Here is a 43051-nt window from a genome sequence, read left to right on the forward strand (position 1 = left end):
GATGGTCATCGGGGCGTTACGGTGTGTCATGGAAGACCTCCGGGTCAGGGTGCGTGTCGTTACCCACCTCGATACCGGGGGTCTTCTCTGACCTCAAATCCCGTTCACAACCTCCCGAGGAACTACATCTAGCGCACATCATGTAGCGTGACTGCGGCCACATCACCATGCGCAAAGCGAATATCAGTCCAGCCTGGTAGATACATGGACTTACAGAAAGAGGCTCAACGATGAGCGACAAGCTCAATTCCTCCGGCGGCACGCCGCCCGCAGAAGGCTCCCAGTCTGGTGTCGCGACCGGCGCCTCGGCAGCCAACCAAACAGGCACCTCGGCAGCTGCGAAAACCCCGGAAAACCCGGCCAAGGTTGCCTTTGCCAGCTTTGTCGGCACCGCGATCGAGTGGTACGACTACTTCCTTTTCGGCACCGCGGCCGTGCTGGTGCTCAACGACCAGTTCTTCCCCAGCCTCAGCCCGGTAGCCAGCCAGCTGAGCGCGCTGGCGACTTTCGCAGTGGCGTTTATCGCCCGGCCCGTGGGTGGTCTGGTGTTCGGGCACTTCGGCGACAGGATCGGGCGCAAACAGATGCTCGTGCTGTCGCTGCTGATGATGGGTGGAGCGACGGTCGCGATCGGCCTGCTGCCCGGCTACACCACGATCGGCATTGCCGCACCCATCCTGCTGGTGGTCCTCCGGCTGATTCAGGGCTTCGGTGTTGGCGGTGAATGGGGCGGTGCCGTTCTGATGGCCGTCGAACACGCGCCTAGGCACAAGCGGGCGTTCTACGGTTCGTGGCCGCAGGCCGGTGTGCCCGCCGGTTCGCTGCTGAGCTCCGGTGCGTTCTTTCTGGTGCAGATGATGCCCGACGAGCAGTTCCTCACCTGGGGTTGGCGCATCCCGTTCCTCGTGTCCGCACTGCTGGTGCTGGTCGGCTTCGTCATTCGTCTGAAGCTCGAAGACTCCCCGGACATGCAGAAAATGCACGAAGACGAATCGCACGCCGTCGTCCCCGCCCTGGAGATGTTCCGCGACCACAAACACTCACTGCTCGTCGGCATTTTCACGCTGGTCGGTTCGAACACCCTGTTCTACCTGGTCACCGTGTACCTGCTGGCTCTTGCGCCGGCGGAAACCGATATGAGCCGCGGCACCGTGCTGCTGGCCATTGCATTCGGTTCGCTGCTTGACATCATCGCCATCCCGCTTGTGGCCATTTTTGCTGATCAGCACGGTAAGAAGAAGATGATGATCGTCGGTTCTCTCGTCACCGCGGCCGTTTCGGTGCCGATCTTCGCGCTCATGATGAGCGGCCAAACCTGGGCCGCCTACGCCGCGATGGTGCTGGCGTTCCCCATTGGGCACTCGTTCGTGTACGCGACATCGTCGGGCTTCATCGCCGAGCTGTTCGAACCCCGCGTCCGCTACACCGGCGCATCGATCAGCTACCAGCTGTGCGGACTGATTTCATCGGCTCCAGCACCGCTGATTTCAACTAGCCTGTTTGCCGCCACCGGCAGCTGGGTGCCCGTGGCCCTCTACATGGCAGCAACACAGCTACTGGCCGCACTGTTCATCGCCACAGCCAAACCCAAAGACGAGGTGAAGGCGGACGAACCCGGCCCTTCCACCCCGGGAAGTCCCATCACCGCTCGGTGATGGGGGAGGCGGAGGTTGGCCGGGTGGCCGACCTCCGCCTCGTGCTTTTACCTGTGCGTTCTCACGCTGTAATGCAGAGTTACGCGCTAATGCGGCGCATTTTCGCGCAAACCCGCATTACAGCGTGGATCTGGACCGACCAAAATGGGTCGAAAGGCCAGGCAGCCGACCGGAGCGGACGCGCAGCTGGCTCAGGCACCCGTCATGCGCGGCACCGGACGTTTGAAGCCGCGGGTGAGGAATACCAGGTAGCCCAAGCCCACGAGGATCCAGCACACGCCTACGACGAGAGTGGACATATTCAGGTTCGTCCACAGCCAGACGGTCAATAGGAAACCGATACTGGGGATCACTCCGTGAACGAAGTACGACTTTGTGCCTTCAACGTTTTTGCGCAGCAAGAACACGCTGATGACGGACAGATTCACAAGCGAAAATGCGGTCAGCGCCCCGAAGCTGACAAGGGACGCCACAGTGTCAACATCGGCGAACACGGCACTCAGTGAAACCGCTGCAACAAAGAGCACCGCACCGACGGGCGTGCGGAACCGGCGTGACAGAACTCCGAAAACGCGCTTCGGCAGCACCGAGTCCCTGCCCATGCTGTACAGAATCCGCGAAACGCTGGCTTGTGAGGCCAGGGCCGACCCCGTAGCTCCGGTGACATAGGCGGCGAGGAACAGGCTTGTCAGGAAATTGCCCCCGATATTGGCGAGCATGATCACCGCAGAAGACTCTGCTTCGGGGCCCGTGATGACCTCGGGGAATGCCATGTATGCCGTCCAGCTGATGCCGATGAAGAAAATGCCGGCGATGATGGTGGTGGCCACGATTGCGCGCGGAACGGTCCGCTCTGGGTCACGAGCCTCCTCGGCCATGGTTGAAATAGCGTCGAAGCCCAGGAACGACAAGCAGAGAATTGCCGCGCCAGCAGCGACCGCTGAGAGTTCAAAATCGCTGCGGAAAAAAGGGTCGAGAGGGCTGACGCCCGACTGAAATGAGCGAACGGCCACCAGAAGAAAAACAGCGAAGAACAGGCACTGCAGGGCGACGATGACCACATTGGCGCTTTTGACCGCGCTGATGCCCACGATATTGAGTGTTGTGACAAGCACGAGCGCAGCAAGAGCGAACACCCAGCCGGGAACAGATGGGAACTGCTGATTGAGGTAGATGCCGATCAGCAGGTAGTTGAGCATCGGCAGCAGAATGTAGTCGATCAGGACAGTCCATCCGGTCAGGAACCCGATTTTAGAGCCGAAGCCCAGACGCGTGTAGGCATAGGCGGAGCCGGCTGAGCTGACCTTTCGGCTCAGCACGGCGTAGCTGATCGCAGTGAACAGCATTGCGACCAGCGTCAGAAAATATGCGGAGCTTAAGAATCCGCCGGTGATCTCATTGACGATTCCGTAGGTTGTGAAGACGGTCATCGGGACCAGGTAGGCGAGTCCGAAGATGACGAGCGTCGGAATGCCCAAACTTCGCTTCAAGGACGTTTTCGACGACATCTTCTGTGTCTTCTGGCTTGGCATTGTGCACTCCTCGGCGTCTTTGACGAAGGTGACGCAAGGCATCTTTACCTTGCTTTGTCCTGCTTATTGACCTTAAGGTCAATAAGTGATGTTCGACACAGTATGCGTCCTGTGGGGGTGTGTCAATGGACGACAGTCAACCCAAGCGCGGTGCTAAGCGGCACCGTCCCGCCGACCGGCTCAAGCAGATTCGCGAAGCCGCGCAGAGCCTTGCTGTCGAACAGGGACTGCACGCTCTGACCCACAGAAGCCTCGCGCGCAGGCTCGGGGTTTCGCATTCGCTGGTTGTCCACTACGTTCCCGAACTTGCGGCCCTGCGAGCACAGGCCTACGGGGACCTGATTCGAGCAGAACTGGAAGAAGTTCGGGAGGCGATCGAAGACTGCGATTCCGCGCTGAGCAGATTGGCACGCCTCATCGATCTTCTGTCAGTCACCGGCCGCGAAGGCTCAGCAGCCGTGTGGCTCGACGGCTGGTCAATAGGACGGTTGGATGAGTCGATGGCGCAAGTGGTTCGACAGTCCATGGCCGAATGGCAGCGGTTTCTTGAACAGATAATCGAAGCCGGTGCGGCCGAAGGCGACTTTCGCGTAGAAGACGTCTCAGGCTGTGCATGGGAGTTGATAGCGCTTCTTGACGGTCTGAATGCGCACATACTGGTGCGCTTTGGAAATCAGGAAGACTATCGGCTGCGGATCGCCTCGCCCATCGAGGCACGTCTGGCGCTGCCTGAAGGTGCGCTGGTCAATAGAAGGCAGCTTTAGAGCAAAGGAGTGATCAAAGGTGATCATCAAGACTGATGCGACCGCAAGCCCGGTCGATGTTGTAATCGTCGGCGCCGGGGCTGCGGGCCTGAGTGCGGCAAGGGAGCTCGAAGAAAGCGGATTGTCAGTCCGCGTACTCGAAGCCAGGGCACGCGTGGGCGGTCGAACAGAGTGCGGGCAGTTTTCTTCCGGAACGGCCATCGAATTGGGCGGCCAGTGGCTGGGCCCAACCCAGGATGCGGCGCTGGAACTGGCCGCTGAGCTTGGACTGAGCACGTTTCAGGTTCACGATGAAGGCAAGACGCTGCTTTTCGCCGAAGGGCTGCGAAGAGAGGGCACGGGCGATGCGGATGATGCCTTCGGCTTGGGTGCTGATGGAAGTGCGGCGTTTGCTCGCTTTGTCGAATTGGTCGATGAGACTGCTCGATCAATAGACCGGGCCTCGCCGTGGCTTTCCCCGGAAGCCAAGCGGCTCGACTCCATGTCAGCCTCCGAGTGGGTCGATGCAAACTGTGAGCACGAACTGGCCCGCCGTTTCGCCCACGTCATGCTCGCAACCATCTTCGCTGCCGAATCAACCGAGTATTCGGCCCTGCACATGCTGTTCTATCTGTCTTCCGGCGGGGGACTGCATCGAATGATGACAACAATCGACGGGGCACAGGAGCTGCGGGTCGAAGGGGGTACACACCAGATCTCCGAAAAGCTCGCTGAGCGAATCGACAGTGAGATTGTGCTGAATGCCCCGGTCGCAAAGATTGAGCAGAGCCAGAGCGAGGAGCAGTATCCGGTTGCCGTCACCGCAGGTGGGGCACAGCATCATTGCAAGCGCGTGATCGTCACTGCTCCGCCCGTCATTGCCAGCAGGCTTGACTATGAACCGCCGTTGCCAGCGGACCGGTTCACTGCGCTCAGCCAGATGATCCCCGGTGACGTCATCAAGTTCCAGATTGAATACGAAAAGCCCTTCTGGCGCGAAGCCGGGTTGAACGGGACGGTTCTGAGCCTCGACCACGCGGTGTCGTTGATCTACGACAACTGCGTACCATCATCCGATCGTGGAATCCTCGTTGCATTTGTTGAAGGCCATCACGCCCGTGAGTTCGCGTCGATGACAGAAAACGAACGAGCCCGTGCGGTCATCGGCGACCTGGTTCATTACTTCGGTCACGAGGCGGGTGAACCCCTAGAAGTGCTTCAGCGCAACTGGACTGAGGAACAGTACACGCGAGGCTGCTACGGCGGTCGTTTCGGCACCGGCCTGTGGACTACGGTCGGCCCAAAGCTCGCCGAACCTTATGGGCTCATCCACTGGGCGGGTGCAGAAACCGCACAGAAATGGAACGGCTACATCGACGGAGCGATCACATCAGGCCGCCGCGCCGCCCAGGAAGTCGTTGCTGCGCTGACCGAAAAGCCGAAGCCAGAATAGAAAACCGGGTCGGCACCTCGTCCGTTTACTGGCGTGTTCTCGCGCGGAAATGCAGATCCACGCTTTAATGCGCCGCATTTGCGCGTGAGGCTGCATTAAAGCGTGAGTCTGGACTGGCTGGGGAGTCGGCCGAGGGGTCGGTTGGCTGCCGAGGTGCCGATTGCCAAGTTGCCGACCCCCGCCAAGGCGCCGGTTGCCGAGGTGCCGCAACCGGCACCTCGTCCCCGTTCTTCTTACAGTTTTTCGGCTGCGTCGACGAGGACGGAGCGGATGATCTGCTCCATTTCCTCGAAGTCCTCGGGCCCGCAGGTCAGCGGGGGAGCCAGCTGAATGACGGGTTCGCCGCGGTCGTCAGCTCGGCAGTACAGGCCGCGTTCGTACAGTGCCGGCGACACGAAGCCGTTGAGGACGCGCTCGCACTCTTCTTCCGTGAACGTTTCCTTGGTGGCCTTGTCCTTGACCAGTTCAATGCCGAAGAAGTAACCCTCACCTCGGACGTCGCCGACAATCGGGAGGTCCGTGAGCTTCTCAAGGGTGTTGCGGAAGGCCAGTGAGTTCGATGCCACGCGGTCGTTCAGACCGTCCTTTTCCATGACGTCGAGGTTGGCCAGTGCCACGGCGCAGGAAACGGGGTGTCCGCCGAAGGTGTAGCCGTGGTAGAAAGTTTCCCCGCCCTTGCCGAAGGGTTCGAACAGGCGGTCGGAGGCGACCATCGCGCCCAGCGGGGCATAGCCGGAGGTGATGCCCTTGGCAGTGGTGATGATGTCCGGCACATAGTCGAAGTCGTTGCATGCGAACATCGAGCCGATGCGGCCAAAGGCGCAGATCGTTTCATCCGAGACCAGCAGAACATCGTGTTCATCGCAGATTTCGCGCACGCGCTCGAAGTATCCCGGAGGTGGCGGGAAGCAGCCGCCGGAGTTCTGCACGGGTTCGACGAACACCGCCGCAACGGAATCCGCACCTTCGAACTCAATGGCTTCTTCAATACGGTCGGCAGCCCAGCGGCCGAATGCCTTTTCGTCACCGGCGAAGCGGTCGTCAGCGCGGTAGAAGTTGGTGTTCGGCACCTTGTGCGCACCGGGCACGAGCGGTGCAAACTGATTGCGCAGGTCCGGCAGCGAGGTCACGCTCAGGGCACCGTGTGGGGTGCCGTGGTAGGCGGTCGCCCGGGAAATGATCTTGTGCTTGCCCGGCTTGCCGGTCAGGCGGAAGTAGTTCTTGGCGAGCTTCAGTGCGGACTCGACAGAGTCACCACCGCCCGAGGTGAAGAACACCCTGTTGAGATCGCCCGGTGCGTAGGCGGCCAGGCGGGTGGCCAGTTCGATGGCTGGTTCGTGCGCATAGGACCACAGGGGGAAGAAACCCAGCTTCTTGGTCTGGTCGTAGGCAGCCTGGGCGAGCTCCTCACGCCCATAGCCCACCTGCACCGTGAACAGTCCGGCCAGGCCGTCAATGAGCTTGTGCCCCTTGTCATCCCACACGTGGTGGCCTTCGCCGTGGGTGATGATCGGTGTGCGACCGCCGGTGAACAGGTGTTCGTGGCTTGCCATGTGCATCCACAGGTGATCGCGCAGGCCTGCTTGAAGGTCAGTGTTTGACATTGGAATCCTTGCTTTCTTGCCTCGTCTTATCTGGTGCCCCAGTTGTACTTCTGGTCCCAGAGTTTGAGGTACATCATGGTTTCTGTTGACTGGATCGATTCGAAGGCGCGCAGCTGCTGCAGGGTTTCAAGAAGCTCATCGTCGTCTGCGCAGACGACTTCAATGAGGATGTCGTACGTTCCGGCGGTCACGACCGTGTAGTCAACCTGGGGGAGTCTGCTCAGCGCTTCGGCGGTTTCGGTTATGTCCCCATGAACCCTCACGCCGATCATTGCCTGGCGTTTGAAGCCCAGCTGCATGGGCGAGGTGACGGCGACAATCTGCATGACTCCCGCAGCGGTGAGCTTCGCAGCGCGCTGTCGAACAGCGGCTTCTGAAAGCCCGACTTCGCGGCCTATCTCTGCATAGCTGCGACGGCCGTCCTGCTGCAGTGCTTCGATAATCGCCTTCGATTTGCTGTCGAGTTCTAACTCCTGATCAGCTCCCTTGAGGTGTTCCATGCATTTATCTCCTGCAAAGCGGCAATCGATTGCGCACTAATGACAGTATCAAACTGTCGAAAGCGATAGCAAGATTCTGGTTTTCAACTGAATCAGTAGACACATGCGCTTTCTGCGCGGTACCGTGTTCGATGTTGCTGTGTTGCAGCTCACGCCGCGTCCTATGACGTCTGTTCTGGACGCTCAGAGACGAGAGTGCAAAGCCACGGCCTATTCACCAGCAGAGTTGCCGGTGTGACGGGCGAAACCTTCTGCGACACCAGAGAAGAGGGGAAGCATGACAACCAGTACTGAAGCAGCTGCTTCGCGCCATGCCGAATGTGCAGAAGCCGGCCAACTTGAAATCCGAGGAGTTACAAAGCGGTTCGGTGACCACACTGCGCTGGACGACCTCGATCTGACGGTCGCATCCGGCGAGTTCCTTTCGCTGTTGGGACCATCTGGTTGCGGGAAGACAACTCTCCTGAGAATCATCGCCGGGTTCGAGGACCCTACTGAGGGACAGATGTGCCTTTCCGGTCAGAACCTGGTTGGGGTGCCTGCCTACCGTCGTTCAGTCAATACGGTCTTTCAGTCCTACGCATTGTTTCCTCACATGAGCGTGGCGGACAACGTAGCCTTCGGTCTCCAGCGAAAGAAGGTTCCGAAAAAGGAGATTCGCGAACGGGTAGTGCAGTCCCTGCAGTTGGTCCAGATGGAGAGCTTCGTTGAACGCAGGCCAGGTCAGCTGTCTGGCGGTCAGCAGCAGCGTGTGGCTCTCGCACGCGCTTTAGTCAATCGACCCCAAGGTGCTTCTGCTCGATGAACCGATGTCGGCGCTGGACAGAAAGCTTCGAGAAGAGATGCAGATTGAGCTCAAGCGCCTGCACGCCGATCTCGGCACAACATTCGTCTTCGTCACCCACGATCAAGAAGAGGCGCTGGCGATGAGCGACCGAATCGTCGTGTTGAGCGGAGGGAAGATTCAGCAGATCGGCAATGCCGAAGAAATCTATCTTCAGCCGGCAAACCGGTTCGTCGCAGGGTTCATCGGCAAGCAGAATTTTGTAGATGCGAAAATCGAAGCCATCGAAGGTGACACTGCCGTTCTGCGCAGCTCACGTTCGAAGATCACTGCGCGAGCTGTTCAGCTCCCAGAGGGAGCCAGCAGGGGAGACGCGGTCGAAGTCGCTATTCGCCCCGAGAACATGAAGCTGACTCCTCTGGATGATTCAACCGCAGCCGGGCAGCAGAACAGAGCTGCGGCCAACGACCTCCTGGACGCGGTCGAGGGCAAAGTCGTCGGAGTGTCCTTCCTCGGAGATGTTGTTCAGTACATAGTCCGGCTTTTCGACGGGCACGAAATCCTGGTCCGCGAGTCCGCACTTTCGGCCCAGGCGACAGCTGCCGGTGCAGAGGTATGTGTTTCATGGGGAACAGGCCAGGTTCAGGTGTTCAGCCATGAACGATGACAAGCGCGCGGTTCGATTTCTCGCACCTCGGTCGCAGGCTGGCCGAATCAAAAGGCAGCTGACTGCCGCAGCCAACCCGAGCCGAAGAGCTTTTCTGAGTGGAATGGGCTTAGTCGGCCTGGCTGGGCTGGCCGGCTGCGGGCAGACCGGGAGGATGGCCGATTCCCCTCGTCCTGACGGCAGACTCGAAGACAAGTTGAACCTGTACTCCTGGGGCGACTACGACGACCCTGAGAACATCAGGGCATTCTCACAGAATGTCAGCATTCGAGTGCAGGTCGACTCGTACGGCTCAAACGACGAACTTGTCGCTAAACTTGCCGGCAGTCGAGGCACCTCCGGCTACGACATCGTGGTCCCAACCGGTTCGCGGATACCGCTGATGATCGAGCACAATCTCATTCAGCCGCTCGACCTCGACCGGATCCCCAACTTTGCGAATATGGATCCGAACTTCATCGACCAGCAGTTTGATCCTGGAAACAGGTATTCAATATGCAAGGCATGGGGAACCACTGGCTACATATACGACCGAACAGTCATCAAGCGGGACCTGACTACTTGGCAGGACTTCATTGACGCTGCGGGCAAAGAGGCCGCTGGCCGGACTGCCGTCCTCGAAGACCCGTGGGAACTCACCGCAATCGCGCTGGCTGCTATGGGTGAGGACGTCAATACAGAAGACTCCGATGTCCTGAAGCAGGCCCGGTCGATTGTCGTCGACGACATCGCCCCTCATATTCGCGCGTATTCAAGCACAGTTGCCCAGGGTATGGCCCAGGGCGGGCTGAGTCTTCTGCATGCATTCAACGGAGATGCGCGCCAAGGGCTTTTGGAAGCTGACGACCCTGACCGCTGGAAGTTCGTGTTCCCCACTCCGGTTGCAAACCTGTGGATGGACAACTGGTGTATTGCAACCGGGGCGCCCCACCCAGATGCTGCGTATGAGTTCATCAACTACATGCTGACTCCCGAAGCGGCACTGCGAAATGTCGACTACATCGGCTATCACGTTGGGACGAAGGGCCTGAAAGAGGCGGCGGGCGACTTCGACTTTCCCGAACTGATCTTCCCAGAACAAACAATCCTGGATCGGCTGGTTCCCTCAGAAGAAGGAAAGGGCATTCAGCCCAGGGTCGATATCTATGCAGACGCAAGGACTAGGAGCTCAGCATGAAGCGCATAGCATCCCGAATCCTCGGCCCCGGGGCCCTCTCGTTTCCCACGTGGGCCTACGCTGTTTTCTTCTTCGTCATCCCGGTGGCCCTCGTGCTGTGGTACAGCTTCGGCTATAAGCCAGATGCGTTCACGACGGTAGCAATGGACAGGCTGAGCTTTGATCGCTACGGCGAGGCTCTGTCTTCTTCGGCTCTGTCGACTTTCCTGTCAACGCTGCGGATTTCGATACTCGGCACTCTGATCTGCTTGCTGATTGCGGTTCCCTTTTCGTACTGGCTGGCTGTGAAGGTCAGACCGGAGCGTCGGGGGCTGCTCTTGGCTTTGGTCATGGTTCCGTTCTGGACGAACTTTTTGGTCAGAACCCTTGGATGGCAGATCATGCTGTCGAGCGAAGGCTTTGTGTCGAAAACGCTCCAAGCGCTGGGGCTCAGCGAAGGCGGCCTCGATATTCTCTACACGCGGGCAGCAGTGCAGATCGGCGTTGTCTACAACTACCTGCCGTTGATGATTCTTCCGCTGTTCGTAGCAATGGATGCGGCCGGGAGACAGCTGAGAGAGGCAAGCTACGACCTCGGCGCAGGCCCTTGGTCGACTTTCTTCCGAGTGACTTTGCCGCTGGCTATGCCGGGTGTGGTGTCTGGCTGCCTGCTTGTCTTCATTCCGCTCAACGGCGACTACGTGACGGCGACCGTGCTTGGCGGAGCGAACGGTTCGATGGTTGGCCAGCTGATTGCGAACCAGTTCAACACGGCCCAGAACTGGGCGCTCGGTTCCGCAATGGCCGTGACTCTGATGCTTGCCACACTGCTGGTCCTTGGTCTCGGAGCGGTATTGATGTTCCTTGGACGGCGGATGATGGAGCGAATCAACTCGGTGCACCTCAAAGCTGAGGAAATCACTGCTTTGAAAGGCGGAACACGATGAGAAGTTCAGCTCGCAACGCAGGGCTGTTTATTTGGGGAGTCCTCGTATTCGTCTACCTGTTCGCTCCCATCGCAGTCATAGTCGCCTATTCGTTCAACACTGGCCGCATGTTGGCGTCTTGGCAGGGCTTCGGCCTGGATGCCTATGTGTCGGGGATCAACAACGATGTCATCGTGTCCTCTGTGGTGACCAGTCTTCAAGCGGCGGTGGGGTCAGCAGCTTTGGCGACACTGCTGGGCACGCTGGGCGGAATCGCGCTGGCACGTGCACGAGGTGGTACCTGGTGGGCTGCAGGGCTGACTGCGCTGTTGGCGGTCACTCTCGTTACGCCGGAGATCGTTGACGGCATCGCCTTTCTGCCGTGGTTTGTGACACTGGGAGTCGACGCGCATTTAGGGGTGTTCAATAACGGCCTCGTGCGCCTGACCGTTTCGCATGCCATGTTCTCCGTAGCGGTGGTCACGTTCATTGTCCGCACGCGTATGGCAGGAGTAGACCGCTCGCTGGAAGAGGCGGCGGCCGACCTAGGGGCTACGCCCTGGTCGACTTTCCGCAGAGTGACGCTGCCGATTGCAGCTCCGGGGATTCTGGCTGGTGCTCTTATGTCCTTCACTCTGAGCTTAGACAACACAATTCTGTCCAGCTTTGTCCAACAGCCGGGCTATACGCCGTGGCCGGTCTACATCTTCTCTGCCGTGCGCGTGGCGCTGCGGCCGGAAGTGGCCGCGATTTCGACCGTCATGCTCGTCCTGACATTCATTGCCCTTGGGGTCGTGGGACTGGTCCTGCGGCGCTCAGGTGAATCATCCACCGACATCGTCAAAACAATGGTGAGGTAAAAATGCCCGTTTCGGAATCTCAGATCAGATCAAGTCTTGCCGACGTCTCCAACGAAGCATTTTGGCTAGACAGCCCAGAACGGCCCGAGGCAACAGCCCCGCTATCGGGGAACCGCAGCTGTGATCTCGCTGTTGTCGGCGGGGGCTTCACGGGACTTTGGACTGCCCTGCTTGCCAAAGAACGCGACCCCGACCGACACGTTGTTCTTCTTGAAGGCGGCACGGTCGGCTGGGCAGCATCGGGCCGTAACGGCGGGGTCTGCGAAGCGAGTCTGACTCACGGTGCGGACAACGGCGAAAAGCACCTGCCAAATGAAAACGCCCAGCTCACTCGCCTTGGCTACCGCAACCTTGACGAAATCGAAGCCGCCATCACTCGCTACGGGATCGACTGTGATTTCGAGCGCACCGGCCTCATCGACATTGCATTGGAGGACTACCAGGTTGCCGGTCTCAGGGAAGCTCACAACCCGGAGGAGGATGCCGTCTTTCTGTCGCAAGAAGAACTTCAGGCGTCTATCAAATCCCCCACATACAAAGCGGGACTGTTTATGGAACGCGAGTGCGCGATCCTCAACCCGGCCAAGCTCTGTTGGGGTCTGCTGCGGGTTTGCCGTGACCTCGGGGTTGAAGTCTACGAGAACTCTGTCGTCAGGAATTTGGAAAATGCAGGGAACACGGTAAAGCTGACCACGGACAACGGCACCGTGACCGCTCGCCGAGTGGCTCTGGGCACCAACGCTTTTCCCTCTCTTCTCAATCGGGTCAAGTGGCATACCGCGCCAATCTATGACTACGCCCTCATGACACAGCCGCTGAGCGACGAACAGTGGTCGGAAATAGGCTGGGCCGGGCGTGAAGGGCTCGCAGACGCTGCAAACCAGTTCCACTACTACCGCCGCACAGTCGACGGCCGGATCCTGTTCGGCGGTTGGGACGCGGTCTACTACTACGGGCGGGCAGTGTCGCCAAAGCTCTACACCAGGCAGGAGACCTTCGAAACGCTTGCCCGGCACTTCTTCGAAACGTTCCCTCAAGCTGAGGGCACGAAGTTCACCCACGCCTGGGGCGGGGCAATTGACGCCTCGACCCGATTCTTCGCCTTCTTCGACACCGCCTTTCGCGGCAAGGTGGCCTACACAGCCGGTTTCACCGGGCTCGGTGTGGGCGCATCCCGATTCGGCGCTGAAGTCATGCTCGACTTGTTGGCGGGAGCGAAGACGGAGATCACTGAACTGGAGATGGTCAAGAAGAAACCACTGCCGTTCCCGCCCGAACCTTTTATGTGGGTTGGCGCAAAGCTCACAACGAAGGCTCTCATCAAATCCGATCAGAACGAGGGCAAACGAGGACCGCTGCTGCGGGTCCTCGATGCAATGGGTGTCGGCTTCGCTTCGTAGCCGACCGCCACGGAAATCAGTCGAAACCACAGCTCAAAGCTGCGTGCAGCGAAGCACGCCGTCGAGAAAGGAAACGTTATGAGCTCATCGTCTTACCGAGTGCAGAATCCAGCAACTGGAGAAGTTGTAGAAGAGTTCAACAGTGCGTCGAGTGCAGAGGTCGAGTCAGCGCTTGACAAGGCACATAACGCGTACCAGTCGTGGCGCAAGATGTCTACGGCCGAGCGCGGAGAAATCGTGTACCGAGTTGCAGCGCTGTTCGCCGAGCGCAAGCAGGAACTGGCAGAAATCATCTCCGAAGAGATGGGCAAGCCCGTGTCTGAGGGCATCGAAGAAGCCGAATTCAGTGCAGAGATCTTCCAGTACTTTGCAGACAATGCTGAAGAACTGTCTGCTGACCAGGAGATTCCGACCAATGCGTCCGGCCGAGCCTTCATCGAACGCAGGCCAATCGGAGCGCTTCTGGGCATTATGCCGTGGAACTTCCCCTACTATCAGGTGGCACGATTCGCCGCCCCGAACTTCATGCTCGGCAACACGATCATCCTCAAACACGCAGAGATCTGCCCCCGGTCTGCCCTGGCAATCCAAAAGATCATGCACGATGCAGGTGTCCCCGAGGGCGTATATAACAACGTCTTTGCAAGTCACGACCAAGTGGCAGACATCATTGCCGATCCACGGGTTCAGGGGGTTTCGCTGACGGGCTCCGAGCGTGCAGGCGCAGCGGTTGCAGCCTTAGCGGGCCAGCACCTGAAGAAAGCTGTACTCGAATTGGGCGGTTCAGACCCCTACGTCATTCTCGATACGGCCGATGTCAAAGCCGCAGCCAAGGAAGCGTGGGAAACCCGGCTGATCAACACCGGCCAGGTGTGCAACGCAAACAAGCGAATGATCGTTATGGATGACATCTACGACGAGTTCGTTGAAGAGCTCAAAGCGCTCGCTGAGAATATGTATCCGGGCGGGCCCGCAGACGAAAACGAGAACAGCTACACCCCGTTGTCGTCATTGGCTGCCGCGGAGCGCTTGGACAAGCAGGTCAAGCAGGCGGTGAAAGACGGTGCAACTCTGCACGCGGGCGGTGAGCGAGGTGAAGCCGCTTACTTTTCGCCGGCAGTCATCACCGACGTCACATCGGACATGGCCGCGTACAGGGAAGAGCTGTTCGGCCCCGTGGCTGTCGTCTATCGGGTGTCGTCGGATGAAGAAGCCCTTGCACTGGCAAACGACACTGAGTTCGGGCTCGGCGGGGCTGTGTTCTCACGTGATGAAGACAGAGCACAGAAGATAGCTCAGCAGCTTGACGTCGGCATGTCGAACGTGAACACTTTCGCCGGTGAGGGCGCGGAGTTCCCGTTTGGCGGTGTCAAGCGCTCAGGCTTTGGCCGTGAGCTCGGACCGCTTGGCATGGATGAGTTCGTCAATAAGCGGATGTACTTCGTAGCGAAGTAACCGGGCCCTGCCCAGCCGACCTCCACCTCGTCCCCTTACCTGCCCTTGCGCACGCGGTAATGCAGACTCACGCTTTAATGCGGCGCATTAGCGCGCAAACCTGCATTAAAGCGTGAGTCTGGGTTGGCTGGGGGCCGACGAGGTGGGGCTGGGCCGCCGGGCCGGGTGCCGAAGGCCGACGAGGTGGAGGGCCGGGTGTGGAATGCCGAGGCGCCGGGTCGGGGCCGCCAGAGCCGCCGGGTCGGGCTGGCCCGGGCGCGGACTGCGGGTGTGCCGTGTTGCGCAATGTGAGACAGTTAATGGACAAACCGTCCAGGCAGACTGTTCAGACGAACTCAGCTCACATTCGACGAAGGAGCCCTTCATGACGTTCAACGTGTACCTGTCCGGTGAAATCCACACTGACTGGCGTGAAGAAATCGAACGCGGCGCAAAAGGCGCAGGCCTCGACATCACGTTCACCGCACCCGTGACCGACCATCCGGCAAGTGACGCCGCTGGTGACCACCTGGCTGAAACCCACTCCCAGTTCTGGCGCGACAACCAGTCCGCCAAGGTCAACGCCATCCGCACTCGCACCCTCATTGAAAAAGCGGACATAGTTGTTGTGCGCTTTGGGGATAAATACAAGCAGTGGAACGCCGCATTCGATGCGGGCTACGCTGCAGGGCTGGGCAAGCCGTACATCACACTGCACGATGCTGACATCATCCACCCGCTCAAAGAAGTCGACGCCGACGCGCAGGCGTGGTGCGAAACCACCGAACAGGTAGTCGAAACTCTCCGCTACGTACTCAAAGCCTGAGCTCGCAAGACTCCAACATTCCCCGTGCCCGACTGTGCGTGAATACGGCTCTGTGAAAACGACTGCGTGTAAATACGATCAGTTGGTCTTCTTCGCCTCGATGACCCAATGGGAACCATCGAAACCGTCGACCAGCATCCGCGCGCTCATCCCGCGCCCGCGGGCCTCAACCACCCAATTGGGTTTGAGCACGCCGCGGGGTTCTTCCGGCTCCAGGTCGAACACCATGCCCAGCCGGTAGCGCTTCCGCAGGGCTGCGGCAGCGAGGTCGCGCGCCTGCCGCGCAACCGCTTCAGACGGAGCCTCTGCCAAAGCGCCGCTGGCCTCAACCGCTGTTCCCTCCACCGGGAAGTGCGCAATGAACGAGGTGCCGCCCCTGGCATCGACAAGCACGTCGACTGCCGCTGAACTCGCCGCGCCACCAGCGCCGAAACCACCAGTGTCACCCCGCCCGAACAGCCGCGCCAACGACCGCCCGCGCTCTCGCTGAACCAACAACCGCACATGCCAAAACGGGTGGTGAACCAGCCGCGCGGAAGCCTGCCCGCCGCCCAATCTGCGGCGAACAACCTCCTCGGCCTCAGCGGCCGAAACCGACGGGGTCAGCCGGACTGCACGCAGCCCAGCTGACCCCGTCACCAGGTTCGGGTCAGTCACGCGAGGTGCCTTCCACCTCGCCAGCCTTCCTCACCTGACCGCCATCGGAGCCGTCAGCGTCCGTCACCTGACCGGCGCTGCCCGCGGCAGTTGAGCCAGCACCATCGTCGCCAGCACCAGCTTCATCCTCAACCGGGACCTGCGCGGCGAGACCGGGGTTCTGCCCCATGGCCAGGCGAGCCGGAATCGGCCCAACCTTCGCAGTTTCGTTCAGAGCGTCGACAATGTGCTCAGGCACGGGGTTGGCCTTCTGCGTGGCAAGTGACACCACAACAAGCGTCAGCGCGGAGATAACAACCGTTGCCATCGGGTCGATTGACGTCTTCTCCGTCAGACCGCCCAGCTGCCACACAACCGGAACCACAGCACCGACGATCATCGACGAAATAGCTCCGGCAGTGTTCGCTTTCTTCCACCACACGGCGGCAACATACGCCGGAACAAACGACGTGCCGAGAATCGTGGTGGCGAAGATGACCAGGTCAGCCACACCGGGCGCTCCCGTCAAAGCAACAGCGAAACCGATCACAGCAAGCACCAGCACCGTGATGCGCGAAACCCACACTGCCTGGCGCTGCGAACCGCTGCGGCTGATGAAGCGCTCAAAAATATCGTGCGAGGCAATCGTGCCGCTCTGCAGAAGAAGCGCATCCGCTGTCGACATAATCGCTGCCATGATGGCAGCCATGACGATGCCGACAGCGAAGTTCGGCAGCACCGCCTCGGCAATTCCGAACACGGCCAGTTCAGGATCCGACAGGTTCGGAAGCAGCACCAGCGCCATAACGCCAACCAGGTACGGGGCCGGCACGAACAGCAGGTTGAAGCCCGTCGAGTACAGCGCCGCAGTGCGCGCAACCGAGGGCTTCTTCATGGCCATGTGGCTGACGTTCACGTGCGGGTAGCCCATGTAGCCGATCGAAAAGATCAGCAGCGCACCGATGATCACACCCCATTCGACGGACTCAAAGCCGTCGGGTCCCCACATGGTGAGCAGGTTCGGGTTGATCTCGCCGACCGCCTCGTTGCCCGCGGTCAGACCGCCGACAGCCATGAGCGTGGCAATGAGAATCCACAGCATGCCGATCAGCATGATGATCGCCTGCGCGAAGTCCGAATACGCAACAGCCAGGTATCCGCCCAGGAACGTGTAGAGAACAATCACGCCGATCGCAATGAGCAGCGACCACTTGAAGTCAATTCCGGTGACCATTTCCAGCCCTCGCCCACCGGCAATGAACTGTGTCAGCACGTACAGGAACATGCACGCCAGCGCGATCGGTGCGGCCACCGCCCGCGTCCACGCCGACGGGTAACGGTGCTCCAAATACTCAATCGAAGTCAGCGATCCGAGCATCTGCGACAGTTTCCGCATGCGCCTGCCCAGAATCGACAGGTTGAGCACACCACCGCCGATGTCGCCCATGGCGTACCACATGCCGAAGTAGCCCTGCGTGTAGCCGAGTGACCCCGCACCGAGGAACATGTAGCCGGACATCGACGACGACTGCAGCCTAAGCGCCGTCACCGCCGGACCCAGGCTGCGCCCACCCAGGAGGTAGCCCTCTTCGCCAGTCGAGCTGCGCCGCATGGTCCACACGCCGATCGCAATCATCGCGGCAAAGTAGATCAGCAGGAATGTCAGTTCGATGCTCACAGCGCACCTCCTTCTTCAGGCGTCCCGAGTGCGCTTTCTTCCGCATCTTCGGCACCCCAGTGTGATGATGAAAAGAAGAAGATGAGCGTGTAGGCAATCCAACCCAGGGGGATGCCCACGATGATGAGCAGTGTTGTTACAGGAAGTCCGAACATCGTGCCCCTTACTCCGTGAATGAGTCGGCCACGTCGAGTGCGCGGTCAATGGCGTCCAGGCCTGCCACAACGTCGTCGTCTGGTGTGTTCAGCGGCGGCACCACGTGAATGCGGTTGAAGTTGGCAAAAGGCAGAACACCGTACTCCTTGATTTTGGCGATCGTGGCGTTCATCGCTTCGCTCGTCGTCCCGTAGGGTGCCAGCGGTTCGCGGGTTTCCTTGTTCTTGACCAGTTCAATGGCCCAGAAGCAGCCGCGTCCGCGCACATCACCCACCGACGGGTGGTTGGCATGCATCTTCTCCAGCGCAGGCCGGATGACTTCTTCTCCCAGCCGGGCGGCGTTTTCGACCATTTCCTCTTCCCGCATGGTTTTGATTGTCGCAGCCGCGGCCGCGGTCGCCAGAGGGTGACCGGAATACGTGAGACCTCCGGGGAAAACGCGGTCGTCAAAGGTCTGCTTGATCTCATTGGACATGATGACCCCGCCCAGCGGCACATATCCGGAGTTCACACCTTTGGCGAAGGTGATGAGGTCCGGCACAACATTGAACTGCTCAAAGGCGAACCACGTGCCGGAACGACCGAAGCCGGCCATCACCTCGTCGGCAATGTACATGATCCCGTACTTGCGGGTCAGCTCTCGCACGCCCTCCAGGTAGCCCGGCGGGGGAGCGTAGATGCCTGCGGTGCCGGGAATCGTCTCCAGGATGAGCGCTGCGATGTTCTGCGCACCTTCGAGCACAATGACGTCTTCCAGGTGGCGCAGAGCGCGTTCGGTTTCATCGTGTTCATTGTCCGTGCCGAAGTGCGACCGGTAGGTGTGCGGCGGGAAGAAGTGGACAACGCCCTCACCCGGGGTGTCATTGGGAATGCGGCGCGGGTCGCCGGTGAGGTTCACCGCCAGGCTCGTAGCCCCGTGGAAGCTGCGGTAGGCAGACAGCACTTTCTGCCGCCCCGTGTGCAGGCGCGCCAGCCGCACGGCGTTTTCGTTGGCATCCGCTCCGCCGTTGGTGAAGAACACATAGTCCATGCCGTCTGGCGCCAGGCCGGTGATGAGTGCGGCAGCCTCAGAGCGCGGCTTGACCGCGTGGGCCGGGGCGATCGTGGCAATCGAATCAGCCTGGTCTTTGATGGCCTGAATGACCTTGGGGTGCTGGTGGCCGATGTTCGTGTTGACCAGCTGGGACGAAAAGTCCAGAAACTTTCGGCCCTCGCCGTCCCACACGTGCGAACCTTCGGCGCGCGTGACGGTCATGGGATTGATCTGCGCCTGGGCAGACCACGAATGAAAAACGTGCGCGCGATCGAGTTCGTATATCTGCGCAGCGTCATCGAGGTCGATGTTCATAAGAGCCCCTTTGCTCACAGTGCCCCTGCTGGGCTGTTCAGCGGCAATGCGGAACAGTCAAACAGGGGCGGCGGTTCGTTGTCTGCGGGCAAGTATGTCCTACGCGCCAGGCCACGCCAAGAGTCATTCTGTAAAGTCTGCGCTGAACATTGTTTACACATTGAAAGGCGAAGCGGTGCAGGACATCGGTTCCGGTCAGGAAGCCGACGCGCTGGGCGACATCACCGTCAGGAAATTCGTGCAGCTGCCCCAGGTGGAGCTCGGCAGTCCGGTCGTGCTTGCCGGTGAAGAACACCTCGACACCCCGATTCGCTGGGTCCACATTGCCGAAACCGAAGAAGTCACCGATCTCCTGGAGGGAGGCGAACTGCTGCTCTCCTCATCGCCTGCTTTCCAGCATTCCGTACAGCGCACCCGCGCCTTTCTCACCAAGGCATGCAGGGCCGGAGCCGTGGGGTTCGCAGTTGAGGCAATTGACGAGGCGGGGCTTGCCAACCCGCGAGCCCTCGAGGTGCTCACAGCGGCAGGCAGGGCAGCGGGGATGCCCGTCATAGCGTTTCGATCCCGCATCCGTTTTGTGCGGATCACGCAGGAAGCCCACCGGATGCTCATCGGTCAGCAGCTCAGCATTGTCGAACGCACGCGCGAACTCCACGAGGTCTTCACCGAACTGAGCCTCAGCGGAGCTGGCGAAAGCAGAATCGTGCACGAAGCGGCCGAGCGCTTAGGGACCCCGGTGGTGCTGGAAGACGCCGCTCACCGGATTCTCGCCTACGCACCGGCCGATGGTCTCGCTGCAGTAGAAAACTGGCCGCCGAACGCGAGCACTGCGGTTCCCGTGGGCTTCAAAGGCCGCAGGTGGGGGAGGGTGGTTGCTCCTTCGGCACATGAAGACGACCCTTATGCGGCCGAGGTCCTTGAGCGAGCAGGCCAAGCCATCACCCTGGTGCGTGCCCACTCCCAGACCACACACGATCTGCGGATGCGAGCCAGCGACCACTTCGTGTCAGAACTTCCGCACTTGAGCGAAGAACACGCCCGCAAACGCGCCCGCACAGCAGAGCTCGATGGTCCTGGCGGATACATGGCGATCGCCGTGAAAATGTGCGATGACGTCGTCAGCGGGGACAAACCTGCGGGCGCAAGCGAATATGTCAGCAAGGACGACCGCGCTGAATACCAGCTGCGCGAACGAGGCCTGCGCATGGAGATCGTGGCAACCGCCGAACGCTTAGGGCTGACCGCCGTGACATCCGCTTGGCGCAGCGGAACCGTTGTTGCGATCCTCGGTTTCTCCGAGTGTGCGGGCGCCGGCGGCACCAACCGTGCGTCTGCACCCAGCCCGAGCCGTGCCTCAAAACCCGCCTCCGCCTCGACACCTGACGAACTCACCGCCGAAATGTGCCGCGAACTCACCGAGGCAATCCTCGAAACCATCACAGTCGGCGCAGGCCCGCTCAGCGAAGCACTCGTGGCCGTTGCCGATGACATCCCCACCGCGGTCGAAGCCGCCCACGTCGCAGCGGGCATGTCCATCCGCCGTCAGCCCTTCTACAGGTTCTCCGACCTGCGGCTCAACGGCCTCATTGCCAGCCTCCACGACGACCCGCGGATAAGCGCATTCGCCCACGCCGAACTCGGACCGCTGCTCGAACCAACCACCCCAGCCGACACCGAAACCCGCGGAAACAAACGGCGGGAGGCCGGCGGCGCCTCGTCAGAAGATCTCGAATTCCTGTGGGTCTACCTGCTGTGCCGCGGACAGAAAGCCGCCGTGGCGCGGCAGCTGGGAATCAGCAGGCCGGCTGTCTACGCAAAAGCCCGGCGCATAGCATCGACCTTGGGAGTGTCACTCGACGACCCAGAATCAGCAGCCTCACTCCTGACCGCACTGCTGTGGCAGCGAAGCCGCAGCACGTGACAGAGGCAGGTGCGGCCGACGGAACAGCCCACAGCCATGCCGGGTCAGCCGCAGCGTGAACCCGCAACAGCGAGCAGAAAGGGACAGCGTGGACAAGCAGCACAGAATCGACTGGGCGAAGCTGCGCAGGCGCGGCCGCCGCTACTGGGCGATCTCCACGCAGATTTCCCTGTACTTCGGCGTGCACACGCTGCTCATGACCGCCATCCCGCTGTCCATCTCCGACCCCGTGATCAGGCCAATTGCGCTCGCCCTCTACATGGGCGCGGGAATCGCGTTTGACTCATTTGCCACGGCGCTTTCCACCCGGATCGGCAACCGGCGGGTAGCCCGAATCGCCGGCGGCCTGCTCACCGCTATGGCGTTTTTGGCCGCCCTGGGCGGTGTCCAAGACTGGGCATGGCTGGTGCTGGCGGTCCTGTTCTCAGTGTGCTCGAGCCTGCTCTACATTCCCGGAATCGCCTACTTTTCGAACCTCCTGGGGGCGCGGCAGGCCGACGGTCAGCGGATCTCGGTCATCCTCCAACGAGGCGGAGCTTTAGGGTCGGCTCTCATCATCTCCGCGGTCTTGACTCAGGACCTCGCGTGGATCATGTGGTGGTTCCTAGTGGGGCTGGGGCTGACGTTCGGGGCGCTCAGCTACCGATTCCCCAGACCCGTGCGCACGGCAGAGGGCGCATCGCTGAACCCACTGGCCGCCATGGCGGCATCAGTTTCGGCGACTCTGCATTCGCCGACGCTCATGCTGGGGCTCGTGGTCTCATGCATAACACCACTTATGTTCCTGCTGCACGGCTCTGTTCTTCCCGTAGAAAAAGCAGGCGCCGGAAGCACGGTCGGGGCTGCAATCGGCGTAGGCCTGATTCTGCGCGAGCTGCTGTCAGTTCTTTCTGTGGCGTTCATAGCCCGCGGCAGCTTTGTGCGAGCCAATGTCGAATTCATCATCACAAGCGTCATCGCAGGCATCGGCGGAGTCACGGCCGCTCTCAGCAGTCAGCCCTGGCTGGTGGCCGTCGGCATCGCACTGGGCGGGCCCGTGGTGGCAAGCACAGTCGTTGTCACAGTCCTCAACGTCAACCGCTCCGCCATCGGGTCCTTCCGCCCGTGGGCACACTTCGGAGCCATGGGCATGTCCCAACGGCTGGCCGGACTGGCCGTACCACTGGCTTTCGGCTTCGCCGCAGGTGCGGGTGGCGCCGCAGTGCCGATCGCAGCGGCAGTCATGTTCGCAGCGGTAGCCGGCGGCGCCTTGGTCCTTTTGGCCATTGTTGTGCGGCAGCTGAGAGGCGTAAACGGCTTAGGGAAATCCGTGTAGGGGCTTTAAAGTGGGGCAGAGCCATACGGCTTGTCACCCCACCGACACAGGCCATCACAAAGGAGTGCAATGCCTACCGATCAGCTGCACTGGCTGTCAGTCCGCGAACTTCTGTGCGGTTTCCGCGCAGGTACGTTCACCCCGCTGGAAGTGCTTGACCATCTGGTTGAGCGAATTGAAGAACTCGACAAAGCCACTGGAATCAACGCGATTGTCGATCTTCAGATCGATTCAGCCAGGGAACTCGCGTTGGCAGCCACACGGCGCTACCAGGAAGGCGCGGGGGCCAGCAGCAGTGTGGATTCTTCCCACCGCGATGCCGAACCCCCACTTCTGGGTGTGCCGTTCCTCATCAAAGAACAGCACGATGTTGCAGGCCTGTCAGCAACACGCGGATCCCAAGCCCTACAGGGGCGAATCGCGGAAAAAGACGCTGAAATTGTGGAGCGGCTCAAACAGGCCGGCGCAATTCCGTTTGGGCGGACCACCACGCCGGAAATGTCGTGCGCAACATTCACCCACACTCGCGAATGGGGAGTCACCCGTAACCCCTACAACCTGAACAAGACCCCGGGTGGCTCATCGGGCGGTTCCGGTGCTGCGGTTGCCGCAGGCTTCGCACCTTTTGCCACTGCGAGCGACATCGGCGGGTCCACTCGCATTCCCGCTGCCTTCTGCGGCCTGCCGGGGCTGAAGACCTCCTACGGGCGCACACCCGGGGCAGTTCCCACCAACATCGACTGGTACCGCGGTGACCACATTCTGGCGCGTACCGTGTCTGACACCGCACTTGTCTTCAACCAGATCATGGGACCGTCCAGGTTCGACATGGCGACGCTTCCCGTCAGCGGAACGTTCCCCGTCGAATATGGCTTCGGGCGGCACGAATTCACCTCAGGGTCGGAAGTTTCGCCTGAAGCAGGTAAGCATGAAGTCGACCTGAGCGGATGGAAGATCGGAGTCAGCGCCGACCTTGGCTGTTATGAACTCGATGAGTCCACGCGACTCGGCGTTGAGCGCATTGCCGAAACATTGGAGGCCGCGGGAGCGCGCATTGTGCCCGTCGAAGTTGGGCTGAAACTTGACGATGTCACGCGCGCCTCGATGGCTCACTACGGCGGGCTTTTGGCTCGCAACGTTATGCGGCAGGCCGGGGGAGACATTACGGTTCTTGAGCCCTACACGCAGGAGTTCGTCCGCCGGACCACGCGATTTGCCGAAGAAACGTCGCTTCTTGAAGCCGCCATCGTCGAATCAGACATCCAGCAGAAGCTGCTTAAGGCACTGGACGACGTTGACGTGCTCATCACCGCGACCTCTGCCGTGGAAGACCTCGACGCCGGAGAAGACTTCACCACCGGCATCGACCGGCCCGACGGTGAGCACAGCTTCTACTGGGAGGCTCACCAGGTGGTGCCGTTCAACATCGCAAACAGGATGCCGGCTATGTCAGTGCCCAGCGGCATCGGCTCGGCGGGAGTGCCCACGGGCGTGCAGATTGTCGGCATGCCCTACCGCGAAGCAACTGTGCTGCAAGTCGCCGCCGCTGTCGAAGCGCTCATGCCGTTCCCCCGGCCCACGGTGGGGTGAGGGGCTGCGCGGGCGGGGTTTCTGGCTTCGGCGGTTACTCGTCAGTTCTGCTGAATAGGCGGAAGATTGAGGCGATCCGGCAGTTTTTACCTCGTTTTGTCGCCTATTCAGCAGAGTGAGCCGGTTGAGGCGCCAGGTGTCCGACATATCGTTCGAAAGGTCGGGCAAAAGCCTTGTGTTCCTGCAATTCCCAGCTAATGTGGTTTAGGCAACGGAAAAAACTCCGGACGTTGCGTATCGAAGACGATAGGCAGTGTTCTGAGTCGGATCCAATGCATCCGGCGTACTTTCGAAGTCCCGGTGATATCTCCTTTCTGTGTGTGCTGTGGCCGGGTTCCATGTGGAACCCGGCCACTGCGTTGCCCACAAAACTCTGAACCCGCCTCGGTGGGCCCGCAGAGCCTCACACCCGCACACCGGTTAGCAACAAAAACTCCCGTTAGCAGTGGCGGCTAAGGCGCGGATCTGTGGCTAAAGGGAGTTTTTGTGCGCTTAAGGCGCAGATTCCCTCTAACGGGTGTTTCTGTCACCTGCGAGTGTGGCGCACGGTTGCAGCGGGTGGTCAGGTGCCGCCCCGAAGCTCAGTTTGCCCCCTCCAGGCGTGCAGATTAGGGCACAAACGGAGGCGATCTCCGCGTTTTCGCCTCTATATGTGACCTAATATGCAGACCCAACGCCCGGACCCACACCTCAGAACCCACCCCAAAAAAACAAACGAGGCGGAACTCACAAAAGTGAGTTCCGCCTCGGGAATTCAGTCAGGCAGCGAGCCTTTCAGCTGCGCCCGACTCCAGAACAAGGATCAGGCCTTCTTGTCTTCTTCGTCTTCGTCGAGCAGGTCGCTGACAACGGCGGCGTCGCCTTCGGCAACGTTGAGGCCGTCCTGTTCGACAATGACTTCGCCGTCTTCGTTCAGCGGTGCGGGAACGTCTTCGACAACGGTGGTCGTACGGTGCGAACCGACCGGACGAGCATCAGCGGGGCGGTTGCCCGGCAGCGGTTCCGACCACGGGTCTTCAACCGGCTTGACCTTCGTCCAGACGTAGTAGCCGATCAGGCCGACACCGGTCAGAGCCAGCAGCCACACAATCCACATGCCGCGCTTGCCCTGAGCCTTGCGGGCTTCCTTTGCAGCCTGCTTCGAGGCCTTGCGTGAAGCTTTGGCGAGTTCGTCGGCACGCTTAGCGGCGAGCTTCTTGAACTTCTTGACCTGGCCCTTCTTGCCCGTGACGCGCTCGATCAGTTCGTCAAGAGCCTTGGGGGTTTCAGCGTTGCGAATGGCCTTGGCGGCGTCCTTCGAACCAGCGGCAATCGTCTTGGCGTGGTCGGAGGCGCGTTCACCGCCGCGTGCAACCAGGAGCCCCTGGGCTTCGGCAGCTTTGGCGCGACCGTACTCAAGCCCGTCTTCGATCTTGCCGAGGCCCTGCTCAGCCCAGTCTTCGAGCTGCGGGCGAACGTTGTCGGCAGTCTTCTGCAGGCGGTCGCCGGCTTCCTTAATGGCGGGGCGTGCGGCCTCCGTGCCTTCCTGGAGAAGCTGACCGGCCTTTTCGCTCAGGTTGTGTACGGCGTTGTCGACGTTTTCGAGAAACGACTTCGGTGCGGACTTCTTCTTGAACATTTCACCCTCCTGGGATGTTCGACCCTGCTCAGTGCAGGGAATGTGTGTGCGCCATTCGTCTTCTCCATCGTACTGGTCGGCACTGACGCAGAGAGACCCCATCGACGTGAATGGCCAGATTGTGAGGGTATTTCCACTGACAGCGGAAGTTCCAAGGGGAACATCAGGGCCAAATCAGCGTCGTGTCAGACCTTCATGACAGACTGAAGCCATGAGTATTGCTACACAGCAGGCCATCCTGCACACCAACAAGGGCGACATCAAGCTTGACCTCTTCGGCAATCACGCTCCGAAGACGGTCGCCAACTTCGTCGAACTGGCCAAGGGCGAACGCGAATACAAGGACGACGCTGGCCGTTCCAACCCCACCCCCTACTACGACGGTCTGGGCTTCCACCGCATCATCTCGAACTTCATGATCCAGGGCGGCTGCCCCGTCGGCACCGGCACCGGCGGCCCCGGCTACACGTTCGACGACGAAATCCACCCCGAACTCCAGTTCACCAAGAAGGGCCTGCTGGCCATGGCCAACGCAGGCACCCGCGGCGGCCGCGGCACCAACGGCTCGCAGTTCTTCATCACCACCGCCGAAACTCCGTGGCTCAACGGCAAGCACACCATCTTCGGGGAAGTTGCCGACGCTGAATCCCTCGCGGTTGTCGAAGCGATCGAAGCCTCGCCTACCGGCGCCATGGATCGCCCAATTGAAGACGTCGTCATCGAGTCGGTCGAAATTCTCTGATCTGCTCTGACCCTTCCGACTGACGTGCGGCCCGGTTGCTGCCGGGCCGCGAGACACAGCGCCGCAGCTTCTGCTGCGGCGCTGTCGCTTTCTCAGTGCCAAACTCCCGAGGCTGCGGTCCAGAACCCAGCCCCAAACCGCCCGGGTGCTGATCTGGTACAGAGCCCAAGCTCCCGAGGCGCCGCCCCGGTTCCCCGAGCTCCCCTCCCGGGCGCCGGTGTTGAGCAAGCCGGGCGGCGCCTCGGCGTTTGAAGGCTGGTCAGGCCGCCAGAGCTGCTCGGCTATCCTCGTGTGCATGAGCGATTCAGCAGGTGCGACCCCCTTTTCGGAAGAACCTGACCCGGGAGGCGTGCCCGCTGGGCGACCGGTGCAGCGAGGCCCGGCAGTCGTGCTCACACGGCCCTATGTGACGTGGACGATCATCGCCATCACGTTCTTCTTCTTTTTGCTGCAGTTCTTTCCACCGCTTCAACTTCAGAGTCGTTTTGCCTTCGCCCCGATGCTTGCGCATGAGGAACCGTGGCGGGCTCTGACTGCGGCGCTCGTCCACGCGCAGCCCAATCCCAGCCACGTGCTGTTCAACATGCTGGGGCTGTTCTTCTTCGGCTCTTTTGTCGAACGGTCCATGGGGCACGTGTTCATGCTGGTCACATATGTGATCGGGGCGTTCGGCGGATCGGTGCTCACGCTTGTGCTGGCTGCGCCGGGAACCCCCGAATTCAGCTCCGCCTACGTTGGGGCCTCCGGTGCGGTGTTCGCAGTGGTGGGGACCCTGCTTGCGCCCACCAGCCGACTGGACCGGAACCTCATGGGAATCGTGCTGTTCTTGTGCCTCAACATGGCGCTTGTGACGGTCGATTCGAACATCGCCTGGCAGGCTCACCTCGGCGGTTTGGCCGTGGGATTTGTCCTGGGCGTGGCCCGCGTTATGCCTCGTGGCGCCGGCATCCTCGCTAAACGGTATGTGCGCGGCGGAATTGGTGTGGAGCCCACACCGGCTGTTCCGGCAAGCAGCTCTTCAGCACGGGGCGTGTTCTGGGCCGGGGCCGTTCTGACGACTGTTGTCCTCGTCGCCGCCTACGCGGTCGTGTGAGGCAGCGGGCTAGCGGCGTTAGCTGCCGCGGATTCAGGCTGGGCGAGAGCCCAGCCGGTCCAACCCACCGCTGCGCCAGGTGAACTCTGCTGATTAGTCGGAAGATTGATGCAAAAACTGCGATTTCGCATCAATCTTCCGACTAATCAGCAGAACTGGTGAGTAGGCAAAGGCTGCCGAGGCGCCGGGCCGGTTCCGCTGACAGGACAGGCACCGCTGCCGGGCCGCACCTACCGCCGGGCCGGCCTCACCGCCGGGCCGCACCCACCGCCTCACGTTTCGTCGCTGACCAATGGGTCTGACGGCCCGAAGATGGACTGGGCTACCCGCAGGAAGAAGTTTGTGAGCGGACCGATGAGCAGCGCGTAGGCGAAGGTGCCGATCCACAGTAGTCCGCCCAGCAGAACTCCGGCTACGAGAACGGCAATTTCGATGACTGAGCGCACCATCCACACGGGTTTGCCGGTCACACGGGTCAGGCCGGTCATGAGCCCGTCGCGCGGGCCGGGGCCGAAGTTCGGAATGATGTACAGAACCGTGGCGATCGCGTTGAGGACGATGCCGGAGACCATGAACAGAATCCGCACCCACAGCTGTTCCGGATAGCCGATCAGCCACACGAATAAGTCCAGCCACACGCCGATCAGCACCGCGTTGGCAATCGTTCCCAGCCCGGGCTTCTGTTTGAGCGGAATCCATGCCAGCAGAACGATCAGCGACATGATCACGATGATCGTCCCAATCGACAGCGGCACGTGGTGGGAAATGCCCTGGTGCAGAACATCCCACGGCACCGGCCCCAGGTTGGACATCACCATGAGACCAGAGGACAGCCCGTAGAAGGCAAGCCCCACGAACAGGGCCGTCAGTCGCCAGCCGAGAGGCGCCTGGGCCAGAACCCGAAAGTCTGCGGCCCTGGCCTGCTGGCCGGAGCCGCCTCGACCCGATCCGGGCCTCAGCGCCATCGGGTAGACATGGCCAAACCGGCGACCATGATGGTGAAGCCGGCAAGCAGGTTCCAGTTGCCCCACACCTCGACCGGCAGCGCGCCGCCGGACAGGTAGAACACGATCAGCCACAGCATGCCCACGATGATCACGGTGAGCATGGTCGGCAGGAACCAGCGGGGGTTGGGGCGCAGGCTGCTTTCCGAACTGCCGGATTCATACTTGGTCTGCTTGCGCGCCGATGCGCGCTTGGCCGGGTTGCCCGACTTCGCTGCGTTCTTCGACTTCTTGGCGGGCTTGGCGTTTCGGTTCTTCTGCTTAGTACCCGAACTGCCCTTGTCGCCCGCGTTCTTCTCAGTCTTCTTCTGAGCTGGCTTTTTGTCTGCCGAGCTGCCGCTTTCGTCTGCTTCAGAGGCAGCGGCTGGGGTCTCGTCTGAGGTCTTCGCGCTGTCTTCTGCGTCTGCGCTGTTCGCGTCGAGTCCTGCCGATTCTTCGGTGTCGGTTTCGGCCGGAACCTCGGATGAGGTTGCCTTGAGGTTTTCTTCGCGCTTGCTTGACGGGGCCACAGTTCTCCTTCGGTTGGCCTTGCACAGGCCAAACAACGGCATATCGGAATTCCTCAGGGTATGTTAGTCGTTTTCGGCTCGCATAGCACAGGCTCGTCGGATCGAGCCATTATGATAGCTCGTGGACACAACCGGAAAGCCCCGCTGGGATTGTTGGAAAGCGAAGAGGACACACGTGGATCAACCACTGACGCGCCGAGAACGCATCGCGCGTGAGAAGGCTGAGGCCCGGCGTGCAGGGCAGGCCGAATCGGCTGGTGAAACCTACGCCGTGCGTCCTGAAGACTCCCGCCAGGGGGACCGCCGATCCTCGGCTCCCGCTGAACAGGCCCACAGCCCGCATCACAAGCTGCAGGGCTCCGGACCTGCTTTCTCGCCCATGCAGGCATCGGGTGACCGGCCGTTCATTCGTCCGGCAGCACGTGATGTGCGCCGCGGCCACGGCACCGGCCCGCAGCACAATGTCGCGCCCGCTCAGTCCCACAGCGCTCCCACCGGCTACGCGGCACCGGCTGCCTACAGTCCGCCAACCGGCTACAGCCCACCGGGTGGCTACGCAGCACCTGGCGCATACAGCCCGCCAACGGGTCACGCGGCTCCCGCTGGCCACACCCCTCCGGCTGCCTATGCCGCACCTGGCGCATACAGCCCACCTGCCGCTTACAGCCCCCCGGCAGGCTATATCGAACCGGAACCCGAACCGCGCAAGCCGGAGCCTGAACCGCTCGGCTTCGTCCGCGGAACCATTCGCGGTTTCGGTGAGCTGTGCATCACCGCGGGCCTGGTCCTCATTCTCTTTGTGGTGTGGCAGCTGTGGTGGACCGACATCGAAGCCAATAAGGACAACCAACACCTGGCTGATTCGCTCAGCGAACAGTGGCGCGAAAATCCCCTCGATAAGCTTCCCGAGGACCCCGACACCCCTGTTCCCGCCGCGCTTCCGGACGAGAACAAAGCCTTCGGCATCATGTACATCCCGCGGTTCGGCCCCAACTACTACCGGACCATCGCGGAGGGAGTGTCGCTGGAACCCGTGCTCAACCGCATGGGCATGGGACACTACCCGTCGACCGCACGCCCAGGTGAAGTGGGCAACTTCGCTATGGCCGGACACCGTGTGACCTACGGAAAGCCGCTGAACCTCATTGCCGAAATGCAGCCGGGCGACAGGATCTACATTCAGACAAAGGAAGGCGTGTACACCTACACGTTCCGCAACTACGACATCACCCTGCCTGACGCCACGGAAGTGCTGGCACCGGTTCCCGCAGCGCCTGAATACAAAGGCAAAGACAGGATTATGACGCTCACGGCGTGCAATCCGATGTTCTCGGCTCGCGAACGCTACATCGCCTACGCGACTCTCACCGACTGGGCTCCGGCCGGCTCCGAAGTCCCCAAGGAGCTCAGCGACCTGCCCGCCTATGGGAAGGCCGGAGGGCAGTAAGCGTGTACGAATTCATTTGGCGGCTGCTGCCGGGCAACTGGTTCATCAAATTCATCCTCAGCCTGCTGTTGATCGCTGTCGTCGTGTTCGTCCTCATGCAGTACGTCTTCCCTGTGATCGCGCCCTACATGCCGTTCAACGACGCCACGATCGAAAGCCAAGCCGCCCACGTAACCGCCACGGCCGCTGCCGACGCAGCGGCTGTGCAATAACCCCGCCGGGAGCTGACCTGTGACAGCGCGCATCCTTGTGATCGACAACTACGATTCCTTCGTCTACACGCTTGTCAGCTACGTCCAGGAACTGGGCGCGCAGACTGACGTCATCCGCAACGACGACGTCTCGGCCGAACAGCTGGACGAACTTCTGCCCCAGTATGACGGCGTTCTCGTCTCACCGGGACCGGGTGCTCCGGCGGAGGCCGGCATCAGCGCCGACATCGTACGATGGGCCGCCGAGCACTCGCTTCCGTACTTCGGGGTGTGCTTGGGTCACCAGGTGCTGGGCGAGGTGTTCGGGGCAGTGGTCGACCGCTCCCCGGTGCTTATGCACGGCAAAACTTCGCAGGTTGTCCACAGCGGCGGATCCGTTTTTGCAGGCTGTCCGTCACCGCTGACGGCCACGCGCTATCATTCGCTGGCAATTGTGGACGACAGTCTGCCCCTGGATGTTTTTGAGATCACCGCGCAGACGGAAGACGGCATCATCATGGGCATCCGGCACAGGAAGGCCCCGCTGCACGGCGTGCAGTTCCACCCCGAAAGCGTTCTGACACAGAGTGGCTACCCGATGGTCGCGAACTTTTTGGCGGCGTGCGGAATGCGAGAGGCAATCGCTGCCGCCCACGATCGCGCTCCGGTCGCATCAGCCGCAGCGTTGAGCAGCTTAAACGCTCAGGACGGCTGAACGCCCTGAAAGACACAGCCCTGAAAGACTAAGCGGCCGGGGCTGGGTGTGCTCATCACACCCAGCCCCGGCCGCTTTTCATCAGCTCAGCCGGTGGCCGGATCACCAACCGTCATCGGTGCCCGGGAAAAGCGGAGATTCCGTATTCGGATCCTCCTGTTCTTCTTCTTCCGGCTCCGGCGTGGGAGTCGGCTTTTCCTTCGCCACTTTGATGGTGATGGTGGCGTGCTGATCGGTGGAGGAACCGCCCTTGACCGACTGCGAGAACACTTTGCCGGCTTCGTGTTCGTCAGTTTCGACTTCCTCGGTCTTGCATTCAAGCTGGTACTTGTCGCCGGTGAGGATCGAGCAGGCTTGATCTGCGCTCTTGCCGGTGACCTTGGGAACGTCGACTCGTCCGGAGGACAGGATCAGATCGACAGCCGAACCCTTTTTGACCTTCGAGTCTTTTCCGGGCTTGGTTTTCAGCACCGTGCCCTTGTCAACGTCAGGTGAGTTCTGCTCCTTGTTCGAACCGCCTTTAAGACCGGCCTCATCCAGAGTTTGGCGAGCCAAAGACTCCGTCTGTCCCGAGACATCCGGGACTGCCACCTCAGCGGGGCCAGCGGAAACATAGACCGTGACATCCGAACCCACCTCGACAGCGGTGCCGCCTTCGGGGTCGGTTTTGACGACATTGCCCTCTTTGACGTCGTCGTTGTTGACCTCCTCGGTCACACCGTTGAGGTTGTTGTCCTGCAGCCATTGCATCGCTTCTTTTTCCGAAACGTCCTGCAGGTTGGCAAGTTCAATCGTCGGCGGTTCCTTGGGCTTGGACAGCTGGTAGACCCACAGGCCAAGCCCGCCCAGAACAAGCACGAGGATCGTTGCGAGAATCCACAGCCAGCTGCGCTTCTTGTTGTCGTCATCCTCTTCTTCTTCGCGGCTGGGCAAAGTCGAAAAGCCCGAGGTGTTCGAGACTTCGTCCAGTGTCCCGGTGGCAGGCGGGCCGGAGCCCACGCCGACGGGGGCGACCATCTGCGTTGCAGCGGTTGCCGGGGGCTGGGCGTAAGCCTGGGTGGCATTGGGGTCGCCGCCGTCAATGCTCAGCGGGCGGCCATCGCGGGCCGCCAGAACATCCTCGCGGAAGGTGAAAGCATCCTGATAGCGCTCATCACGGCCCTTGCTCAGAGAGTGCAGCACCACTCGGTCCACAGCCGGCGTAACGTTCGGATTGAGCTCCGACGGCGGGCGCGGTGTTTCGCCGACGTGCTGGTAGGCCACCGCCAGCTGCGAATCGCCCGTGAACGGCGGTTGGCCCGTGAGCAGTTCGTACAGCAGGCAGCCCGTCGAATACAGGTCAGAGCGGGCATCGACAACTTCGCCTCGGGCCTGTTCGGGGGAGAGGTAGTGGGCGGTGCCGATAACCGTCGAGGTCTGCGTCAGCTGACCGGTGTCTTCAAGCGCGCGCGCAATCCCGAAGTCCATGACCTTGATGTCGCCTTCGGGGGTGAGCATGACGTTGGCGGGTTTGATGTCACGGTGGACGATCCCGTTGCGGTGGCTGTAGTCCAGGGGTGCGAGAACCCCGGCAATGATGTCCAGTGATTCTTGAACGGTCAGCGGTCCGTGGGCGGACAGAACCTCGCGCAGAGTCTGCCCCTCCACGTACTCCATGACGATGAACGGCACAGTGACTTCGCCGCCGCCGGACTCTATGACTCTCTCTTCGCCAGAATCGTAGACGCTGACGATGCCGGGGTGGTTCAGTCTGGCCGCTGACTGGGCTTCGCGATTGATGCGCTCGTGGAACGAATTGTCGCGGGCAAGGTCGTTGCGCAGCAGTTTGATTGCCACGCGACGGCCGAGCCTGCGGTCAGTTCCGGCGTGCACTTCGGCCATGCCGCCGCGGCCCAGGAGCTCCTCGATCTCATAACGGCCCAGAAGCAGACGGGAGTCCGTCATCATTCACCTCCGCTGTTCGAGGCGGAGTTCCCGCCGCTCACCTGTCCGCCGCCCTGGCCGGAACCACTCGGTCCCGCATCGCCCTGGCCGGAGCCGTTTTGGCCGGAATCGTTCTGACTGCCCTGGTTGCCCTGATTGCCTTGGTTCCCCTGGTTGCCCTGGTCTTGGTTCTGACCGGGGGCGTTGCCGGAATTGCCGCGATCGCGGCTGGGGGCATCGCCGGAGTTTCCGGGCGCCTGGTTGGAATCGCTGCCGCTGCCAGAACCGGAATCGCGAGAACCGCCGGTGTCTGATCCGCTGCTTCCGCGCTGGTTGGAGTCGTTGGAGCGCTTGCGCTCCTGCGGTTGCTGTTCCTGCTGCTGAGGCTGGCTGTCCCGTCCGCTGTCGTTGTCGTTGTCGGAAGGGTCTGGGCCGCGGGAGACCACGAGCGTCACCGGCGAACCGGGGGCGAAACTGTAGCCCTTGGCGCCGCGCTGCACAGCAGTGACGGTGCCTTCTGGTTCGTCGGAGTACTCCAGGCTCTTTTCGGCCTTGAGGTCAAGGTCCTTCAGGGCCTTCTTTGCGTCGCGGTAGTCCTTGCCTACGTAGTCGCTGGGGTTGATCTCCACCAAGTCGGTCTGTTCGTCCGCGGTCTGGTCGCCGAAGAGCTGTTCGCCGACCAGTGCCCAGGCTCCCCAGCCCAGCAGGCCGAGAAGGGCGATCACAAGAATCGCGATCGCAGCTTTCGCACCCGCGCCGCCCTTTTTGGGCTCATCGGGTTCGTCAAGTTCGTCAGATCCCGCATCAGCGCCGTCGAGGTATCCGCGTTGGATGCCCACCGGCTGTGCGGCTTGGTGTTCCGAGGTGTGGCTCAACACGGTCGTTGAGGCTTCGTCAGATCCGATGAGCTGGGTTGCCGCGGTCTGCCCGCCGGCGTCTTCTGCAAGCTGCGGCACAGCGGTTTCGGCGGCTGCGACGTCGCCGTCCATAAGGGCGCGGGCTGCCGCGGCAACCGAGGCACCGTCGGTCGGGCGCAGGCCGGGCTTCTTTGCCAGCAGGCAGTCGACGAGCCTCCGCACTGGCGCTGAAACCGTCTCCGGCAGATCCGGGTGGCGGCGGTTGACTTGCGCAATGGCGATTTCCACCTGGGTTTCGCCGATGAACGGGCGGCGTCCGGCCAGCAGTTCGTACAGGATGATGCCCAGCGAGTACAGGTCGGACTGGGGCACGGAGCCTTTGCCGGTGGCCTGTTCGGGAGCGAGGTACTGGGCGGTGCCCATCACCTGACCGGTGCGGGTCAGCGGAGCCTGGTCTGCTACGCGAGCAATGCCGAAGTCGGTGATCTTCACCCGGAAGTCCGGGGTGACGAGCAGGTTGCCCGGTTTGATGTCACGGTGGACCACGCCGGCCTTGTGGGCGGCATCGAGCGCCTGGGCCGCCTGCGCGGTGATGTTGAGAGCGTCGACTTCGCTCATAGCGCCGTCGCGTTCGATGATCGAAGACAGCGCTTCGCCGGGCACGTACTCCATAACAAGGTACGGTGCGCCGGTTTCTTCGCCGTAGTCGTACACCCCGGCGATTCCGGGGTCGGACACCGCGCCCATCGACCGTGCTTCGGCCCGGAAACGAGCGAGGAAGGCCTCGTCGTCCCGGTACTCGTCCTTCATGATCTTCGCTGCGACCGGGCGGCCGAGAACGTTGTCGGTTCCCTTCCACACTTCGCCCATTCCGCCGACGGCGATTCGGGTGGTGAGTTCGTAGCGTCCGCCGAGCACTGTGCCTGCTTCTGGCTTCATCAGCTGATCACCGCCTCCATGATCTTCTTAGCAATCGGTCCCGCAGTGCGGCCGCCGGACGCTGCCGATCCTGCTGCACCGCCGTTCTCTACAACTACTGCCACGGCAACCTGGGGATCGTCAGCCGGAGCGAACGACGTGTACCAGGCGTGAGGGGCCGCACCCTTTGCGTGCTGCGACGTTCCGGTCTTCGCCGCGACTTTGACACCCGAGATCGCTCCCGCAGTGCCGGTGCCGTCGGTGACGACTTTCTGCATCATCTGATTGAGATGGCCGGCCGTCTTCTTGCTGATGGGCCTTGAGAAGGTCTTCGGCCTTGGGGTTTCCATTACTTTCAGGGTGCGGGCGTTCTTGACCTCTTTGACGAGGTTGGGCCGCATTTCCTTGCCGTCATTGGCGATTGCCGCGGAGACCATCGCCATCTGCATGGGGGTTGAGCGGACTTCGTACTGCCCGATGGCCGACTGGGCCAGCTGGGGAGGGCTGAGCTGTTCGGGGAACTGCGAAGCATCGACCTTGATGGGGGATTCGAAGCTTTCGCCGAATCCGAACTTCTTGGCCGTTTCAGCCATTGCGTCTTCGCCGATGTCCATGCCGAGCTTGGCAAAGGTTGTGTTGCACGACTTCGCCAGAGCGTGTTCGAAGGTCGCTTCGCCGCCGCTGCCGCACGTTGCGCCGCCGGCGTTGCCGATGGTGGCGCTGGTCTGCGGAAGTTCCAGACGGGTGGGCGATTCCAGGACGGAGTCGGGCGTGTAGTCGGTGTGTTCCAGGGCCGCTGCTGCGGTGACCAGCTTGAACACGGAGCCGGGCGGGTACTGTTTGCCGCCGATTGCCTTGTTCACAGCGGGCTGTCCGTTGGCTCCGACGAGGTTCTCATAGGCGGACTTGGCCTTTTTCCTGTCGTGTGACGCCAGGGGGTTTGGGTCCCAGCCGGGGGTGGAGACCATTGCGAGAACGTGGCCGGTCTTCGGGTCGAGGGCGACCGCGGCGCCTTTCTGACCGCCCAGAGCGTTCCACGCGGCTTTCTGCGCTTTGGGGTTGATGGTCAGCTCAACAGCTGCGCCCATGTTCTCCTGGCCTGTCATCCAGTTGGAGATCTGGTCGTAGAAGAAACGGTCGTCCAGACCGGACAGCAGGCTGCCCTCGGTGCGTTCGATCCCGGTGGAACCGCCGACGACCGAGTAGTAGCCGGTGATCCCGGAGTACATTTCGGCAGGCAGGCCCTTCCCGCCGTACTGACGCTGGTACTTGAACTCAGTGTCCACCGGAACGGACTTCGCCACGGGTTCTCCGTCGACGAGGATTGGTCCGCGCGGCCGCGACAGCTGCTCGAACAGCGTGCGGTTGTTCAAGGGGTTGGAGCGCAGACTGTCAGCGGCCAGGAACTGCACAGTGCTGACCGAACCGAACAGAAGAGCGAACATCACGAGTCCGACGACGAACACGTGGCCCAACGGTTTCTTCACTGCAGTTCACCTCCTGCCTGTCTGGGCGCGTAGCCGCTGGTGTTGGGGTTGTAGTCCGTGGTCACGTAGTCGACGACATCGGGTTCTTTGTCGGTGCGCACCTTGGGCGAGGTGTCGGTGACCGCCTGGAGAACACCGGTCTGGAACTCCTCCTGCGGGCGTCGAGCGTTGTCGCTCATGCGCAGAAGAAGGCCCAAGATGATCCAGTTGGCCACGAGCGATGAACCGCCGGCAGCCAGGTACGGGGTCGTCAGACCGGTCAGCGGAATGAGTCGCGTAACACCGCCGACGACGATGAACGTCTGGAAGGCCATGAGGAACGACAGACCCAAAGACAGCAGGGTGCCGAAGTGGTCGCGCAGGTTGCCGGCGATCTTCACGCCCCGCTGGAACATGATGAGGTACAGCATGAGGATGGCGAACAGCCCGATCATGCCGATCTCTTCGCCGAAGCTGGAGATGATGAAGTCGGAGTCCGAATAGGGGACGATCTGCGGGCGGCCCTCACCGAAGCCCGTGCCGAAAAGACCGCCGTTGGCCATTCCGAACATGCCCTGAACCAGCTGGTAGGAACCGCCGGGTGTTCGGTTGAACTCTTCGGGTGACAGTGCGTTGAGCCACGCGTCGACGCGCAGTGAGAAGTGCGAGAACAGGAAATAGGCCGAAACGGCGGCAGCGCCGAACATGGACAAGCCCAAAACGATCCACGTCTTGATGCCGGTGGCAACGTAGAGCATTGCCACGAACAGTCCGAAGAACAGCAGTGCCGAACCCAGGTCGGTCTGGAACACCATGACTGCAACCGCAATGATCCAGGCGATGATGAGAGGCCCTGTGTCACGCAGTCTTGGCAGCCGCATTCCGAGGAACCGGGGCCCGGCCAGGCGCAGCTGGTCGCGGTAGTTGACGAAGTAGCCCGCGAAGAAGATGGCCAAGAGGATTTTGGCGATCTCACCGGGCTGGAAGCTGAAGGGGCCCAGGCCGATCCAGATGCGCGAACCGTTGATGGTCCGGCCCAGTCCGGGCACCAGGGGCAGCAGCAGGAAGAAGACACCGGCGAGGAAGGCGACGTAGGGCCAGTTGCGCAGAGCGCGGTGGTCGCGCAGCACGAAGATGACCGTCGCACACAGGATGACGCCCAAGCCCATCCAGATGAGCTGCGAATCTGCCGCTCGCGTGTTGTCTTTGGCAACGCCAATCCGGAAGATCATGGCAAGCCCGAGGCCGTTGAGCATGATGGCGGTGGGCACGAGAATCGGGTCGGCGTACTTGGCGCGGATGCGCAGCACAATGTTGATGCCGATGCCGAAAGCGGCGAGGATGCCCGTGTAGCTGTACACATTGGCCGGGATCGCATCGGAAGCTCCGATGCCGACGAGCGTGTAGGCGCCGCCTGCTACGACGACCGCAATCAGGATGAGCACGAGCTCAACATTGCGGTATGTGCGCGGGCCCTTCGGAGTCTCTTCCTGTCCGGCAGCCGACTTGTAGTAGTCGTCCAGGGTTGCGCGACTCACTGACCTTCACCGCCCGGTGCCTGCGGATCGCTGCTGGGGGCGGGGTCTCCACCTTCGTTGACGCCCGGCTGGATGTCCTCGCCGCTGGTGTCGCGGCTGGCTTCGCTGCGCAGGTTGTTGACGATGTCGTCGGCGTCTTCTTTCGAACCGGCCGGAATGGTCTGCCCCAGGCGGTCCTGTGTGAAGCTCGACAGGCTGCTGACCTCGATTTCGGTCTGTTCCTGCAGGTGAGACAGGCTGATGGGGCCCAGGTCCTGGGAAATGCCCTGGTAGACGGCAACGCGGCCGTTTTCTTCTGTCACGTAGTACTGGCTTTGGATGTAGCGCCAGCCGAACAGTGCGGCACCGGCCAGGAGGGCTACCACGAGCACTGTGACAATCCAGCCGAAGAAGTTCCGGCGGGGAGCTTCTTCGTAGTCGTCATCGTCTTCCAGTGTCTCAGCCGCCGGCTTGAGAGCCTTCTTGTCGGCTTTGCGCTGTGCCTTGCGTTCAGCGCGCGAAAGCTTCCGGTCCTCTTCGACAGCCGAAGCTGCGGTGACAGGGCCGCCAGGTGCGGCTGCAGCGGCAGGTGATTCCGCCTCGTCATCGAATTCCGAGGTCGAGGCGGGATGGGCGGTAAGTTCGGCGTCCGCGGAACCCGGCATGCCGGGTTCGGTTGGGCCGATGTGCTCGCCCGCGCCGATCGCTGCGATGTCGTCGGCGTGCATGACGTCGGTGTCTGCTGTGGGGTCGTCGTTGATGACGGTCATCTGGCGGGTGGCCTCAGCAGAGCTTCCCAGGAGCGCGTAGTGCGGATTGATGCGCACCGAACCGGCGTTGGAACCCGGGTCGTCAGTGTGGGCGGGGTCGGCTTCCACAATGTCGCTGACGATGACGGTCACATTGTCAGCACCTCCGCCGTCCAGGGCGAGGTCGACCAGCTGGTCGCAGGCGTCATCGGGGCTGTCGACGGTTTCAATGACGTGTTTGATGTCGCGAATATCAGCAAAGCCGGTCAGACCGTCAGAGCACAGCAGCCAGCGGTCGCCCACCTGGGCGTTGCGGATCGACATGTCGAGCTCAGGTGTCGCACCGACATCGCCGAGCACCTTCATGACGACGGAGCGCTGGGGGTGGTGTTCCGCCTCGTCCTCCGTGATGCGGCCCTCGTCTACGAGCATCTGCACGAACGTGTGGTCAGAGGTCATCTGGGTGAGTTCGCCGTTGCGCAGCAGGTATGCGCGCGAATCACCGATGTGGGCCAAGCACAGGCGGCTGTCGTGGCGCATGAGCGCGGTGACGGTTGTGCCCATTCCGGCCAGTTCGGGACGCTCTTCGACAGCGGCGTTGATCCGTTCGTTGGCTTCGAGGATCGCGGAGCGGAGCTCACCCAGCAGATCGCTGCTGTGCTGTGGGGTGTCCAGCGCGGACAGGCGGCTGACCGTGATGGCCGAAGCGACGTCACCGCCGGCGTGGCCGCCCATGCCGTCGGCGATCAGCAGGAAGTTCGGACCCACGTAGCCGGAGTCCTGATTGTTCTGGCGCACCAGGCCGACATTGGAGCGGACGGCGGCTTTGAACATGATTTCGGGAAGTTCGTTCGTCATGCCTGCAGCTCCATTGTCGTGTTGCCGATTCGCACAGGGGTGAAAGCAGGAAGGGGCACAGCGCCGTGGAGCCTGCGATCGCCGACGAACGTCCCGTTGGTTGAACCGAGATCTTCGACGTACCACAGGCCGTTGTCAGCGACGACGCGCGCGTGAACGCCGGAAGCGAAGTCGTCATGCAGGACAACGTCGTTGCCTCCGGCCCGGCCCATGGTGACGGGCTGGCCGTTCAGCGAGATGACGCGGCCCTGCAGAGCGCCAGAGGTGAAGACCAGCTGGGCGTAGTGGGCTGTTGTCACCTGGTCACCGGGCTGTACGGCACCGCCGGATGCCGATGGAGCTGCGGCGGGAGTGCTCTGCGGGCGGCTGCTCTTGGAGCGTCCGCTCCTGCCGCGGCGGCGAGCCTTCGTTGTGCGCGGGCCGAAGATGTCCTGGCGCAACACGCCGGCGACAAGAAAGACGAAAATCCACAGCAGCGCAAAAAACGCGAGGCGCAGCACCATGACGGTGAGCTCAGTCATCAGCTCCCTGCTTCCGATCGATGGAACACGACCGCGCTGTCACCAGCTTGGAGAACAGTCCCATCGGTCACATTGACTTTGGAGATTCGCTTGCCGTCCAGCAGCGTTCCGTTGGTTGAGCCCAGGTCAGAGGCCTGAGCGTGAGAGCCGTCGACGGTTACTTCGAAGTGGCGGCGTGAAACACCCGGGTCGTCGATGACGATGTCGGCGCTTGAAGACGAACGGCCGAAGATTGTGGACCCCTGGCCAAGCCGGTAGCTGCGCGAGCCCACCGACACCGTGAAGTGCGCGGCCGACTGGCGGCCCGCCGGGCGGGCTGGGCTGGCCTGGTTGGGCGCGGGGCTTGGGGCTGGGCTGGTTTCGCGGCGGCGGGATTGTTCGTAGGCTTCCGGCACGATGGGGTTGGCGCGGCTTACAGGGTCGTAGCCGCCGCGGTTGGCTGGCTGCGCGGCGGGCGAACCATCGGGGCGCTCGGTTCCCGCGAGTACGCGGTAGACGCCGGTGTCGAGGTCAGATGCGACGGTCAGCTCAACCGTTACGGGGCCTACGAAGCTGTATCCCTGTTCAACGGCGTGTTCGCCGACAACCTGGCGGAGGTCGGTTTTGAGTTCGTCGAAAATCGGGGTCAGTCTCTCGAAGTCGGTCGAGGACAGTTCCACGGTGTAGCTGTTGGCGGTCAGAGTGCGGCCGCGTGATACGACGGCGGCGCGGGCATCGGCTTCTTTGCGAAGCGCTCCGGCGAGCTCAACAGGTTCGACCTGGGAGCGGAAGGCTTTGGCGAACGCGCCATTGACTACGCGTTCAATTCCGCGCTCAAAACGGTCGAGCATGCCCACGGTGCGTTCCACCCCCTTTCGACGATCAATCAGTCAACACATCATATTAACGGCCGAACCATTGACGGGGCCTGAGAACCGCATCTTCGGCTGACTGCTCGCGGCATTGGCTGATTTGACACCAATGCGAAATCGCTCACGCGTGGGGGATATTGAGGGGATTTGGATCGTGCGGTTGGGTGGGGCACTGGGCGCGGGCTGACTGAGTGCGCTCGGGGCACACCGGCTGGCAATGAATCCACCCGTTAGCCGCAAAGAAGCTCCCTGCAGCAACAGATCTGCGCCTTAGCAGCTGTTGCTAAGACGCTGACTCCGGTTAAAGGGCGGGCGCCGCAAGGGTGGTTTTGGAGCTCGTTTTGCTGCTGGGCACCAGATGTGTGTATAGTTTCTTTTTGCTGCTTCGCGCGAGTGGCGGAATTGGTAGACGCGCTGGCTTCAGGTGCCAGTGGTGGCAACATCGTGGGGGTTCAAGTCCCCCCTCGCGCACAGAGTGTCGTTTGTACGGATGACCAGCTCAAGGCCGGGTTGCTCCTTCGGGAGTAATCCGGCCTTGTTCGTTCGTCGCCCTGCACAACTCGGAGCTTCATGGGTAAGGGGCAGGCAGGGTTGAGGTCGCTGAAGGCACGCATGGGTGGAGAATCCGGCCAGGCGTGCGCCAGGGCAGTGCGTGGGCGAAGTGAATGTCATGTACCGACCGCGATTGCAGGTGGGGCGTTCGGCACGACCGACCAGCCTCGGGTGACCTCTCGTCGCCGTGCCCGGCGAAGAGCTGCAGACGCCACGCGCGTCAAGCCGACCTGATCGTGGAGCCGGTTGATGATCTTGCGGACGCTGGTGGCGGCGACCATGACGATGGCGCTGAGTAACTGGTTGGTCCAGCCGCGTCGTGGGAGCGTCTCTGCGTCGTCCACGGGCATGAACTTGCCGTCTTTGATCGACTTGTTCATCGACTCCACGGAATGCCGCCCGGAAGAGTATTGGGCTTGCCATTTCTCGGAACGATAGGGGTAGGCCTGCTCATGCTTCGCCCGTTACATTGATTGTCAAGCTGCTTCGGGTGTTTTTTCTTCGTAGAGGGTTCCGTGTTTGACCATGGCGTACACGACGTTGAGTCGTCTGCGAGCTAGGCGCATGATGGCTGCGTTGTGGCGTTTTCCTTCGGCTCGTTTCCGGTCGTAGTAGGCCTTGGATATCGGGTCGTGGTTGGATGCGACCCAGGCGGATTGGAATAGCGCGCTTTTGAGTTTCTTGTTGCCTGCACGGGAGGGAAACTCCCCGCGGATCGAGGTTCCTGATCTCCTGGTGACAGGCGCGATACCGGCATAGGCTGCCAGGTGGGCAGCGGACTGGAACGTGGAGAAATCTCCAGCGGCCAGGAGAATCTGACTGGCGGTCTTAACGCCGACTCCCGGCATGGACGTTAAGACCTGAAGAAGAGGAGCGAATCAATGAGTTCCTCAACTTGTGCAGCGATGTCAGCCCGTTCGGCTTTGAGCGTTTTGATCGTGGCGGCCAGACGCGGCACGATCTGTTCAGAAGCTTCACTGCCAGGCACGATCACGGTCTGCTGGCTCAGTGCTTCAAAGATCGCATCCACCAGTGCTGAAGGGTCTTTGCGGGTGTGGTTACGCGCCCACCGCTTCACCCCTGGATTCCCCGCGGCCCGCAGCCCTGCTGGACCGTTGTAGCGGATCAGCAAATCCAGCGTGATCTGGCGGGTCAGCACACCACCTTTGAATACACGTTCCAGTGCTGGGTGGATTTGTAACAGCAAGGTGAAGCGTCCTGGGTTTAGTTCCTACCTTAGGTAAGGAAGGATTGAACTATGCCTAGAAAGTATTCCGTCGAGTTCAAGGAGAAGGCGGTTCATCAGATCATCGAAATGGTCCGTTTGGAGTCTTGC

39 protein-coding genes and 1 tRNA gene are annotated in these 43051 nt (G+C 61.4%); 20 read left to right on the plus strand and 20 right to left on the minus strand.

Annotation, left to right across the window (positions count from 1 at the left end; all coding sequences use genetic code 11):
- The first annotated feature begins 230 nt into the window (after nucleotides 1-230).
- A complete protein-coding gene (locus tag GC119_RS10385; protein WP_151953107.1) occupies nucleotides 231-1655 on the plus strand; it encodes an MFS transporter in 1425 nt (474 codons plus the stop codon).
- A gap of 191 nt (nucleotides 1656-1846) precedes the next feature.
- On the opposite strand, the gene GC119_RS10390 is transcribed toward GC119_RS10385, so the two are convergent.
- Nucleotides 1847-3187, minus strand: a complete 1341-nt coding sequence (locus tag GC119_RS10390) for an APC family permease (RefSeq protein WP_193215659.1) — start codon at nucleotides 3185-3187, stop codon at nucleotides 1847-1849.
- 125 nt (nucleotides 3188-3312) lie between these two features.
- On the opposite strand from GC119_RS10390, the gene GC119_RS10395 reads away from it, so the two are divergent.
- Nucleotides 3313-3951, plus strand: a complete 639-nt coding sequence (locus GC119_RS10395; RefSeq protein WP_151953109.1) for a TetR/AcrR family transcriptional regulator — start codon at nucleotides 3313-3315, stop codon at nucleotides 3949-3951.
- Nucleotides 3952-3970: 19 nt separating this feature from the next.
- Nucleotides 3971-5383 (plus strand): flavin monoamine oxidase family protein, encoded by a 1413-nt coding sequence (locus GC119_RS10400; protein WP_070777179.1) that lies wholly within the window; start codon nucleotides 3971-3973, stop codon nucleotides 5381-5383.
- 233 nt (nucleotides 5384-5616) lie between these two features.
- On the opposite strand, the gene GC119_RS10405 is transcribed toward GC119_RS10400, so the two are convergent.
- Both GC119_RS10405 and GC119_RS10410 read right to left on the minus strand, forming a co-directional pair.
- The gene (locus GC119_RS10405) at nucleotides 5617-6987 is read right to left on the minus strand and encodes an aspartate aminotransferase family protein (RefSeq protein ID WP_151953110.1); all 1371 of its coding nucleotides are present in this window, start codon (nucleotides 6985-6987) and stop codon (nucleotides 5617-5619) included.
- Between the two features lie 26 nt (nucleotides 6988-7013).
- Nucleotides 7014-7487, minus strand: coding sequence for an Lrp/AsnC family transcriptional regulator (locus GC119_RS10410; RefSeq protein ID WP_151953111.1), 474 nt, complete (start codon nucleotides 7485-7487; stop codon nucleotides 7014-7016).
- 277 nt (nucleotides 7488-7764) lie between these two features.
- Here GC119_RS10410 and GC119_RS11110 point away from each other — a divergent pair, with 277 nt between their 5' ends.
- From GC119_RS11110 to GC119_RS10445, 8 genes are all read left to right on the plus strand, one after another.
- Nucleotides 7765-8292 carry an ABC transporter ATP-binding protein gene (locus tag GC119_RS11110; protein ID WP_226829404.1) on the plus strand — a complete coding sequence of 176 codons (528 nt, stop codon included), beginning with the start codon at nucleotides 7765-7767 and terminating at the stop codon, nucleotides 8290-8292.
- Nucleotides 8293-8329: 37 nt separating this feature from the next.
- Nucleotides 8330-8938, plus strand: coding sequence for an ABC transporter ATP-binding protein (locus tag GC119_RS11115; protein ID WP_226829405.1), 609 nt, complete (start codon nucleotides 8330-8332; stop codon nucleotides 8936-8938).
- Complete coding sequence (locus tag GC119_RS10420) at nucleotides 8928-10115, plus strand: spermidine/putrescine ABC transporter substrate-binding protein (protein WP_070576240.1); 1188 nt, start codon at nucleotides 8928-8930, stop codon at nucleotides 10113-10115. Before GC119_RS11115 ends, GC119_RS10420 begins: the two co-directional genes overlap by 11 nt.
- A complete protein-coding gene (locus GC119_RS10425; protein ID WP_070777185.1) occupies nucleotides 10112-11041 on the plus strand; it encodes an ABC transporter permease in 930 nt (309 codons plus the stop codon). Before GC119_RS10420 ends, GC119_RS10425 begins: the two co-directional genes overlap by 4 nt.
- A complete protein-coding gene (locus tag GC119_RS10430) occupies nucleotides 11038-11880 on the plus strand; it encodes an ABC transporter permease (RefSeq protein WP_070576246.1) in 843 nt (280 codons plus the stop codon). Before GC119_RS10425 ends, GC119_RS10430 begins: the two co-directional genes overlap by 4 nt.
- Nucleotides 11881-11882: 2 nt before the next feature.
- A complete protein-coding gene (locus GC119_RS10435; RefSeq protein WP_151953112.1) occupies nucleotides 11883-13280 on the plus strand; it encodes an NAD(P)/FAD-dependent oxidoreductase in 1398 nt (465 codons plus the stop codon).
- Between the two features lie 78 nt (nucleotides 13281-13358).
- The gene (locus GC119_RS10440; RefSeq protein WP_151953113.1) at nucleotides 13359-14735 is read left to right on the plus strand and encodes an NAD-dependent succinate-semialdehyde dehydrogenase; all 1377 of its coding nucleotides are present in this window, start codon (nucleotides 13359-13361) and stop codon (nucleotides 14733-14735) included.
- A gap of 364 nt (nucleotides 14736-15099) precedes the next feature.
- Nucleotides 15100-15540, plus strand: coding sequence for a YtoQ family protein (locus GC119_RS10445; protein ID WP_070576255.1), 441 nt, complete (start codon nucleotides 15100-15102; stop codon nucleotides 15538-15540).
- A gap of 78 nt (nucleotides 15541-15618) precedes the next feature.
- Here GC119_RS10445 and GC119_RS10450 read toward each other — a convergent pair whose 3' ends face one another.
- From GC119_RS10450 to GC119_RS10460, 4 genes are read right to left on the minus strand one after another with little or no spacing between them, the layout of a single operon-like run.
- Nucleotides 15619-16197, minus strand: a complete 579-nt coding sequence (locus GC119_RS10450) for a hypothetical protein (RefSeq protein ID WP_070576258.1) — start codon at nucleotides 16195-16197, stop codon at nucleotides 15619-15621.
- Nucleotides 16190-17854 carry a sodium/proline symporter gene (locus GC119_RS10455; protein ID WP_070576260.1) on the minus strand — a complete coding sequence of 555 codons (1665 nt, stop codon included), beginning with the start codon at nucleotides 17852-17854 and terminating at the stop codon, nucleotides 16190-16192. Before GC119_RS10455 ends, GC119_RS10450 begins: the two co-directional genes overlap by 8 nt.
- Nucleotides 17851-18009 carry a hypothetical protein gene (locus GC119_RS10975; RefSeq protein WP_176745926.1) on the minus strand — a complete coding sequence of 53 codons (159 nt, stop codon included), beginning with the start codon at nucleotides 18007-18009 and terminating at the stop codon, nucleotides 17851-17853. The genes GC119_RS10455 and GC119_RS10975 overlap by 4 nt, the downstream gene beginning before the upstream one ends.
- 8 nt (nucleotides 18010-18017) lie before the next feature.
- Nucleotides 18018-19358 carry an aspartate aminotransferase family protein gene (locus GC119_RS10460; RefSeq protein WP_151953114.1) on the minus strand — a complete coding sequence of 447 codons (1341 nt, stop codon included), beginning with the start codon at nucleotides 19356-19358 and terminating at the stop codon, nucleotides 18018-18020.
- 175 nt (nucleotides 19359-19533) lie between these two features.
- On the opposite strand from GC119_RS10460, the gene GC119_RS10465 reads away from it, so the two are divergent.
- The 3 genes from GC119_RS10465 (at nucleotide 19534) to GC119_RS10475 (ending at nucleotide 24184) form a co-directional block, all read left to right on the plus strand.
- Nucleotides 19534-21279 carry a helix-turn-helix domain-containing protein gene (locus GC119_RS10465; RefSeq protein WP_193215660.1) on the plus strand — a complete coding sequence of 582 codons (1746 nt, stop codon included), beginning with the start codon at nucleotides 19534-19536 and terminating at the stop codon, nucleotides 21277-21279.
- Nucleotides 21280-21367: 88 nt separating this feature from the next.
- On the plus strand, nucleotides 21368-22594 hold the full coding sequence (locus tag GC119_RS10470; RefSeq protein ID WP_151953116.1) for a hypothetical protein: 1227 nt from the start codon (nucleotides 21368-21370) through the stop codon (nucleotides 22592-22594).
- A 69-nt stretch (nucleotides 22595-22663) separates the two neighbouring features.
- The gene (locus GC119_RS10475) at nucleotides 22664-24184 is read left to right on the plus strand and encodes an amidase (protein ID WP_151953117.1); all 1521 of its coding nucleotides are present in this window, start codon (nucleotides 22664-22666) and stop codon (nucleotides 24182-24184) included.
- An 802-nt stretch (nucleotides 24185-24986) separates the two neighbouring features.
- Here GC119_RS10475 and GC119_RS10480 read toward each other — a convergent pair.
- Nucleotides 24987-25802: a hypothetical protein gene (locus GC119_RS10480; protein WP_141750252.1), complete on the minus strand. Its 816-nt coding sequence runs from the start codon at nucleotides 25800-25802 to the stop codon at nucleotides 24987-24989.
- Between the two features lie 211 nt (nucleotides 25803-26013).
- Between GC119_RS10480 and GC119_RS10485 the strand changes: the two genes are divergently transcribed.
- Both GC119_RS10485 and GC119_RS10490 read left to right on the plus strand, forming a co-directional pair.
- Nucleotides 26014-26544 (plus strand): peptidylprolyl isomerase, encoded by a 531-nt coding sequence (locus GC119_RS10485; protein WP_070777205.1) that lies wholly within the window; start codon nucleotides 26014-26016, stop codon nucleotides 26542-26544.
- A 295-nt stretch (nucleotides 26545-26839) separates the two neighbouring features.
- Nucleotides 26840-27637 carry a rhomboid family intramembrane serine protease gene (locus tag GC119_RS10490; RefSeq protein WP_083318955.1) on the plus strand — a complete coding sequence of 266 codons (798 nt, stop codon included), beginning with the start codon at nucleotides 26840-26842 and terminating at the stop codon, nucleotides 27635-27637.
- A gap of 272 nt (nucleotides 27638-27909) precedes the next feature.
- Here the strand turns inward: GC119_RS10490 and GC119_RS10495 are convergent, their stop codons facing one another.
- Complete coding sequence (locus GC119_RS10495) at nucleotides 27910-28602, minus strand: YczE/YyaS/YitT family protein (protein ID WP_226829406.1); 693 nt, start codon at nucleotides 28600-28602, stop codon at nucleotides 27910-27912.
- Nucleotides 28593-29150 carry a cell division protein CrgA gene (locus tag GC119_RS10500; RefSeq protein WP_226829407.1) on the minus strand — a complete coding sequence of 186 codons (558 nt, stop codon included), beginning with the start codon at nucleotides 29148-29150 and terminating at the stop codon, nucleotides 28593-28595. The genes GC119_RS10495 and GC119_RS10500 overlap by 10 nt, the downstream gene beginning before the upstream one ends.
- 175 nt (nucleotides 29151-29325) lie before the next feature.
- Between GC119_RS10500 and GC119_RS10505 the strand changes: the two genes are divergently transcribed.
- The 3 genes from GC119_RS10505 to GC119_RS10515 are packed head-to-tail and all read left to right on the plus strand — an operon-like array spanning nucleotide 29326 to nucleotide 31503.
- On the plus strand, nucleotides 29326-30597 hold the full coding sequence (locus tag GC119_RS10505; protein WP_083318957.1) for a class E sortase: 1272 nt from the start codon (nucleotides 29326-29328) through the stop codon (nucleotides 30595-30597).
- Between the two features lie 2 nt (nucleotides 30598-30599).
- A complete protein-coding gene (locus tag GC119_RS10510) occupies nucleotides 30600-30809 on the plus strand; it encodes a hypothetical protein (protein ID WP_070576286.1) in 210 nt (69 codons plus the stop codon).
- A gap of 19 nt (nucleotides 30810-30828) precedes the next feature.
- Nucleotides 30829-31503 carry an anthranilate synthase component II gene (locus GC119_RS10515; RefSeq protein WP_151953118.1) on the plus strand — a complete coding sequence of 225 codons (675 nt, stop codon included), beginning with the start codon at nucleotides 30829-30831 and terminating at the stop codon, nucleotides 31501-31503.
- 102 nt (nucleotides 31504-31605) lie between these two features.
- Here GC119_RS10515 and pknB read toward each other — a convergent pair whose 3' ends face one another.
- The 7 genes from pknB to GC119_RS10550 are packed head-to-tail and all read right to left on the minus strand — an operon-like array spanning nucleotide 31606 to nucleotide 41160.
- A complete protein-coding gene (gene pknB / locus GC119_RS10520) occupies nucleotides 31606-33450 on the minus strand; it encodes a Stk1 family PASTA domain-containing Ser/Thr kinase (RefSeq protein ID WP_151953119.1) in 1845 nt (614 codons plus the stop codon).
- Nucleotides 33447-35222, minus strand: coding sequence for a protein kinase domain-containing protein (locus GC119_RS10525; protein WP_070777446.1), 1776 nt, complete (start codon nucleotides 35220-35222; stop codon nucleotides 33447-33449). Before GC119_RS10525 ends, pknB begins: the two co-directional genes overlap by 4 nt.
- Nucleotides 35222-36688: a peptidoglycan D,D-transpeptidase FtsI family protein gene (locus GC119_RS10530; protein ID WP_070777444.1), complete on the minus strand. Its 1467-nt coding sequence runs from the start codon at nucleotides 36686-36688 to the stop codon at nucleotides 35222-35224. Before GC119_RS10530 ends, GC119_RS10525 begins: the two co-directional genes overlap by 1 nt.
- On the minus strand, nucleotides 36685-38205 hold the full coding sequence (locus GC119_RS10535) for an FtsW/RodA/SpoVE family cell cycle protein (protein ID WP_151953120.1): 1521 nt from the start codon (nucleotides 38203-38205) through the stop codon (nucleotides 36685-36687). The genes GC119_RS10530 and GC119_RS10535 overlap by 4 nt, the downstream gene beginning before the upstream one ends.
- Nucleotides 38202-39791 carry a PP2C family protein-serine/threonine phosphatase gene (locus GC119_RS10540; RefSeq protein ID WP_226829408.1) on the minus strand — a complete coding sequence of 530 codons (1590 nt, stop codon included), beginning with the start codon at nucleotides 39789-39791 and terminating at the stop codon, nucleotides 38202-38204. The genes GC119_RS10535 and GC119_RS10540 overlap by 4 nt, the downstream gene beginning before the upstream one ends.
- The gene (locus GC119_RS10545) at nucleotides 39788-40312 is read right to left on the minus strand and encodes an FHA domain-containing protein (RefSeq protein ID WP_070576306.1); all 525 of its coding nucleotides are present in this window, start codon (nucleotides 40310-40312) and stop codon (nucleotides 39788-39790) included. The genes GC119_RS10540 and GC119_RS10545 overlap by 4 nt, the downstream gene beginning before the upstream one ends.
- Nucleotides 40312-41160 (minus strand): DUF3662 and FHA domain-containing protein, encoded by an 849-nt coding sequence (locus tag GC119_RS10550; RefSeq protein ID WP_151953121.1) that lies wholly within the window; start codon nucleotides 41158-41160, stop codon nucleotides 40312-40314. Before GC119_RS10550 ends, GC119_RS10545 begins: the two co-directional genes overlap by 1 nt.
- Before the next feature lie 390 nt (nucleotides 41161-41550).
- Between GC119_RS10550 and GC119_RS10555 the strand changes: the two genes are divergently transcribed.
- Nucleotides 41551-41634: transfer RNA gene (locus GC119_RS10555), tRNA-Leu, on the plus strand.
- Nucleotides 41635-41831: 197 nt separating this feature from the next.
- Here GC119_RS10555 and GC119_RS10560 read toward each other — a convergent pair.
- The 3 genes from GC119_RS10560 to GC119_RS10570 form a co-directional block, all read right to left on the minus strand.
- Nucleotides 41832-42095, minus strand: coding sequence for a hypothetical protein (locus tag GC119_RS10560; RefSeq protein ID WP_070424156.1), 264 nt, complete (start codon nucleotides 42093-42095; stop codon nucleotides 41832-41834).
- Nucleotides 42096-42191: 96 nt separating this feature from the next.
- Complete coding sequence (locus GC119_RS10565) at nucleotides 42192-42563, minus strand: transposase (protein WP_151953122.1); 372 nt, start codon at nucleotides 42561-42563, stop codon at nucleotides 42192-42194.
- 5 nt (nucleotides 42564-42568) lie between these two features.
- A complete protein-coding gene (locus GC119_RS10570) occupies nucleotides 42569-42922 on the minus strand; it encodes a hypothetical protein (RefSeq protein WP_151953123.1) in 354 nt (117 codons plus the stop codon).
- Between the last annotated feature and the right edge of the window lie 129 nt (nucleotides 42923-43051).

The organism is Brevibacterium sp. Marseille-P9724, assembly GCF_902500275.1.
GTDB lineage: Bacteria > Actinomycetota > Actinomycetes > Actinomycetales > Brevibacteriaceae > Brevibacterium.

Bases quoted from the DNA above. Each gene is read 5' to 3' on its own strand.
- GC119_RS10425 (WP_070777185.1), top strand. From the start codon at position 10,112: ATGAAGCGCATAGCATCCCGAATCCTCGGCCCCGGGGCCCTCTCGTTT.
- GC119_RS10490 (WP_083318955.1), top strand. From the start codon at position 26,840: ATGAGCGATTCAGCAGGTGCGACCCCCTTTTCGGAAGAACCTGACCCG.
- GC119_RS10390 (WP_193215659.1), bottom strand. From the start codon at position 3,187: ATGCCAAGCCAGAAGACACAGAAGATGTCGTCGAAAACGTCCTTGAAG.
- GC119_RS10435 (WP_151953112.1), top strand. From the start codon at position 11,883: ATGCCCGTTTCGGAATCTCAGATCAGATCAAGTCTTGCCGACGTCTCC.
- GC119_RS10430 (WP_070576246.1), top strand. From the start codon at position 11,038: ATGAGAAGTTCAGCTCGCAACGCAGGGCTGTTTATTTGGGGAGTCCTC.
- GC119_RS10475 (WP_151953117.1), top strand. From the start codon at position 22,664: ATGCCTACCGATCAGCTGCACTGGCTGTCAGTCCGCGAACTTCTGTGC.
- GC119_RS10545 (WP_070576306.1), bottom strand. From the start codon at position 40,312: ATGACTGAGCTCACCGTCATGGTGCTGCGCCTCGCGTTTTTTGCGCTG.
- GC119_RS10395 (WP_151953109.1), top strand. From the start codon at position 3,313: ATGGACGACAGTCAACCCAAGCGCGGTGCTAAGCGGCACCGTCCCGCC.
- GC119_RS10560 (WP_070424156.1), bottom strand. From the start codon at position 42,095: ATGAACAAGTCGATCAAAGACGGCAAGTTCATGCCCGTGGACGACGCA.
- GC119_RS10445 (WP_070576255.1), top strand. From the start codon at position 15,100: ATGACGTTCAACGTGTACCTGTCCGGTGAAATCCACACTGACTGGCGT.
- GC119_RS10485 (WP_070777205.1), top strand. From the start codon at position 26,014: ATGAGTATTGCTACACAGCAGGCCATCCTGCACACCAACAAGGGCGAC.
- GC119_RS10565 (WP_151953122.1), bottom strand. From the start codon at position 42,563: ATGCCGGGAGTCGGCGTTAAGACCGCCAGTCAGATTCTCCTGGCCGCT.
- GC119_RS10525 (WP_070777446.1), bottom strand. From the start codon at position 35,222: ATGAAGCCAGAAGCAGGCACAGTGCTCGGCGGACGCTACGAACTCACC.
- GC119_RS10410 (WP_151953111.1), bottom strand. From the start codon at position 7,487: ATGGAACACCTCAAGGGAGCTGATCAGGAGTTAGAACTCGACAGCAAA.
- GC119_RS10440 (WP_151953113.1), top strand. From the start codon at position 13,359: ATGAGCTCATCGTCTTACCGAGTGCAGAATCCAGCAACTGGAGAAGTT.
- GC119_RS10540 (WP_226829408.1), bottom strand. From the start codon at position 39,791: ATGACGAACGAACTTCCCGAAATCATGTTCAAAGCCGCCGTCCGCTCC.
- GC119_RS10480 (WP_141750252.1), bottom strand. From the start codon at position 25,802: ATGTTCAAGAAGAAGTCCGCACCGAAGTCGTTTCTCGAAAACGTCGAC.
- GC119_RS10975 (WP_176745926.1), bottom strand. From the start codon at position 18,009: ATGTTCGGACTTCCTGTAACAACACTGCTCATCATCGTGGGCATCCCC.
- GC119_RS10495 (WP_226829406.1), bottom strand. From the start codon at position 28,602: ATGGCGCTGAGGCCCGGATCGGGTCGAGGCGGCTCCGGCCAGCAGGCC.
- GC119_RS10420 (WP_070576240.1), top strand. From the start codon at position 8,928: ATGAACGATGACAAGCGCGCGGTTCGATTTCTCGCACCTCGGTCGCAG.
- GC119_RS11110 (WP_226829404.1), top strand. From the start codon at position 7,765: ATGACAACCAGTACTGAAGCAGCTGCTTCGCGCCATGCCGAATGTGCA.
- GC119_RS10405 (WP_151953110.1), bottom strand. From the start codon at position 6,987: ATGTCAAACACTGACCTTCAAGCAGGCCTGCGCGATCACCTGTGGATG.
- pknB (WP_151953119.1), bottom strand. From the start codon at position 33,450: ATGATGACGGACTCCCGTCTGCTTCTGGGCCGTTATGAGATCGAGGAG.
- GC119_RS11115 (WP_226829405.1), top strand. From the start codon at position 8,330: ATGCAGATTGAGCTCAAGCGCCTGCACGCCGATCTCGGCACAACATTC.
- GC119_RS10385 (WP_151953107.1), top strand. From the start codon at position 231: ATGAGCGACAAGCTCAATTCCTCCGGCGGCACGCCGCCCGCAGAAGGC.
- GC119_RS10460 (WP_151953114.1), bottom strand. From the start codon at position 19,358: ATGAACATCGACCTCGATGACGCTGCGCAGATATACGAACTCGATCGC.